Genomic DNA, 57671 nt, shown 5'->3' with positions numbered 1-57671 from the left:
CCGCTTCTAAAGCTGTTAAAGTTCTAAGAGCCAGTCACACTTGACTGGCTTTTTTATTACCCGCTGTTCATCATAGGGCATAGATCATTTGGGAGTCTGTGGATGAAATTTAAGTGGCTGCTCTTGCCCGTTATATTACTAGCGATCATCACCTTCTGGCCCGCCAGTGGCCCCTCGTTTGCTCCGCTAGCCAGCGATGCCAGGATCCTCGCCTTCGGTGATAGCCTGACCCAAGGCGTGGGGGCCAGTACCGGCATGGATTATCCCAGCCAATTGCAGAGGATGAGCGGACGAGCGGTGATTAATGCTGGTATCTCGGGGGAGACAAGCGCCCAGGGGCTAACGCGTTTCGCCCGGGTGCTGGATGAGACGGCACCGGATTTGATTATCTTGCTCGAGGGCGGCAATGATTTTTTGCGCAATAGCAGCGCGGCGCAGGTGGGGGCCAATTTGGCCGCGATGCTCGCTGAGGCGCAGCGGCGAGATATTCCTGTCGTGCTGATCGGTGTTCCCCAGAAGAGCATCTGGCTGGAAACCGCGCCACTGTATGGGCAGTTGGCGGCGCAATATCAACCGCTATTTATTGAGGATTTTTTGACAGAGCTGCTAAAATTATCAGAAGTAAAATCTGATGCGATTCACCTCAACGATGAAGGCTATCGTCGTCTCGCCGAGCACCTATATCAGCGTCTGCAGCAGGCAGGGGCCCTATAGTTAAAATTGCCCTGGTAATAGCCAATCAATGGGCGTCACCCCTTGGTTAACTGACGGAATTTTGTCGTTTAACCAAACTGAAAGCCTAAGGGTGAGTGGCAAGAGGTATTTATTTAGGTAAATGTCCGTTTTTACCCCAAATCGACTTGACCCAGACAGTCGTTTTATGGGTAAATTCTCGGATAACAAATGGCGCCGTGCCAATAATAAATCAGGTTAATAACTTCTCATGACAGATCTTGAGCATCAGGTATTCACTCAAGTACGCGCAATTATTGCCAATGAAGAACAGGTTATCGGACGAAGGGGTATTCTGATCCCGTTGAAGAAAGCCATTATTGCCGATGGCGATATCCGCAATGTGATTGATATAGTTTCTTCCGATCCTGCATTGGCGGCACATCTGCTATGGCGCAGCAACTCGGCGGCCAATGCCGGTGGCATAGTCTCCTCGAAGAATCGGTCATTGAAAGATGCCCTAGTGCGCCTGGGGCAGGTCAATATCTACCGTTATGCCTTCACCTTCTATCTCAAGGAGCGCCTCGATGAGCTGCCTCAGCCTTATAAGAAGCTGGTGTATGGCTACTGGGCACTTACCGAGAGCATAGCCACAGACGCCGTCGATAGCCTGCATCATATGGAAGGGGTAAACATCAATCCCGATGAGGTACAGACCCTGGCGCTGTTTAGTGTGTTTGGCGAGATCATCGCCCTGACCGCCTTCGCCTATCTGAATGCCGAGTCGGAGCTGTCGTTCCCGCTCTCCATCATCAAGTCGTTGATCGATAACCAGAAGCAGACCCTGACGTTGGAAGCCTTCGATTCCTTAGGCCTGGACGAAGAGCTTAGAGAAGAGTTTATGATCGCCCACAACCTGCGTCAGACCCGTAACCCAGACTCTCCGGGCCTAGTGCTGCGCCGGGTGCTTTCCATGCGCAATCAACTGCTCAATCCGCTCTAGGGCCTGTTGACCTTTTACGTTCATTTTTGCAGCATTCTGTATCGATTTTATACAAGGCAGAGTGATTGTAATGTAGTGAGCTAGATCAATGAGCGATAACGCAGTAGAAAAATGATACAGACGCTGCCCGCAGGGTTCGTCTTGAGCACGTTCAACGCTTTGTTACTCGGCTTTCATATAGAATAACTATATCTCAAGCCTCGAGCCGCGATTTGAACGTGCTCAATTAGAACAAAATTTGTTCTCAAAAGGCCAACAGGCCCTAAGGCCTTCGACCAGATAAAAGAAAACCTGCCAAGTGCAGGTTTTTTTGTGTCTTATTTCTTATGAACTGGGGGTGAGTGAAGAGGCTAGGGTGCAGTGGCTCAAGGCTTGTGAGCAGAGCGGCCGTCGATGTCGGGAGTCGCTACCAGGCGACCTAAGAATTGACTGAGGCCGTGGGTTCGACGGATATATTCGGCCCAGATGGCTCCCAAAAGTGCACCAAGCGTGAGGCCTATTAATGGAACGTTTAGGCTGGTCTGGCTTTGTTGCGAGGCTAACAGGCCACCCATAAGCAGACCCAACAAGGCGGGGGATAAGACGATACTAAACCACAGACAGACCTGAACAAAAAGTGCCACAATTTTCATACTAATCCTTTAGCGTTTCTCCAGTTTTATCCCAGTCTATCTCTATGCCATCGTCTTGTATATTCGGCTTACTGTTTGGCCTAATGCCCCTGGCGTTCCAGTCCCTCTGAGGTCACCAGATTGAGCCATTGCTGGGCGAGGCGAGCACTGCTGCCATTGCTGCGATAGGCGCCAAACAGGGGGCGCTTGAGTCCTTCTGGCCCAAGTTTTACCGCCTTAAGCGACAGGCCGTGTGCCTCGTTGATCGACCAGTTAGGCAGGGCGGCAACCCCATCCTTACAGGCGATTCGTTGCAGCAACATGGCGGTGAGATCGCAGCGGATCTGCTTGGCTACAGGCACCCCGGCAGGCTCCAAGAAGTGACGGTAGATATCCAGTCTGTCCAGCGGCACCGGGTAGGTGAGCAATGTCTGCTCGCTTAGCTGCGCGGCCGTGACATAGGGGAGTTCGGCCAGTGGATGGTCTGCCGCGACCAATAGCTTGACCTCGAAATCGAATAGATGCTGATAGGCGATATCATGATCCGGAATAGGGTCTGAGGTGAGCACCACGTCCAGCTGTCCCTGCTTGAGTGCGGTCAGCGAATCGAACAGATGACGGCTCGACAGCTCCAGATTGGTGTGGGGAAAGCTGGCATTAAACTGCTCGATCACCGGCATCAGCCAGCGAAAGCAGCTGTGACACTCTATGCCGACAAAGAGATCTTTCACCTCGCCGCCCAGGCCATTCTTGAGATCGATTTCCGTCTCTATCACCTTAGGCAAGATCTCTTCGGCGAGATTGAGCAGACGGGCGCCCTCCAGGGTAAAGGAGAGGGGTTTACTCTTACGCACGAAAATCGCCGAGTTGATGCGGGTCTCCAGTTCCTTGATCTGGTGGGATAAGGCCGACTGGGTGACAAAGCGCTTCTTGGCTGCGCCCGCGAGACTGCCGCTCTCTTTCAGGGCGACCAATGTACGTAAATGCCTAAGCTCTATCATTTTTACCTCACATGAATTTGGCTCATGTTGCTCGTGAAATCAATTCGATTGCGAGACAACAGATTAGCACAATAAACTTCTAGACGTCCAGACGCCTGTTTTGGTTTGTTGTGCAATTTCAGTTCTCAAACCTGGATTGCGATGACAGCGAAGGGCGCTAACCATGAATTTCGCTCATCTTAATGTAAAGGGTATACAATATGCAAACTCTAGATGTTGCTTCATTAGGCTTTCCACGAATCGGTCGTCAACGGGAACTCAAATTTGCCCTGGAAAAGTATTGGCGCGGCGAGATTGACCAGGCTCAGCTACAATCGGTTGCCAGCGAGCTGCGTCAAACCCACTGGCAGTGGCAGCAGGCGGCGGGCGTGAAACTGCTGCCGGTGGGGGACTTTGCCTTCTACGATCAGGTGCTCACCCTTAGCGCCACCATAGACGCCATCCCCGAGCGTCATCGCAGCGGCGAGCAGGTGGACCTAGATACCCTGTTTCGTGTGGCTCGCGGTCGAGCGCCCACAGGAGAGGCCTGCCGCGCCGCTCAGATGAAGAAATACTTCAATACCAACTACCACTACATAGTGCCAGAGCTCAGGGCGGGGCAGCGCTTCGCCATCGCCTACGAGCAGCTGTTCGACGAGGTGGAACAGGCCAAATCCCTGGGTCATCAGCCTAAGCCCATCCTGCTGGGCCCGCTTAGCTACCTCTACTTAGCCAAATGCGAGGGCGAATCTTTCGATAAGTTGAGCCTGCTTCCCCAGCTGCTCGAGGCGTACCGGGCGATACTCGCGCGCTTTGCCAGCCAGGGCGTGACCTGGGTACAGCTCGATGAGCCGATACTGGCGCTGGAGCTTGCAAAGGAGTGGCAGGTGGCCTTCGCCCCAGCCTACGCAGAACTCAGTGGTCAGGGGCTTAAGCTGCTGCTGGCCAGCTACTATGGCTCTGTCGCCCATCATCATGGTGTGATCAGCGATCTTGAGGTTGACGGTTTGCACCTGGATCTGGTGAGCGATGCCCAGCAGCTTAAGCAGTTTGCCGCCAGCCTCAAGCCTGCCCAGGTGCTCAGCCTGGGGGTGATCAATGGCCGCAACGTATGGGCGGCGGATCTGGATCTGCTGGCCGAGCGGCTGCGTGGCGTCGTGGCGGATTTTGGCGAACGTGTCTGGCTGGCACCCTCTTGTTCGCTCTTGCATGTGCCCGTGGATCTGGCGAGCGAGACAGAGCTGGCAGCGGATTTGGTCAATCAACTGAGTTTTGCCAGGCAGAAGCTCGATGAGTTAGCGCAGCTGCGTATATTGCTACTCAACCCGCAGAGCGATGAGGCGCAAAGCATTGTGGCGCGTTGTGAGGCCAGGCGCGAGGCCCGTGAGCGTGCGGCGAATCCTGAGGTGCAGGCGAGGCTCAAGGGGTTAACGCCTGCCGATTTCACCCGTGGTAGCGGCTTTGGTGAGCGCCGCCTCAGGCAGCAGGCTCGTTTTCGTTTGCCGCTGCTGCCTACCACCACCATCGGCTCCTTTCCCCAAACACCGGCCATTCGTGGTCTGCGCAGTCGCTGGCGTAAGGGGGAGCTGACCGAGCAGGCCTATGTGGCCCAGCTCGAGGCGGTGACCCGCGACAGCATCAGCCGTCAGCTCAAGCTGGGCATAGATGTTCTGGTCCATGGCGAGGCCGAGCGCAACGACATGGTGGAATACTTCGGCGAGCAGCTCGATGGCGTGGGCTTTACCCAGTTTGCCTGGGTGCAGAGCTATGGCTCGCGCTGCGTCAAGCCGCCGCTCATCTACGGTGATGTGTCGCGTCGTCAGCCGATGACACTCTCCTGGGCCAGCTTCGCCCAGAGCCTGACCGACAGGCCGGTGAAGGGCATGCTGACCGGCCCTGTGACCATCTTGCATTGGTCTTTCGCTCGGGAAGATATCGGCCGTGAACAGATAGCCAATCAGCTAGCCTTAGCTATTCGCGACGAAGTGACCGACTTGCAGGCGGCGGGGATAGGGATCATTCAGATAGATGAGCCGGCGTTTCGAGAGGGGCTGCCGCTTAAGGCCAGCGAGTGGCAGCACTATCTCGACTGGGCGGTGGCCGCCTTTAAGCTCAGCGCCGCGGGCGCAGAGGATGAGACCCAGATCCATACCCACATGTGTTACAGCGAGTTCAATGCCACCATAGATGCCATCGCCGCCATGGACGCGGATGTGATCACCATAGAGACCTCGCGCTCGCACATGGAGCTGCTCAATGCCTTCGAGGACTTCGAATATCCCAACGAGATAGGCCCAGGAGTATATGACATCCATAGCCCCAATCTTCCAACGGTTGAGGAGATGGTGACGCTTATCGAGAAGGCGGCGACTAAGATCCCCGTGGGCCAGCTCTGGGTCAATCCCGACTGTGGTCTCAAGACCCGCACCTGGGATGAGGTGGAGCCGGCGCTGGCTAACATGGTGAAGGCGACCAAGGAGCTGAGGCGACGCCTGGGCTAGGCCGAGTCTCTAACACGCAGCGGGCGAGCCCAAGACGGAGCGCCCGCTACGCTTTTTATTTATGCTTTTTATGACCAGGCTCATCTGCACCGTTAGCTAATCAGTTGGCGGCGAGTGTCGCTTGTCTCTCGGCGAGGCGTTGTGTAAACAGCGCCTCTTCGGCCTCGCTAAAGCCTTGTCTGAGGCTGGTTAAACTGACCTCGAGCTCGCCAGTGGGAAGATAGTAAAACTGATCCGTTAGGGCGAGCTGGGCCCAGATGGCGGCGTCTACCCTCTGCCCGGTCTCTACACAGGCCTGATGCAGAGGCTCAAGTGCCAGGTTCTCGCCGGCGAGCGCGGCGCGCTCAAGGTAAGCGATGGCCTCTCTGGGATGGCGTCGTCCCCTGTCATCTTCATGGAACAGTCGCAGCCCGTGGGTAAGATCTATGCTGGCCTGTTGCTCCTGGCTCAGTGGATGCTCGGTCAGAAACTGCCGATACAGGCTCTCGGCATGCTCCAGCTCATAGCTTCCCATCTTGGCACTCAATTCGTCTACCCGCGTCAGGTGATAGGGGGCGGGATCTGTGGCGGCCAAGCGGTAGTAGCTCAGCGCCGTGGGCAGGTGACGGCGGGTGCCTAATCCATCTTCATGGGCCTTGCCCAGGAGGAAGAGGGCATCCGTCCACCACTGCTCGGCCAGCGGCGTGAGCAGGGCGATCGCCTCGCGGTGGCTGTCGCTATCGCGTTTATGTTTGAGCAGTAACTCGCCCAGGCGATAGGCGGCGCTGTGATTCTCCATGGCGAGGGCTTGTCTTAGGCACTCCTCTGCCTTGGGGATATCCTGAGGCAGGGCTGTGCCTTCCTGATAGAGGTATGCCAGCTCGATGAGGGCAAAGTCGTTTTCCTCGGCCACCTCGCGCATCAGGCGCTCTGCCTCGCGGGGCTCGGCCGGGCCGCCTTCTCCCGTTAGCAGCATCTGCGCCAGCTGGCTCTTGGCTAAGGGTTCGCTTTCGGTAATGGCCTCCAGCAGGGCTCTTGCCCTGATGGGATCGGGCTCGCCGTGGTGAGGGGCCAGTAGCAGGTTGGCCAGATGGTACTGCGCCTGCGTATCGCCCGCCTCGGCGGCGAGGCCGAGATAGTGCAGCGCCTTGGTGCCGTCGGGGTCCAGCAGCGGGCTTTCCTGATAGAGCCTGCCGAGCTCGGCCTGCTGCTTGCTATTGCCCTGATCGGCACCTGGCTTCAACATCTCTTTTAGCTGCTGCTTGCCAGCTTCCTGGGTGGGGTGAACCTTAAATTTGAGCATCTGGCGTTGAAGATCGGCAATCTGCTCATCAAGCCTGGCCGCCTGTTGAAACCAGTGGTCGGCCTTAGCCAGATCAAACAGATGGGTGCCTTCCAGGCTGTAGAGTTCACCGAGAAACTGCGCCGCATGGGCCATGCCCATGTCGGCCGCTCGCTCAAGATAGTCGATGGCCTGGGCATCTTTGCCTCGGTTCAAGAGTTGGCTGGCCTGAGACAACACCTCGTCAGGGCCGCCGCTAAGCGCTAGAGGTTGTTTATTGCGCCAGTTAAGGTAGACCAGCAGCAGGATGACGAAGAGTAGGGCTAAGATTACCGATAAAATAACGACTTGCATTGTGGTCCTTCACATTGTCTATGGCAGCAATGAGGCGAGTGCTAATGTTGGGCGATGGATTCGTCCCGAGATCCTCGGCGGCAAGTTTGCACCGGTTTGTCTTATTAAACAAGCCATTAGCCTGTTTATTTTTGGCTAACCTAAGGTCAGTAAATCTTATGCCTGCAAGTCTAGGCCCTACAGGCCCTAGACTTACAAGTGTGAGATTAGGCTAGATGGGGCTGGCTAACGCCTAGATAGGCGTCACCCCGGCGTAGGGGATGCCCGAGAGCCTGGCCATCACCTGCATCAGTTCGGTGGAGGCCTGAAGAAAGTTGGCCAGCTGCTGCGCCGATTTATCTATGTTGAGGCGCTGACGCAGGTCGGCATTTTGGGTGGCAATGCCGGCGGGGCAGTTGTTGGTGTTACAGATGCGAGCGGCCACGCAGCCGATCGCCTGCATGGCGCTGTTGGCCAGGGCCACGCCGTCGGCGCCAAGGGCCATTGCCTTGACAAAGTCCATGGGCAGCCTGAGACCGCCAGTGATGATCAGGGTAACCCTGCCGCCCTGCTGGTCGAGGTAGCGCTGGGCGCGGGCCAGGGCTGGAATGGTGGGCACGCTGATGTGATCGCGAAAGATCTGCGGCGCCGCGCCCGTGCCGCCGCCTCGGCCGTCGAGTATGATGTAGTCGGCGCTGGCATCCAGTGCAAACTGGATCTCCCGTTCGATATGGTTAGCACTGAGCTTAAAGCCGATAGGCACGCCGCCGCTGAGTTCTCGCACCCTGTCGGCGAAGCGTTTGAAGTCGGCCACCGAGTTGAGGTCCCTGAAACGCGGTGGTGAGATGGCATCTTGCCCCGCAGGAATGCCTCTTATCTGGGCGATCTTGCCCTGGTTCTTGCTACCGGGCAGATGACCGCCTGTGCCTGTCTTGGCGCCCTGGCCCCCCTTGAAATGGAACGCCTGTATCTTGGCCATCAAGGCCTCCTGGTAGCCAAACTGGGCGCTGGCCAGTTCGTAGAAGTAGCGGGAGTTGGCCGCTTGTTCTTCGGACAACATGCCGCCCTCACCCGAGCAGATCCCCGTGCCCGCCAGCTCGGCCCCCTTGGCCAGGGCGGTCTTGGCCTCTTGCGATAGCGCGCCGAAGCTCATGTCCGACACCAGCAGGGGGATTTTGAGCCTCAGCGGCTTGCGTGCCTCAGGGCCTATGATCAGCTCTGTGTCGACGGCCTCCTCTTCAAACAGAGGCTTGCTGGCTATCTGGGCCGTCATGATCTGAATCTCGTCCCAGCTGGGCAGCTGATACTTGGGGACGCCCATGGCGACCATGGGGCCGTGATGGCCGAGAGTCTTCAGGCCTTCCCTGGCCAGCTGATGGATCAGCTCGACGCCGGACTCCTCCTGAGTGGCGGCCGCCTTGGGCGGCTTACCGACATCGATGCCTAAGGCCTCGCGTCCAGGCCCCTTCTGGCCCACCTGCTCGGCGGTGAAGTTTTTATGGGTGCCGTCACAGTAGGGGGCGTTGCCCGTGTGTTTGCAGGCGCAAAGGTAGGCTTCGCCATCTTTCTCGGCGGTGAAGGCCTTGGGGCTAAACCCAGTTCCCTTATGGGAACCATCGCAGAAGGGCTGGTTATCGGAGCGGCCGCAGACACAGAAATAGTATTCCTTGCCTTTGGTGAGCTCGACTTTCTTGGGCTTGTTATCGGCGATGATAGGGTTAACCATGGAATCTCCTTAGGGGTTGCGCATTGGCCGTTGCCTTTAGTCTAGGCGCATTTTCGCCGGGTCGCCGCCTGGTGATTCAATGGCTTTGTGCGCTGGGTGTTGACCCGGGGCGGTGAAAAATTCACACTCAGTTGAATCGATTTAGCGATATTTTCGGTCTGTGTACCGACTGAGGCGAGATCAGCTTGCAGGCTTTGGGAGGTAAGGTGACAAGGCGAGGGAATAAGATGGCTACAGAGTATGCCTTTGAAAGCGGCTTGACCCGGCGGGCGTTTCTGACTGCAAGCGGCGCCGCGGCGATGCTGTTGGCGGCTAAACCCCAGTTGAGCTGGGCCGACACCGAATTTTCCATCACGACAAGGCCGCAAGGTTTTGATGTGATCAACCGCGCCATCATTGAGGCGGTGCAGCTACATCTGTTTCCCGATGATGGCGATGGCCCCTCGGCCAAGGATCTCAATGCCTATCGCTATCTCTTGTGGGCCATGGAAGATCCCGATAATCGCATCGATGAGGACAGGCAATTTATCTTGCAGGGCGCGGCCTGGTTGGAGGATTGGGCCGATACCCAAAGGGGAAGTAGTTTTCTGGTGCTGAGCTGGGATGAGCAAGACGCGCTGCTAAAAGAGATCGCTAAGAGCCGCGCCGGTGAGAACTGGCTCTCCCTGCTGCTCTATTACCTGATTGAGGCGCTGACGCTGGATCCCCTCTATGGTGGCAATCCAGACGAGATAGGTTGGCGCTGGCTCGATCACCAGCCGGGTTTTCCTCGGCCTAAAGCGGGTAAGAGTTATCTCGATTTTTAATCTGGGATGACAGGCCACTTTTTTAGCAGATTTTTATTAGGACGCTTTGCAGATGACAGCAGCTACTGGATTAGCACCCAAGGGGGAGACACAGACGCCCCATCAATTCGAGGTTTGTATCGTGGGCAGCGGTGCGGGCGCCGGCCCCATCGCCTATGAGTTGGCCAGAGCCGGGATCGACGTGGTCGTGCTGGAAAAGGGCGACTGGTATACCGAGCAGGATTTCGTGAAAGATGAGCAATTGCCGCGCCACAGGGTGTTTCGCTCTCGGTTTGACGAGGAGCGTCACGTGCTCGAGCTACCCGATGGCGAGGGGGGCTGGCGCCGGGAGACCACGGCGCAGTTTTGGGGCGGCAATATCGTCGGCGGCGCCTCTAACTTTATGAGCGGCTATTTCCATCGCCTTAAGCCAACGGATTTTCGTCTCGCCTCGACCTATGGGGTGATCCCCGGCAGCAACACGGTCGACTGGCCCATCAGCTATGAGGAGCTAGAGCCGTATTACACTAAGGTGGAGCAGCTTGTCGGCGTCAGCGGCCGAGTGGTGCAACATCCCCACTTAGAACCTAGGTCGACCCCGGACTTTCCCTTTGCGCCTACCGTCGAGCACCCTATCACGGCGCGTTTCGATAATGCCTGCGAGGCGCTGAAGCTTAATCCACTGCCGATGGCGCGGGCCATATTGTCTCGCCCCTTCAACGGGCGGATGAGCTGCGAGTATTCCGGCTATTGCGGCAGCTATGGCTGTCATTCGGGTGCCAAGGGCAGCGCCCGGGTGGCGCTGCTGAATCATGCGGTGGCCAGCGGCCATTGCCGCATCATCCCCCGGGCCAAGGTGTATCGACTCAATACCGATAGCAAGGGACGGGTGAGCTCTGCCGACTATTTCGATGCCAAGGGCGACAGTCGGCGGATCCAGGCCAAAATTTTCGTGGTCGCCTGCTATGCCATCGAGAGTGCGCGCCTGCTGCTGGCGAGCACAGGTGAGAAACACCCTAAGGGGATAGGCAACCGCCATGGCCAGGTTGGCAAGAACCTGCACTGCTGCGCCGGTGGGACCGGCCACGGGGTGTTTAAGCTGGATAAACTATCAGCCGAGACCGCCAGAGGCCTCAAGCTGCGCGGCCCCTTCTTTAATCGCGCCCTGCAAGACTGGTATGTGATTGATGATAAGGCGGCGTTCGATAAGCCCGTAAAGGGCGGCACCTTAGACTTCGTGTTCGACCCGCCATCGCCCACCAGTGAGGCGAATGCGCTCAAGTGGCAGGAGGGCAATCTGCTCTGGGGGACGCCGCTCAAACAGAAGCTTAAGGCGCACTTTACCCAGTCGCGGGACTTTAAGTTTGAGGTCTTCTGCGACTGGCTCACCCATGATGAGTGTTTTGTCAGCCTGGATGATGAGGAGAAGGATAAATGGGGCCAGCCGGTGGCCAAGGTGCGCGCCGGTTTTCATCCCCACGATCTTAAGGTCGCCCAGTATCTGGTCGATCGCGGCGTGGAGGTGATGCAGGCCATGGGCGCCGACGAGGTCTGGGGCAATGTGTTTAGCGACCCCACGGCCAACCTAGTGGCGGGGGGATGCCGCTTCGGTGTCGATCCGCGCACATCTGTGCTTGATCCCGATTGCCGGGTACACGATTGCGATAATCTGTATGTGACCGACGGCGCCTTCATGCCAAATGGCGGGAGCGTCACCCCGACCTTTACCATTTATGCCAACGCCTTTCGGGTGGCCGACAAGCTGCTAGGGCGCTTAAAGTAGGCTTAGCTGTGGTGATTCAGTAAGGATTTTGCGTCTGGGTACACAGGGGACGCAAAGCTTTTCTATACTCAAGGGGATAGCCAGTTTGCAACAGGAGATCCACTATGAGTCATACCTACAAGATCATCGAGCTCGTTGGTTCCTCACCCATAAGTTCGGACGAGGCGATTAAGAATGCCATCGAATCGGCCAGTCAGTCGCTGCATCATCTCAGGTGGTTTCAGGTGGTCGAGACCCGGGGGCACTTAGAGGCCGGCTTGATTGCCCACTGGCAGGTGACGATTAAGGTGGGCTTCACCTTAGACTCAGATTGATGATGCAAGGCATCAGGCATCAGGCATCAGGCATCAGGCATCAGGCATCAGGCATCCCGGGGCAGCCCCTTTTCGACGGTGCGGATCACCCTCTGGGTCTTACGATTGATTTGAACGTCACCAGACTGCTGGCGCGCCAGCGCCCAGTCGATATGCTCGCGTACCATGTCGTCGACCTCTTCGCTGTCCCGGCGAGCCTCGAGGGCGGCGATTATCTCCTCTGATGCAGGGGCATTAGCCAGGGCAATCGCTATGTTGCGCAGCCAACGCTTATGGCCGATACGGCGAATGGCGCTGCCTTCGGTAAACTTGAGAAACTCCGCCTCGCTCCAGGCAAAGAGGGTCAATAGCGCTGGGCGTTTGAGTGGGTCCCGGGTATGAAAATCGCTTTCCTGGGTCAAGGGCGCCTCACCATTGACCGGACACACCAGCTGACAGTCGTCACAGCCATAGATGCGGTTGCCTATCAAGGGCCTGAACTCCTTGGGAATTGCCCCCTGCAGTTCTATGGTGAGATAGGAGATGCAGCGCCTGCCATCCACCACATAGGGCTCGACGATGGCGTTGGTGGGGCATGACTTGATGCAGGCCACGCAGGTGTTGCAATCGGCTTTGACCGGAATATCCACAGGTAGCGGGAGATCGATAAGTAGCTCACCCAGGAAGAACCAGCTCCCCGCCTCATGATTGAGTAGCAGGCTGTGCTTGCCCGTCCAGCCGAGCCCAGCCTTATCCGCCAGCGGGCGCTCTAAGATCGGCGCTGAATCCACGAAGGGGCGGTAATTGGGGCGCGCTAACCCTAAGTCATCCAGCTCGGCCTCAATCTGCTGCCCCAGCTTCTTTAGCCGGTTGCGGATCATCTTGTGATAGTCACGGCCCCCCGCGTAGCGTGAGATATAAGCCAGATTGGGGTCTTTAAGGTGGGTGGCAAAGCCAGCCTCTGGCGGCAGGTAGTCCATGCGCGCACTGATGACCCGCACCGTGCCCGGATGCAGCTCATGAGGGCGGGCGCGCATCATGCCATGACTCTCCATATAGCCCATCTCGCCGTGGTAGCCCTTATCGAGCCAGGCCTGTAGCTTGGGCTCTTCGGCGCTGAGATCGGTATCGCAGATGCCGATTTGCGCAAAGCCTAATGCCTTACCCCAGGTTTTGATCTTAAGGGCGAGCTGCTGTAATGCTTGGGGCGTCAGGGGGCTGTGGTGAGACATACTTTGGACCAAGAGTGGTGAGGTCAGGATAACTGTGGCGCCATGATAACAGTTTTGCTTTGCGTGAGAAAATCTAACACGGCTGCTTAAGGCGACGACTAATGCCAGTGGTTAAGGCCATGACTAATACCAGTGGTTAATCTAATAGTTAGGGTTTTGCTTAAAAGAATAGGATGGCCTGGTCTTGCCTCTAATGGCGCCTATTGCAATTTGGCTGGGCGCTATTTAAGTTGGGAAGAGGCGTCGAGAAAAGGGTTCGGCAGCATAGGCACAAATTAAGGCGCTAAATATAGTTGCTAAATTTAGGCACCAACTATAGGCACCAACTATAGGCACCAACTATAGGCGCTGAATATGGGTGCTAAGTATAGGCATTAGTATAGGCATAGGGAAAGCCTGCCCATCTTAGACGATAATCAATAACAGGCGTTGGCCTAACTTGCGGGAGAGCAATTTGATCTGGTGTAGCGCGTGGCGCATCTTGCTGATTGGTTTATCGCTGATCTATTTATCACTGCTTGGTCTATCCCGTCCGGTTGGGGCGGCGCCCCTGCGTATGTTGACCGAAGAGTGGGCGCCCATGAGCTATCAGGAACAGGGGCTTCCCATGGGCTATGGTGTCAGCCTGGTGCGGCGCCTCGCCAGTGAACTGGGCGAGGAGGCCAATATCGAGGTATTGCCCTGGGCGCGGGCTGTTGCCATCGCAGAGGGCCAGGCCAATGTGCTCTTGTTTGCCACCTCCCTTAACGAGCAGCGCAGCAGGAATTTCGATTTCGTCGGTCCCATAGCCACCACCAGTATCTCTATCTATGCCAAGGCCGATGACAGGGTGACGCCCACATCGGTAGCTGAGCTGGATGCCCTGGGCAGCGTCGGCGTCTATCGTGGCTCTCTGGGGGAGTCTATCCTGATGCGTCAAGGGGTAGAGCACCTGACGGTGGCCAGCTTTCCCCAGCAGTCGGCGCGTCAGCTACAGCACGACAGGATCCGTTTCTGGTGTCAGGCCGATCTGGCGGTGGCGAGGCTGCTGGCCGAGGTGAATATGGGGCTGGATGAGGTGCATCCCGTGTTGGAGCTGGCGCAGATAGATCTCTATCTGGCTTTCTCTAAGGGGACTGACCCAGAGCGGGTGCTTCGCTGGCATGATGCCCTGGTTAAGCTGCAGGCCTCAGGCGAGATGGCGCGCCTCTATCACGAATGGTTTCCCAAACTCACTCCACCCCATCGTATCGAGCTGCTTAAACATGGTGACTTAAGTTTGTAGGTCGCTGGTTGGTCGCGATTAGCTAACCGCGACTATGGGTTGACTGCTGCGTCTTAACTGTGGCTTCTGGTTAATTTCAGCTGTCGGTTAATTGCAGCTGTCGGTTAATTGCAATCATTAGGTATCTAAGATGGCGCAGTTACGGCCCGATGACTTGGCGCGGTAGAGGGCATCGTCGGCCCGTTTCAACAGCTGCTCGAAGCTCTTGTCGCCATCGCTGCAGGCGATACCTGCGCTGATGGTGAGCTTGAAATTCATGTAGACGTCATCGAAATTGCTGCTCTCTACCGTGGTGACCAGGCGCTGGGCGACATTGAGTGCCTGCTCGGCCGTGGTGCCGGGCAGGATAACCAGAAACTCTTCTCCGCCGACACGTCCCACCAGATCTTGTTTACGCATCAATCCGTTGCTGATGTTGGCGAGGGCGATGAGCATCTTATCACCTATATCATGGCCATACTTATCGTTCACCTTCTTAAAGTGGTCGGCATCGAACAGTATGATCGACAGCGGGTGGTGCTCCTCATTCTTGGACTTGAAGTATCCCTCACCCTTGGAGTAGGTGTAGCGCCGGTTAGGCAACTGGGTCAGGTGGTCCGTCAGTGCCAGGATAGAGAGCAGCTTGGATTTCTGTGACTGCTTGTAGGCGACGATCGAGAGAATGATCATGATGATGCAGCCCAGCACGATCACCGCCAGTTGCAGATACTTGTTCTGCTTGAGGATCACCAGCTCGTTTTCCTTGATCTTCTGCAGTTCGATCAGCTGCTGATTCTCGCGCTCTATCTGCTCGGTATTGAAGCGGGTTCGCATCTCGGTGGTGCGGTTGGTCTGCTGGGTGGCATCGAGTGCCTTATGGGCCTGGATATAGCTCAGCAGCGCCTCGTAGGCCTGTTGCCAGTCTTTTTCGGCGACGAAGATCTGGCTGTGCACCATATGCAGCATCTCCAGGCCGCGGGTGTTTTTGATCTGATTAAAGGCCTTCTCGGCCATGTCGATATAGTCGAGAGCCTGTTGATACTGACCATCCTTCAGCGCCGATTGCGCCTGATAGAGGCGCATGAAACTGTAGCTGGCGCCTTGTTCCGGCTGTACGTACTTCTCTGCGAGCGCTAGGTATGGCTTAGCCTCCCTTTGGCGATGTAGCTCAATCAGTACGCCGGCAACATTCACCGCGGTGTAGGCACTGGCTTCCTCACCCAGGGTGTCGCGCCAGTATTGATAGGCCTCCTTGTGCTGCTTAAGCGCCGCCTCATACTCGCCAAGTTCCTGAAGGGCGTAGCCTATCTCTGTCTTGATGGCGTTGGCGCCATTTTTGTCGCCGGTATCTTCGAAGCCCTTCTCCAGCTTGTGATAATATTTGATGGCCGTCTGGGGATCGCCGAAGCGGCGATAGCTGGTGGCCAATTCGGTGAGGTTGTAGATGGCCCAGTGCTGCAGGTTGAGGGATTCATACAGGTGCTGGGCGGTGATCAGATCTTCCAGTGCCTGGGCAAAGTTACCTTGAAAAGAGTAGATGGCGCCGCGCAGTGAGCGCGAGTCGGCGATCAGCCTCGGGGATTCGATGAGATAGGCTTCGGCGACAACCTTGTTGTATTCCTCCAGAGCCACATCTACCTTGCCAAGCAACTGGTGCATGAAGGCGCGGCACAGCTTGAGATCTGTGGTTATCTCTGGCGAGGCGGCGACCCCTTCGGTAAGGAGTTTCATGTCGGCAAAGGCGATGGCATCTTTGAGCGCTTGCTGCTTGGTGATGTCATAGTTGTTCCAGCAAAGCACAGTCTGTAGCTTGAGGTAACGCTCCATGTCATCGGGCGAGACATTGGTCGTCAGGAAGCCAAGCGCCTCTTTGATCGCTTCCTGGTCACCATACTCGCCGCGATCGAATTTCTGGAAAACAGCATCTATCTCTTCGGCGGTATTTTCTTGCGCCAGGCTCGATGGGCTGAGGCCTAAGAGTGAGAGGCTAAGGCTGATCAGCAGCAGAGACGTTATCCAGGATTTTGCTTTTATTTTTCTTGTCATTTTTAGCTTTGCCAACCTTGCTATGTGACCATTTAACCATAGCATAAACACTTTTTTTGTAACTATATTATACGGATGACAGTTTATTGACAGTAAAAAGTATATTTTTTATGCGTTGTTTTTAACTTTCATATAACAAAAGTGTCAATTTTCCTTTTCAGTCAGACTAGGGTATAACGTCAGCCTTTATTCTGCGCCCGCTTGGCGGCCCAATCCGGCGAGTGTTTTTAGGCGAACCTAGCCGCGGTAATAGCGGCGTGTTGTGTTGAGAGTGTCTTATGAGTAAACCCAGTCAAGAATATCAGGCGATCGCCGAACAGGCGGCGCTGAACGTATGTAATACCGTGATCTCTATGGATAAGGTGCCGGCAAATCTGCTTGAGGCCTATGCCAATCTGTTTAACGAGTTGTTAAGCGATGAAGAGGGCAAATTTATCGCCGCCTGGGAGGCCCTGCCTACCAGCGCCAAGGGGCTATTGGCTCAGGCCGAATTTCACGGCTTCTATATCGCGAATGCCTGGCTACAGCTTAGCCGCGTCGCTCAGGATATCGCCGAGTTGGCCGATAGCGACGAGGCGATTGAGGAGAAGGAGTACAACAACATCTTTACCCGTCTTTCAGACGCCTCGCTCAAGGAGAGTGTGAAGAAGTTGAAGAAGGCCCGCACCGACCGCGCGCTACTCAATAGCATCAAGGCGGTCATTGCGGGTAAGTAATTGGGCCAATAAATAGACTGGTAGCTTGCATCTTTGGCTACCGGCGGCGCGCTATTTTACCGAGGCTATTTCACCCTCTGTCAGGTAGCGCCATTCCCCCTCTGCCAAGCTGTCGTCCAGCACTATCTCGCCGATAGACTCCCTGTGCAGTCCCACCACCTTGTTGCCGACGGCGGCAAACATGCGTTTTACCTGATGATATTTACCTTCGGTGATGGTGAGTCTCGCCTCATGGCTGCCAAGCAACTCAAGCTCAGCGGGTTTGGTGAGCCCATCTTCGTTGCGCAGTGCCAGCCCGGTGGCAAATTGCTCGACCCACTCCTCTTTGAGGGGATTGGCCAGCTGCACCAGATAGGTCTTACCGCATTCGCGTTTCGGAGAGGTGACCCTGTGGGACCACTGACCGTCGCTGGTGATCAGCACCAGCCCAGTGGTATCGGCGTCCAGTCGTCCGGCGATGTGTAGGTCTTCTTTATGGGGCAGTTCGAGCAGATTGAGCACAGAAGGATAGGCCTCATCGACGGTTGAGCAGAGGGTATCCACCGGCTTGTGCAGCATGATAAAACGTGGCCCAATCAGCGAGATGGGCTCGCCGTCCAGACAGACTTTCTGGCTATCATTCAACTTAAAGCTGCCATCTTTGATCACCTGGCCATCGACGGTCACTTCGCCTCTGTGAAGGGCCTTCTTGGCCAAGGAGCGGGTGAGATGGGTGGATTCGCTGATAAATTTGTCTAAACGCACTGGGTTAACCTAAGGATGCTACTGTGGGGCGCTATTATGAGGCCCCAGAGAAGAAAGGAAAAGTGCTAGAAAGGAAAAGTGCGAGAAAGGAAAAGTGCTAGTCGTGCGAAATGCCAGTAAAGAAAAGTGGCTGCCCGGATAAATGCCGCTAAGGAAAAATGTTAGCATGAGCAATCTTAAATTGCGTATGCATCCCTAAGGAGTCGGCAGGCGATGGAAGCTCTTAGTGAATTTGACAAGATGATCGGCGGTCAGGAGTACAACTGCCTCGACAGCGAGTTGCAAAAGCGCTGGCAGTTGCGGCAACAGGCGAACGCCGAGATGAACCTGCGCGCAGCAGTGGACTATGAGCTGCTGCCTCATCTGGATCCCCAGGCCGTGATTAAGCTGCCGCTCTATATCAGCTATGGTCAGAATCTGCATGTGGCGCCTCAGGTATTTATCAACGTCAATGTCACCCTGCAGGACAACGCCCTCATCACCATAGGCCGCCAGACCATGATAGGGCCAAACGTGCAGTGCTACACCGCTAATCATCCACTGGATGCGGAGCGTCGCTGTCAGGGCTGGGAACAGGCCGAGGCTATCCAGATCGGCGAACGGGTATGGATTGGTGGCGGGGCGATCATTCTGCCGGGCGTGACCATAGGCGATGAGGCGGTTATCGCCGCCGGCGCCGTGGTGACCAAGGATGTGGCGCCGAGGACGCTGGTGGGCGGTAATCCGGCGCGGGTGATACGATATATCTAGGGCCTGTTGACCTTTTGAGAACACTTTTTGTTCTAATTGAGCACGTTCAAATCGCGGCATGAGGCTTGAAGTATAGTTATTCTATATAAAAGCCGAGTAACAAAGTGTTGAACGTGCTCAAGACGAACCCTGCGGGCAGCGTCTGTATCATTTTTCTACTGCGTTATCGCTCATTGATGTAGTGCACTACATTACAATCGCTCTGCCTTGTATAAAAGCGATACAGAATGCTGTAAAAATGAACGCGAAAGATAAACAGGCCCTAGGCGCTACTGGGCTGCTGGCCTGGGGAGAGGAAATCTTTACTTACATATGAGTGAGCATAATTTCACCCACGGACCGCAGATAAACTTGTTTACATTGGCCCAATCCCTTTAACATAGGTATCTTGAAGCAGTTTTTGCACCATTTTGGCTTCGCCATGACAGTCGCATTGCTAACAAAAAAACAATTAAGCATAAAAGGAATTCACATGAAAAAAGTGTTCGTTGGAGGGGTGTGCGCCTCTTTGATTCTTGGTCTTAGCGCTTGCAACAGCGACCAGGCAGAAGTTAAGGCCCCTGAAACCGCCAAGACAGAAACCGCAGCCGCGGTAGAGCAGGCCCTGACCTCGGGGATCGATTTCGCTAACTTCGACAAGTCGGTACGTCCTCAAGATGATTTTTATGCCTATGTAAACGGCACCTGGATCAAGAATACAGAGATCCCAGGCGATCGCACCAGCACGGGTGCCTTCTATGACCTGCGTGAGAAGTCGCGTGACGATGTTAAGGCGATCATCGAAGAGGTGGCGGCTACGCCTAACCTGAAGGCGGGCAGCGATGAGCAGAAGGTTGCCGACCTGTATCGCTCTTTCATGGACACAGATCAGCTAGACAAGCTGGGTATCAAGCCGATTCAAGGTGAGCTGGACAAGATCGCCGCCCTTGAGAACAAAGATCAGCTGGTGGAATACTTTGCCCACAGCCAGCTCATAGGTGGCGGCACGCCGCTGGCTTTCTACATCGACATCGACTCGAAAAACTCTAGTCGCTATGCAACCCATATCTGGCAATATGGTTTGAGCCTGCCGGAGAAAGACTACTACTTCAACGAAGCCGAGCGTTTCGTCAACATTCGTAAGGCGTTTGTGGCCCACATCGAGAAGATGTTCAACCTGGCTGGTCTGGCGAATGCCAAAGAGAGCGCCGAGCAGATCCTTGCGCTGGAAACCGCTATCGCCAGCCGTCATTGGGATGTGGTCGAGACGCGTGACAGCACTAAGACCTACAACCTGTATCAGGTAGCGGACCTGCCTAAGCTGGCACCGGATATCAACTGGAACGGTTACCTCAAGACCCTGGGCGCTGACAAGCAGGCCGACATCATCATCAATCAGCCTAGCTTCATCGAAGGTTTCAACGAGGTGCTAAAGGCTAACGATCTGTCTGTATGGAAGACCTACATGAGCTGGCAGATGCTGACGCACTTCGCCGGCGATCTGAGCACAGAGCTTGACCGTGAAAACTTCGAGTTCTTCTCTAAGACGCTCAACGGTCAGGCCGAGCCGCAGCCACGTTGGAAGCGCGGCGTGAGCACGGTAAACAACCTGCTGGGCGAGGTTGTGGGTAAGGTTTATGTGAAGCGTCACTTCAAGCCTGAAGCTAAGCAGCGCATGCAGGAACTGGTTGAGAACCTACGACGCGCCTACGGCGAGAGCATCGACGGCCTGGATTGGATGAGCCCAGATACTAAGGTGGCGGCCAAAGACAAGCTGGCTAAGTTCGATCCTAAGATCGGTTACCCAGATCGCTGGGAAAACTACGACAAGCTGACCATCAAGGCTGATGACCTGGTGGGTAACAGCATGCGCGCCAGCGAGCTGAGCCACGAGAAGGAGCTTGAGAAGCTAGGTTCGCCAATCCGCAAGTGGGAGTGGCACATGACGCCACAGACGGTAAACGCCTACTACAACCCAACCATGAACGAGATTGTGTTCCCGGCAGCGATTCTGCAACCGCCTTTCTTCAACATGGCGGCAGACGATGCGGTTAACTATGGCGGCATCGGCGCGGTGATCGGTCACGAGATGGGTCATGGCTTCGACGACCAGGGCGCTAAATTCGACGGCGAAGGTAACATGCGCGACTGGTGGACCGAGCAGGATCTGAAAGAGTTTGCTGCGCGCGGTAAGGCGCTTGTGGCTCAGTACAACGGTTACGCGGTGTTTGACGACCTGAATGTTAACGGTGAGCTGACCCTGGGTGAGAATATCGGCGACCTGTCTGGCGTGACCATCGCCTACAAGGCCTACAAGATGTCACTCAATGGTAAAGAAGCCCCTGTTATCGACGGACTGACCGGCGACGAGCGTTTCTTCATCGGCTTCAGCCAGATCTGGCGTGCCAAGATCAAGGAAGAAGCGATGCGTAACCGCGTGGCGACCGATCCGCACTCACCGGCTAAGTTCCGTGCCTTGGGAGCGCTATCTAACATGCCTGAGTTCTACACCACCTTCGACGTTAAGCAGGGCGATGCCATGTACATCGAACCCGCTCAGCGTGTGAAGATCTGGTAATTCGAGTTTTCTCGATGAAAAAGAGCGCCTTGGCGCTCTTTTTTTATGTCTGTTTTATGATAAACAATTGTTCATGATCCATTCAGCCAAGGTTAAGTGAACTCTGGCTAGATTAAGGGTTCAAGGTTTGCGCTTTTACCGAGGACGGTTATGAATAAGTTGTTTAGACCCTTTTTTATCTTCCTGTTACTTGTCTCTACCCGCAGCGCCCTGGCGACCAACTACGACGCCTTAATCGATACCAAAGAGGAGTCTGGTTGTTACGCCCAGAAACAATCCTTCAGTAAGGACCAGCATGGTCTGCATGCCATCGCCAGTAGCTCGGCGGCCCTGATACGCCAGAGCAGCGATGATCTCGATAGCCTCTATGCTCAGGCCCAGAACGCCCAGCAGGAGCTGACCAGCCTGCTTGAGGGGCTAAATACCCAAGACAGTTACCAACTGCTGATCCCCGAAGTGAAAAGCTATGAGCGTGCTAAGGCCAAGATTGACAACAAGTTTGACGGCGATGCCAGCCGCATCACGGATCTTGCCAGAGCCAGCCTGGTGGCCGAAGATATTCAGGGGCTGATGACGGCGTTTGAGGATTTACAGCAGAAGGTCAAGGTGCTGCAGGTGAAAAACCGTTTCGCCGAGCCCAAAGCCTCTGGCTACCGTGACCTTAACCTGCTGGTGCAACTGCCACAAACCGGCATGATTGCCGAGGTGCAGCTGCACCTCAAGGCCATCGCCGAGATCAAGAGCGGCGAAGAGCATAAGGCCTACGAACAGATCCAGGCCATTGAGGCCCGCGCCATGGCCCAGTCTCGCGAGCTGAGCGAGCTGGAGCTGGCGCAGATAACCCATCTGCGCCAGGCCTCTCACAAGCAATATCACAAGGCTTGGCTCTACTATAAGCGGCTGGACAGCGCCGAGCTGCTAGCCGCGGCCTAATCTCAGTGTGGCGCCGCGTCTGCGATAAATTGGAATAACAATCTGGGCTTAAAGCGATTATACTTGCCGCCATTAGCCCATTAACAGCAGACGATAATGCACGATCTTATCGAGCAACTCAGGGAACTAAGCGAGACAGTTCCCGTTCCCCTGGAGCTGCCAAGCTTCGATCAACTGGTCGAAGTGGAAGAGCAGATCCTGATCCCCTTACCCGCTGAGCTTAAAGAGTATCTCCTCTTTGCCAGCGACGTGATTCACGGCACCCTGGAGCCTGTGACCGCAGCCGATCCCTATGCCCATACTTATCTGCCTGAGGTGACCTCCTATGCCTGGTCTATCGGTATGCCGAGGGAATATATCGCCATCTGTCAGCAGGGGGATGACTTTTACTGTATCGATCAGGAAGGTCAGGTGATGCTGTGGCAAGACGGTGAGCTGGCCGAGGAGAGCTGGGAATCGTTCTGGCAATGGGTCGAAGAGGTTTGGATCCCCGCCTAGGCGCGTGACAAGATTAACTCAAATTTGGATATCAAGATGGCAAAGACAGCTGAATTAAATGCGATAGAAATTAAATACCTGCGTCACTCACTCGGCCTAACAGCCGCTCAGGTGGGCGAGCTGAGTAAGTGCAGCGAGGCCGACGTATTGGCCTGGGAAGCGGGTGCAGCCGAGGTGTCGGGTCTGGCAGCCAAGAAACTACTGGAGCTAGATGAGACCATAGAGATGCAGGTGCTTAACACCTGTGATGGTATCGAGGAGCTGTTTAAGAAGGAGCCTAAGCGTCGCCTGAGCTTCGTGGTCTATCCGACACAGGCTATCTACACCCAATACAATCCCGAGTTCTTAAGCTCGCTGCCGCTGACCGAGCTATACAACACGGCGGCCTGGCGCATCAAGAAAGAGTGCAAGTTGGTGCTCGAAGTCGAGGTGACTCTGGTGGCGCTGGATGTAGAGGCTTACAAGGCCTATCGCGAGAAGGAAGGCCTGAAAGAGAGCCGCGAGAGCCGCGCCAAGTGGGCGGCCACTCAGCTGTAACTTTATGCCTGAGCTGATAAAAAGCCCTCATCTTGCGATGGGGGCTTTTTTAATTATCTTTAATTTTCTGGCAGTATTGCCTCAGCAGATTCAATGCTATCTTTTGCAGATGTTACTTAAAGGTTAACGCCATTTGGACAAGGATATGTACCAAGTCACCAGCCCTCGCCAGGCCATCTTGCTTTTAATCGCTATCGCCGCGCTTATCTATCTGCCGCTTATCGAGAGTCTGTTACCCGGCTTGTTTGGCGCCTATTGGCTCAACCCGCCTTTTATGGCCAAGGTGAAACCCATAGCCCTGCTGCTAAAACTCATTGTGGTGTTTTTGGGCTTTTGGAAGTTGGAGCAATATCGCCGCCAATTTAGCGAGTTTATTCACCTTCATTGGCCGGTGTCTTTCTTCATTCAGCTCAGTTTCTTGGTTGGAATAGTTCAGCTTATTTTATTGAGTCTAGGTATGTTGATGAGCCTGGTATTGAGTCCAGATACTGATGAGCAGAGCCAGTTTAAGCGCGATCGAGATTACGCCATCTGGGTGCAGACCATAGACCCTGGTGCCATGGGCAAGGCCTATCACAAGGTGTGGCGCCAGTGTGATTTGCCGCTGTGGCGCTATCAGCTAAAACCGATTAAAACCTTGGACTGGCTGGGCGACATAGAGGTGAGTCTGGATGAGGAGCTCTTGAGGATCCGTTCTCGCAAGGATGAGATTAAGCTGGATCTCGCCAAGGTACTGGATTGTCTGACGACTTAAGGGCTGCTAGCCGTAAACAAGGAAAATATGCGGATGCTTTTAGGCATTATGGCTAAGAAGGGCAGCATAATGCCTGAGAGACATTATGCTGTTAAACCGTTATCGCTAATCAGCGGCCTTAGCGGCAACGGCCTCGGTTTTTTCAAGCGCGCTGGCCAGGGCCGGGCGACGCTGCATCATGTCTCTGAATGCCGCTAACTTGGGGGGAATACTTTGCTCGAACACTGTCGCCCACATCAGGGTATGCGCCAGCATGATATCGGCAACGCTTACCTCATCACCCAGCAGGTAAGGGGTGTCAGGTAGCATGTTCTCGGCCAAGGCGGCTGCCTTGTCGAACTCCCAAACCGCTATGGGTAAGATGCTGGGGTGACGCTGCGCCTCGGGCAGGGCGAATTTGTGCTTACCCATGGTCCATAGTGGCTGCTCCAGTTCGCAGATGATGAAGCTCATCCATTGATGATAGTGACCTGCCTCGGGCGTGCCCGGCGTTGGCAGAAACTGGCCCTTACCGTATTTTTCGGCCAGGTATTGGCAGATGCCTGCCGATTCTGTCAGTACCAGCTCGTCATCTTGGATGACAGGCACCTTGCCACTGGGATTCATGGCCAGGAAGGCCTCACTGCGGTTATCGCCCTTAGCAAAATTGATGAAGTGAAATTGCCAATCGATACCGAGTTCTTCAAGCAACCAAGAGACGCGCAGCGCGCGGCTTCTTGGGGTTCCATATAGCGTAATCATCCTTTTCCTCACTTATTGTTGAGAGAGCCGTTAGTCTAAATAAAAATGGCATCCATTTGGATGCCATTTCTGTGACAGTTAGAACCTCATGCTCAACTTGGTATAGAAGTAGCGACCCATAGGGTTATGGGTCGCGATCACATAGCCGTAGAGGTCGGTGTCACCGTCGCCGATGGCAAATGGCGGCTCTTCATCCAATACGTTGTTGATGCCCACGGTCCACTTGAAGGTGTCGTTGAAGCGGTAAGAGCCCGACATATCTACCAGCAGCTGGGAGTCGACCATGCGTGACTTGTTGTCTTCGAAGTCGAGTACGCCGTCGAAGTCAATGTCTGGCGTATCTTCAAATTCGCCGATGTAGCTGAAGTTGATGTTGGCGGCGAAGTCATCCATGGTCCAGTTGGTGGTGAGTAACCAGCGGTGTTGTGGATAGCGGTATTCACCCGTGTAATCCAGGTCGTCCTTCTCAAACTTATGCAGGTAGCTGTACTCCAAGCCAAACTTGAGGTCACCGAAGCGATCAAACTCTAAGCCGTAGTGGGTGGAGACGTCTACCCCTTGTACCTCTTGTGAGCTTAGGTTGATAAAGCTTGAGTGGATCAGGCTGATTGGGCCCAAAGTTTGTCCTGGCTGAGGCGCCAGACGCTCACAGACAGTGCTGTTTTGATCGTTACAGTTGGCCAGGTAGATCTCGCCCAGTGGCTGCTTGTCGATCTTGTTGTCCTGGGTGATGCTAAACACGTCGAAGCCGATGTCGAACTTCTGGCTTGGTGCCCAGATAAGGCCCGCGTTCCAGGTTTCTGACTCTTCGGCGTCCAGATCTGAATTACCGGCAAATTCTGTGTTGTAGTCCAGTGCGGTACAGTCGACGTTGTCAGCGGCGCAGCGGTAGGTATCGATGAAGAAGCTACTCTCTCTCGATGGACCAAGACCGATTTGTGCCAGAGACGGTGCGCGGAAACCGGTTGCCCAAGAGGCGCGAGCCGTCAGTGCGTCTGTGATCCCCCACTGGAAGGCGACCTTAGGGTTAGTGGTCGAACCGAAGTCGCTGTAGTGGTCATAGCGACCAGCCAGCTGTAACTCGAAGTTGTCGGTGACAGGAATAGAGAATTCCACATAGGCGGCGTACTGGTCACGATCGGCCTGTGCCGATACGGCTTCGGTACCGAAGATGAGGCCGCGCTGGAATTGATCATCCGGGATATCGCTCACGTCCTCTTCGCGGTACTCGACACCCGCGGCCATCATGACTTCACGATCGGCCAGGGTAAATGCTGGGCCCGTGATGCTGGCATCGTATGCGGTCAGGTGTGACACGCCCTGGCGAACCAGGCTGGTGGTGATGCGATCGATCACATCCTGTGAGTTCATGGTGCCGCCAAAGGGGTTGTAGTTGCCGGCGTCGATCTCCGCTTGCAGGAAGTCTGTGCGTACCCAGCCCTGGGTTCTGTCGCCTTTCTGGGTCGATTCGCTGCGGCCTTTCTGGGCCGAGACTTCCCAGTCCCACTCGTCTATGTTGCCACGCAGGCCGGCAACCATGCGCAGGGTGTCAGATTCGATGTCCCAACGACGTGGTCCGGCATCGACGGTACGGTAACGACCGATCTCGATATCCTTGCCCCAAGGGTTGTTGGGATGAGTGCCCGGTACCGTTAGCATGGCATCTTCATCCAGCGGTGTCGGCGCGCCGCCCGCTTCTGAGGTGTTGTGTTGGGCGGCGACTTCCAGGAAGGCGGTCATCTCATCGCTCAGGTGGTAGTCGAACTGGGCGATAGCCCCCACACGCTCGGCGGCGGGAATGGTAAGGTTGTATGGGCCGTAATCAAACAGACAGCTGCCGCTGGCAGTCGCCGAATCGGCTGGACAATCCGGGTCTATGGTCTTGACGCCATCGACATAGAAGTAGCCAGGAAAGCCACGTGAAGAGCGGAAGTCTTCACCGCCGTATGGGCTCTGGTTAGCGGTGCCGAAACGGCCCATCTCGCTGGCGGCCAGGGTGTTGTTCTTGAAGTAGTCGAGGATGATAGAGGCGCTGCCCTTATCTGACTGCATGCCCCAAAGCATAGAGCCGCTCTGCTCATCATAGCCCGAGCCTGAGGCATCGCCATAGCCTAGGTTAATTTCGAGTCCTTCGAAGTTTTTACGCAGTATGATGTTGACCACACCGGCGATGGCATCTGAGCCGTAGATGGCCGAGGCGCCGTCTTTGAGGATATCGATACGCTCGATGGCGGAAACCGGAATATTGTTGATGTCGACGAAGGAGTTAGTGATCCCCTCGGCGAAGGAGCTGATGGCCACACGGCGACCATTGATCAACACCAGGGTGGCGTCTGGGCCCATGCCACGCAGACTGATTGAGGCCGCGCCGTTAGCGGTTGAGTCTTGGCTATTACCTCGGGTCGAGAAGGCGCCCGCGCCGTTGGCTGGCATGCGTTCTAGCAGCTGTTGCAGGTTGTCGAAGCCCATGTTGGCGATATCGTCTTTATTGATCGATTGGATCGGTGATGGGTCTTCGATGTCGGTACGTTTAATACGAGAGCCGGTGACTTCGATGCGTTCGACGCTCTCGTCGGCAGCATAAACATGTGGGGTTAGCGCAATGGTAATGGCGATAGCGCAGGCGCTGGGCCAGTATTGAGGTCTTTTCATGATTATCCCTAATTACTCGTTATATTTTTAATTCAGTGACTACCACTCAACTACCGCCACCATTTTGTTGCATTAACGTTACTAAACTAATTGCTAATGTAACAAAGCCAATAGTGCGAATTGCTAACAAATGTAAATAAACGCATGATTTTGATTGATTAAAGCGAGGAGCCTTGGCATTGTCATAGGTTGGTTCCCGCCCTGTGTATTTGGAGATGTAAATAAAATGGAAGAAAAACACTGCTCGAAGCACGTTTTCACCGCAAGCTCGGACTCTATTGGCTGACCACTGGCGCGGCGGTGTTGGGCATCTCCCTGGTCGGTATTCCGCTCCTGCTGCTCTGGTACCCCATAGGCTTATGGGCGACCAGTCGTTATATCGCCAACATGAGCGCCGAGCTGACCACCAAGAAACTTATTGTGCGTAAGGGAATACTCACCCGCACCGAAAATACCGTGCCGCTGGATAAGATCACCGACATGGCGATGATCCAGGGCCCCCTGATGCGGCTGTTCGGTATTCACAAGTTAACGATTGAGACGGCGGGGCAGTCGGGGTCTGGCGCGCTGATCAGCCTGACAGGCATAGAAGAGGCCGCCGAGTTTCGCGCCGCCGTGATGGCGCAAAAGAGTGCGTTGGCCGAGCAGAGTCAGCCGGTTGAGGCGAAGGTGGATGTGGCCGCCCAGACCCTGACCTGCCTGCAAAACATCGAAGAGACGCTCAGGCGTATCGAGGCCAGGTTACCTCAATCATAGCGACCCTTGTCTTTGCAGCTGTCTTAATCGTTGCTGCCGCGCGAGAGTTGCTGCTGCGTGAGTTTATTAATTTTTAACTTTGTCTGAAGGAAGAATAGTGACCGTGGAAGATCTCACTGTAAATACGAGTCAAACGGGTTATTGGCTTGTGTGTCGGCGTCTGCTGCGAGCCACAGGCCCAGGTCTGTTGATGGCGGCCGCGGCGATTGGTGCCTCCCATCTGGTGGCCTCGACCCGCGCCGGCGCCGAATTTGGCTGGCAGCTGGCCTGGGTGATACTGCTGGTGAATCTGCTCAAGTATCCCTTCTTCGCCGCCGGAGCACGCTATACCGCGGCGACGGGGGAGAGTCTGCTTCATGGCTATCAACGTCAGGGGCGGGGCTATTTACTGCTGTTTTCCCTGCTGAATTCGATTGCGGCGGTGGCCAGTACCGCAGGTGTCGCCATGTTAACCGCGGCGCTGCTCACCCAATTTATTCCATTGTCGATCGACCTGCTGGCGCTGATCGTGCTGCTGGCCAGCCTGCTTCTACTGGTGCTGGGGCACTACCGGGTGTTGGACAGGGTCACTAAGGTGATCATGCTCTGCCTGACGGTGACTACCCTGAGCGCCGCCGCGCTGGCCTTTAATGCCGAGCCTATCTTAGCGCCGGACTTTGTCTCGCCCTCGCCCTGGCAATGGGCCCATGTTGGCTTTCTGGTGGCCATGATGGGCTGGATGCCGGCGCCTATCGAGGTGAGTTGCTGGAACTCCCTCTGGCTGATCGAAAAGCAGAAACAGCAGAAGGTAACGCCCAAGCAGGCATTGTTCGATTTTAATCTAGGGTTTATTACTACGGCGATTTTGGCCGTGGTATTTCTCTCTCTGGGCGCCATGGTGATGCATGGCTCTGGCGTGCATTTCTCGCCATCCGGGGCCAAGTTTGCCGAGCAGTTGATTCAGCTCTATAGCCAGGTGCTGGGTGAGGACAGTCGTTATCTCATCGCCCTGGTGGCCTTGCTGTGTATCTTCAGCACCACGGTGACAGTGGTCGATGGCTATAGTCGTACGCTTATCTTGAGCCTGCAGCTGTTGCGGCAGGATGAGGTCAGCGAGCGCGGACTGAATCTCACCATGTTAATCGTCAGCCTATTGGGACTCGGGATCATCTTGTTCTTCAAGGGAGCGCTGCTGCCGCTGCTGCAGTTTGTGATGACCCTGGCCTTTATGACCACCATCATCTTTGCCTGGCTCAATTATCGTTTGATGACCAGTGATAACCTGGCAGCCGCTGATCGCTACGGCGTGGCCATGCGGCTGCTCTCTTGGATCGGCATGACTTATCTGTTAGGGTTTGCCGCTTTATTTGTTTACTGGAAGTTTATCGGTTAAGCCGGTTAGGAGAACAAGGATGAAGATCAATGTCTTGGCGACCAGCCTCTGTCTGCTGGGGGCCATGGCGGGCAGTGCCGCGGCAAGCAATATAGTGACTGACCTGCAGCCGGCGACTAACGAGCTGGCAAAACGAAAACCGGGCCAAGAGGTGGCGCTGGGTGATGCTTCCGATGCCATTATCGCCGCCAACGAACGTCCCTTCTATGGCATTGTTGCCCTGATGCAGGGCGGTGAGATCCGCTATGTGAAGTCAAGCGCTTATGGCCAGCAGCTCGCCCCGACGCTGGATAGCCGGGTCATGTTGGCCTCCCAGAGTAAAATGGTTACCGCAGCGCTGGTGATGCAGGGTGTCAGCCAGGGGAAGTTTGCCCTGGAGGATAAGGTGAATCCTTATCTGGCATCGGCCAATCTGCCTACCTATGACGAGCGCATCACCATAGCTCAGCTACTTAGTCACAGCTCAGGGATCGCGCCCCAGGGCAAGGCGAATCGATTCACTCCTGGCAGCGATTTTCAATATTCTAACCTGGGCTATCAGGTGCTGGGACAGCTGCTGGAGAGCCAGTATCAAACCGACTTTTCGACCCTGGTTAACGGCTTTCTTAAGGAGCATGGCGTAAGCGGCGTCGAGGCGCAGCTCGGCGCGCAGCAGGGGCTGATCGCCGGCATCGAGGCGAGTAGCAATGAGCCGATGGAATATGAGGTGCAGATGAACCTGTTACCCGGCGGCGGCATGACGGGCTCGGCCAAGGGGCTGCTCAATTATCTTAGTGCCTTGCATGGCGGTAAACTGCTGAGTAAGGAGGCCTATCAGGCGATGGTGACGCCCAGGATGCAGCGCCCTCACCGCTGGCAGCAGCTTTATTACGGCTTCGGGGTACAGGTGAATCAGCAGGGAATCGAGGAGTATAGCCACTCAGGTTATCTGCCTGGCTATCAATCCCTGAGCCTGAGTTATCCGGCGTTCGATACATATCTTGTGGTGCTGGAAAACGCCTCCTGGCCCATTGATGAGCGCAATCAAGCCTTTGGCCTGCACGATAAGCTGCGTCAGTCGCTTAGAGACGCCTTGATGGACGAGGCCAAGGCTGAAAATAATGCCTCGGCGTCGACGCAAAGTCGGTTATAATATCGACTCAGTGGCAGGCGCACCCGCGCGAGCCAGTAATCTAAGAAGTTAAACCATGATTAATAACGATATTTTACGCCGTCTACGATTCGTATTCGATTACAAGAACGCCAAGATGATCAAGATCTTCGCCAAGGTCAAACACGAGATGACCCAGGAAGTCTTGCTCAACATGCTCAAGAAAGAGGCTGAAGAGGGCTACAAGCCCTGTAACGACAAGACGCTGTGCCTGTTTCTTGATGGTTTGATCATCGAAAAGCGCGGCCTGCGTGAAGGCGCCGAGATCCCATCTCCCGTGTCTCAGTTAAACAACAACCTGATCTTCAAGAAGCTGAGGATCGCGTTGGAGATGCGTGAAGAAGATATTATCGAGACCTTAGCCCTGGCGGACTTCAGAATGAGCAGTTCTGAACTGGGTGCCCTGTTTAGAAAACCCGGCCATAAGCACTTTAAGGAGTGCGGCGATCAGGTGCTGCGCAACTTCTTGACCGGCCTGTCGATCAAGTATCGCGGAAAGTAAGAGATATCGTCATCTAAAGACGCGGCTTAGGCCGCGTTTTTTGTGTTTGGCCGTTAGTGTTTAAAACAGCCAGGGTGTGAAAATAATCAAAAAATGATCGCGCCAAAGGCAACAAAGATCACACTTTGTGGTAATCTTGCCAAAATTGATAGCACAGCCATTCCAACATACCCACAGATAGAGAAAAGGTTACCAATGGACGATAATAAACGCCCGCTATATCTTCCTTTTGCCGGCCCAGCCATTCTTGAAGCCCCCTTGATCAACAAGGGCAGTGCCTTTACCGAAGAGGAGCGCATCTTCTTCAACCTCGAGGGGCTGCTGCCCCACGTCATTGAGACCATCGAGGAGCAGGCCTCGCGTGCCTACGATCAGTACAAGAACTTCAGTAACGATCTCGACCGCCATATCTATCTGCGCAACATTCAAGACACCAACGAGACCCTCTATTACCGTCTGTTGCAGAACCATATTACCGAGATGATGCCGATCATCTATACCCCTACGGTTGGCCTGGCCTGTGAGCGTTTTTCGAAGAACTATCGTCGTAACCGCGGCCTGTTTATCTCCTATCCTAATAAGGATCGCATCGACGACATCCTGAATAACTCGACGCGCCAGAAGGTGAAGATCATCGTCGTCACCGATGGCGAGCGCATCTTGGGTCTGGGCGACCAGGGGATCGGCGGCATGGGTATTCCGATTGGTAAGCTGTCACTCTACACCAGCTGTGGCGGTATCAGCCCGGCTTATACCCTGCCTATTACGCTGGACGTGGGTACTGACAACCCGCATCTATTGGAAGATCCTATGTATATGGGCTGGCGTAATCAGCGTATCGGCGGCGAAGAGTATGCCGAGTTTGTCGAGGCCTTCATGCAGGCGGTTCACAGACGCTGGCCAGATGCCTTGATCCAGTTTGAAGATTTTGCCCAGAAGAACGCCATGCCACTGCTCGAGCGTTACAAAGACAAGTACTGCTGCTTCAACGACGACATTCAGGGCACGGCGGCGGTGACCGTTGGTTCTCTGCTGGCAGCCTGTCAGGCGGCGGATACTCAGCTCAGTCAGCAGCGTGTGGCCTTCCTCGGCGCCGGTAGTGCAGGTTGTGGTATTGCCGAGGCGATCATCGCCCAGATGGTGTCAGAAGGGATAAGCGACGAGCAGGCACGTCAGCAGGTCTTCATGGTAGACCGCTGGGGGCTGCTGCAAGATAACATGCCTAATCTGCTGCCGTTCCAGCAGAATCTGGCGCAGCAGGCGACCAGGGTTGAGGGCTGGAACACTGAGAGCGAGAACATCTCGCTGCTGGATGTGATGAATAATGGTAAGCCGACCGTGCTCATCGGCGTATCTGGCGCCCCGGGTCTGTTTAGCGAAGAGATCATCAAGGCGATGCACAGCCACTGTGAGCGTCCTATCATCTTCCCGCTGTCTAACCCGACCAGCCGTGTCGAGGCGACACCGAAAGATATTCTGCACTGGACCAAGGGCCAGGCGCTGGTGGCAACCGGTAGCCCGTTTGAGCCCGTGGTGATCGACGAGCAGACCTATGAGATCGCCCAGTGCAACAACAGCTATATCTTCCCAGGGATAGGCCTGGGTGTGTTGGCCTCGGGTGCCAAGCGCGTCAGTAACGAGATGCTGATGGCCTCGAGCCGCGCCCTGGCAGAGTGTTCTCCTTTGGCTAAAGATGGCGAAGGTTCGCTATTGCCTGCGCTGGAAGATATCCATGCGGTGAGTAAGTATATCGCCTTCGCGGTGGGCAAGGTGGCCATCAAGCAGGGCCATGCGCTGCCGGCCAGCGACGAGCTGCTGATGCAGTCCATTGAAGATAACTTCTGGACCGCGGAATATCGCCGTTACAAGCGCACCTCTTTCTAATCTTTTAGGTTAGTTAGTAACGCATTTAAGAAGCCGCCTCTTGGGCGGCTTCTTTGTGTTTGTGGCTAGGTGAAATTTTGCTTTCGATCACAAAGTGTTAGTGGGGCGTATGATCTTGCCAGCACTTCTGCTACCCGGATGACATTTTTAAGTTTGGCTTAATCTTGGCTGGTAATGCTCGCCAGACAGCTTGCTGCGCCTTGGATCTTGCCCGCTTTGGCCATACCAGGCGGCAAGCCTTTGAATGTAAGCTTTTTAGCTGTTTGAATTGCCAAAACTGGAGCCTGAAATGAAAAAATTAATCACCCTAGCCGCCGGCCTGTTATTTGCTGGCACGGCCGTTGCCATGGATTGTAAAGATTGCCATGAGCCTATCGACCTGACCATGCACACAGAGTCAGAGGCTACCCTGGCAACCTGTAACGATTGTCATGGCATGGAAGATGCCCACGCCCCCGACATGGAGATGCATACGCCTGAGCTGACCATCAAAGAGTGCGCCGATTGCCACGGTATGAACTAGCTTTAAGCTGGCATAAAAAAGGGCCCTCAGAGAGGGCCCAAAGACAAGGTCGAACTAAATCGTTGGACGCTTAGTGCAGCTTACGACGTCCGGCTAGCAGACCCAGTAGGCCCAGTGCCAGGAAGCCGAGGCTACCGCCAGAGTCATTGTCTGTTGGCTCATCTGGCGTTTCCGGCGCCGGCGGCGTTGGCTCAACACCGTCTGAGTTGACCGTCAGCATGAAGCTGGTGGAGGCGGCGTCAGATGGGGAGGCCATGTCGTGTACCGTGACCGTTACTAGGGTCTCACCATACCAGTCTTTCTCTGGCGTGATGCTGAAGCTATCACCATCGACCTCTGCCGTGATGTGCTCACCCGAGACCATGATGCCATTGGCCGTGCCTTTGACATCGTTGTAGATCACTGTGATGCCTTCTAGCGTGGCATTTTCTTTCATGCTCATATCGGCAATGGCTGCAACGCTGATATTCGATGGGCTAGAGACCTCATGGGTCACTGTGACCAACTCAGAGTCCGCATATTGAGTGTCGACCTTCACAAAGTTGTCGGTGCCAACCGCATTGGCCGAAACCCGCGCCGAGAACTTGAGTGATACCGCTGATTGCTCAGGGCCACGATAGTCGGCACAGATGACAGTGCCAGAGCTGATCTTCTCATCGACATCCTTATAGGCGAAGCCATCGTTCAGCCAGCCACCGGCAGGACCGAAGGTGGCACGCTCACCCCAGTAACCATGTAGACCGACAGAGCCGAACTGATCGTTTTCCGTGTCTAAGGTTTCATAGGCGAAGATGATCTCCGGGCTTGCCTCATCGAAGCTGAGGTCAGTTGCGATGATAGTTTGGATGTTAAACTTGGCTTCGGGATCCGGTGTGTCGTTGCCGCTGAGGAAGGAGTTCCACTCCTCACCGCCATCCCACTGGAAGATGTAGTGCTTGTTGGTGATCACCGCATACACTGCATTTTCGACACGGCCGGTATTCCAGTTAAACCTCGCCTGCGGCATTCTTACATCGCCACGCCATAATGGCGCCACCATAGTATCCGGGAAGCCCTGGAAGTTATCATCGAATGGCAGGTTGAAGTTCCAGAAGTCAGGCATAGGGTCAAACTGTACATAGCCAAAGGGAGAGATGGCTAATATGTCTTGACCAAAGACCTCTGGGTTACCGTACAGAGGCACATGAGGTAAGCCATTGGCACTGAGCGGGATCTGTAAGGTTTGATTCGATAAGCCCGACAGGCCGATATGGTTGAAACCTTGCATAGGTAAATCATAGAAGCTGCCATCTTCCCCATAAGGAACCTTACAAGTGTTATCGGTGAGGTTGGTAGTAAAGACATAGTGGCGTTTCATCTCGCTCGACGAAGGCTGCGTGGCCGCTATAGCGATTGTGTTGCCTTCAACCGTCATGCCCTCACCATAGTTGCCGATACCGCCTACCGAAACTGTGTCTGGCATGAGAACCAGGCCGTCGCTTAGCTCGGTGTTAAAGGTGAACTCTCGCTCGCCCCCTAACAGGTTAGGCGCGAGTTCCACGACGAAATCCAGAATGTCGCCCTCTTTCGCCGCGGTTTGCGAGGCCGTGACTGTGGTGTCACTGCCCATGTGCATGAGTTTCACCGCGAAGTCACCCAGGTTAGAGTCGTTATATTCGTCACTTCCCAGGCCGACCATGCCGTAGTAGACATCACCTTCCTCGGCGCCGGGCAGATCGTAGTTGAGTTTTAGCTGATAAGGGGTCATGCCGTCGTTGGTCGCCGGACCTTCGATGGACAGGTTGCCACTATCGCTTTCGCCTACTATCGCCAGGCTAAGCTCGAATGGATCGGCGAGGTTCTTCTGATCCTCATACTCCCATTTCCAGTTGGCAGCGATGGCCCAGTAACGACCTGGCATAGGGTTATTGATGGCACAGAAGTCGCCATTGTCTGTCTGTGAGAAACAGATGGCTTCATCTAACCACTGAATATCCTCATCACCGTTGACGTCCATACCTAAGTCGATTGAGGTATAGGCGTGTCTCGGTGCCGACAGAACCTCCCAGACGACACGCTTAGTGCCTTCGGGCACATCGAAGAAGATTACCTTGGCGCCGCCATCCTCTATCTCCTGACGCGTATAGCCGTCTGAGTATTTTCTGACTTCGGCACGCTTAAGCTCGGTGTCGTGACGCTCACCCTTGGTGAGGCCATATATCCGCGAGTTGAGCGATTGTATTTCTTTGGTGTGTAGCGCTGGCGTCAGGTTGTGACCCTGCTGGCGATGTATGATGCCAGAGACTTCGTTAGGCAGGCTGTCGCCCTTATAGCGAACCCCAACAGGCAGGTGCTGCATCGGCTTGCTGCTGTCGCTTGGTGTCAGCTTGACGCTACCCGTCAGCTGGATTTGCGATGAGTCGGCGCCGATGGCCTCGACCTCGAGAATCTTCGCCTTGAGGCTGATGCTCTGGGATTCGCCGGCCTTGAGGGTAAAGGTCTTAGGCGATACCTCGAGCTCTAGCATCTGCGCGCCTTCCATATCATTTGGCGTGGCCTCAACTGTCCAGGTGCCGTCCTGGGTGGCGGTAACCGTGCGCATCCAGGTACAGGTGCCGGGGCAGCTGTCATGATAGAAGTAAGGCAGGTTCAAGGTATGAATATTGCCCCCATTCTTGGGGTTGGCGGCGCGGTAGTTTTCGACGCTCTCATCAAGCAGCAGCATGGCATTGTTGGCGCGTGACACATTGATCACCCCGCTACCCGCGTCGCTATAGCCAGCCGCAACCGGATCGTATGGATGGCCGTCCCGTGCACGGGTCACCCCATCGAGCGATGCCGTGGTCATCAGCGCCGATTGGATCTGCGCCGGAGTCCAGTCTGGGTGCGCCTGAGTCAGCAGTGCCATGGCGCCTGCCACGTGCGGTGCCGCCATAGAGGTGCCGCTGATGGCGGCGTAGTCGGCTGGCATGCCTTGGGTGGTGAATGGCATCTCATCGGCCCAGGCGGCGTATACGTTAACGCCTGGCGCCGCCAGGTTAGGCGACATCACATCTGGTGCCTCCAGGTTGGGGCCGCGAGATGAGAAGTCGGCGACATAGTCGGCGGTACCTTCTCTGGTGGTGACCTCTGAGGCCGTGATAGTTAGGGCATGGTCGCTGCCTGCCGCGAGCCAGTCTTGCAGGCCATAGTTGCCGTTGCTGCTGTTGCCATAGTAACTGCCGTAGTTGATGTTGATGCCTGGGATAACATAGGGGTCGTTATGGGTCGGGTCTGAGTATCCTGGGTTCCACAGGATGAAGCCACCGGCACCACCGGCCTGGACATTCACCGCCTTGGTTACACGGGCGATTTCGCCGCGCTTACAGACGACGATCGGCGCAGTAGCATAAGGATTGCCTGCCGGATCGACATCGAAGAAGCCCGCCGGGAAGGGCTCGTTACACATCTCATATTCACTGCCGTAGGCCTTGGCCTCGACCACTGGGCCTGTGTAAGCCTCGGTAATTCCCGATCCTTCCAGATCGCTAAGCGGCTGCTCGCCCCCCGTTGCATTGGTCAGCATCTTGCCTTCTACGGCAATCTCACGGCCGTGTGTGGTAGCGGCTACCGAGGTGAGCCAGGGAGAGAAGTGATCGATTGCTCCGCGAGCCTGAGAGGCGTATTGCGGCATGTAGGAGTTACCCGCAGATGCCGAGACGGAGATGCCCGCCTCGCGCGCGGCGAGGAAGCCTAGCTCCATAGGGGCGTCCCAGGGGAAGGTGCCAAAGGTGGTGCCTATCGAGTAGTTGATCACATCGACACCATCGTCGATGGCGGCGAGCAGTGCAGAGCCCTTACAGCCGCCATAGCTGTCGCCATAGCTAGTATCACCTGGGTAACACACCTGATACATGATGACGTTGGCGCGCGGAGCGACGCCAGAAATCTTGCTGAACTTGAGGCCAGTGGGGATACCGTCGCCGGTCTCTCCAAGTGCAGGCACCACATAGTCTACGTCTGACAGTTCATTGCCCGCTGCGGTCGAGGCGGTGTGTGAGCCGTGGCCGTTATAGTCCTCACCGTTTTGGGGGCGTTTGGGGTCTTCTACTTCCCACCAGTTCTTATCGGGCTGGAAGAGAGGATCCAGGTAGCTGTCGGTAATCGTCTCGTACGAGCGAACGCCGATCAGCTTGTCGTTACACATGCTGGCAAATTCTGCTTTCTCACAATCGCCGAGATAGTGGCTGTAGCGATCGGGCATCTGATGCACATAACCATCACCCGAGACGGCGGCGAATGAAGGATGATCTGTGTTGATCCCCGTATCCAGCACACCGACGACTATGCCTTCGCCCTTGTACTTATCGTCGGCCGCTGTGCCCATCCACAGACCGTCGGCACCAATGTGTTTTGGCCCCACGTCTGTGTGCAGTTCATACATCTTCTCTAGGCTGACATTGCGAATGCCGGGCAGGGTAGCCACGCGAGCGGCCTGATCTTGGGTCATGCGCATCGCCATGCCGTTAAAGGCCAGTCGATAGTGTTGCTTAACTTCGACATTGCCGCCCACGGCAGCGCCGATCTGCGACAGCACCTGAGCCTGCTTGTCGGCGAGATAGTTGCTGTATTGCTTCACCGCACTGCTCTGCATATCGACCTTGTTGTGGCCTCTTGGATTGAGCATTACAGGTACTGTGCTCATGGCTGGGGAGGTTGCCGCCAGCTCGGGAAGGTCACCACGATAGAGTGAGACCGGCTTGTCGCTGAGTTCGACGATATAGGTCTGCTCGCCGGTCAGGCCTGCTTCAAACTTAAATGGCACCTTGCTGTTTTGCTGCGTGGCAATCGCACGGTGCACGTTCTTCCCATTGCTGCCGCGCTGTTGCAGCGACTCACTACTCTGGGTGCCATTGCGCAGCTTACCGGCGCGTAGATCCTCGTTGTATTTCAGGATGGCATCGGTGATCTCTATGCTGCGCATGTTATGGGTATCGGCATTGCTGGACGCGGCGGCGCCGCCAACACCGGCGGCATAGATGGCCGCTATGGTCATGAGACTTATTTTCTTCAATTTCATTGGTTGTTCCCTTTTCTTTTTATTGTCAAAGCTTGGGCTTGGTTGCAAAAGTAAGGCACTCGTACAGCATTCGATTCTTATTGAGTTATGGATGTGCAGGCCAATGCGTAAAAGCTATAGGGGTATGCATAAAGGCTATGCGCCAATGAAGGTGAAGACTCTGTGCCGGACGGATCAAGCGCCTTCTGGATAGTCCTTTAAACTTATTTTGGTTTCTATTTTGGTTTTTTATGTTGGCTTTTGGCGGTTGGGCTTTGTGATTGGTGTATTTCTGAAGCCTTATTTAGGGGCGGCAGACCAAACTGAGTTGGATGCCTCATGTATCATTTGGTAGCAATCTGATACAAATTGTTAAATTTATGTTGTTAGGGCGAGGTTAGGCGCTTTATTTGCGACAGCTTAATTTTGGTGTTAATTAACATTCTGTTTTAAAAGCTTTTATTTCGAATGACTCAAGATCTGCTTTTCTGATACGTGCCCGTTTAGGGTGAGTCTCATACCTTGCTCGTACTGGGCCCCTATATCGCTTGCCTTTTTATAGTGATAGAAATGGTGCTTATGCAGCGACTAACTCATTAACTAGTTCAGCAACTGATGCAACCACTCATTCAGTAACTGGTGCTGCACTAAGCTTTGACCCTAATGGTGGTAATCACAACAAGAACAATAAGAGTGAGATAGATGGAATTACGACACTTAAGGCACTTCATTGTACTGGCAAGGTTGAAGAGTTTTAGTAAGGCGGCTAACGAGTTACATCTGGCCCTGACGGAATATGGCCGTCTGGTGTTGGCCCAGGGGGAGTTGATCGTCAGTCAGCTGGAATATCTGGAGTCTGAGATCAAAACCAAACAGGGGCTGGAGCAGGCTAAGCTTGCCATTGGCGCCAGTCCTATTCCGTCCAACAGTATTATCGGGTCGGTGGTAGGCAGGTTTGTTCGCGATAACCCAGATATTTCTCTGGAGCTAAAGGTTGAGAGTTGGAGCCGGCTCTACAAGCTGCTCAAGGGGGAGCTGGACATGTTTGTCGCCGAGACCAATGTCACCTTGCTGGATCAGCGAGACAATGTGGTGACCCAATGCCTGCCGCAGTCAGAGGCGATCTTCTGCTGTCGTCCCAACCATCCCCTCACTCGCCTGAAAACAGTTTACTTGCCGAGTCTGCGCGATTATCCCCTCGGCATGCCCAGCGCCATGCCGCAGCCGCTGAGGCAAAAATATGAGGATCTGTTCGATGAAGACAGACATGATTTTGTTGGCCTGGTGAAATATGCCCAGTTTCAGCCCATCAAGTCGGCCATCAAGGAGTGTGACATGGTGGTTATCACCCCAGATATCTCGGTACGAGAGGAGCTGGCGTCCGGCGAGCTGGTGGCTTTGGACGTAGTGGGGGGGCCGAGCATCCAGGCGAGCTTTAGTGTGGTCTCGATGAAGAATCGTCGCTTGAGTCATAGTGCAGAGCAGTTTATCGACTCCCTATTGCATCACTCGGCGGCCAAGGTGGTCGGCTTTTAACTGGTTTATGCCGCTCGTAATAAAACGGGCCCGATAGCGGGCCCTTTTTGATGCGAAGATTCAGGTCGTCGGCCTCAGTCCTAGCGCTACTTGAGATTGATATCGCCGCTGATGGTGTTGATCTGGATATCGGCGCTGCCATTGCCCATCTGGAACTGTAGCGAGCTACCCGGGCCATACTTAGGTCGTTTGGGCTTGTCCTGTGTCAGGCGATTGTCTATGTCGCCGCTGGGGCCGCCGTCGATGTTGAAGGTGGCATCGATATTCGCCGGCAGGCTGAAGCTGATGTCACCACTGACGCTCTCCAGGCTGGCCTTGGTGGTTAGGCCGGAGACAGACAGGTTAAGATCGCCGCTGACGCTCTGGGCCTTGAGGCGCTCTACCTTATCCAGGCTGACCTTAGCATCTCCCGATACCAGCTCGATAGAGACTTGCTCGGCGCCGCTGTCTGCGTTGAGCTTGCCGCTTACCAGGGTGTAGCTGACTTTACCCAGGCTCTGCTTGTCTTCGATGTTACCCGACACGGTTTCCAGCTTGAGCTTGCCTTGCAGCGACTGGCTGACAATGTCGCCCGAGACGGTATTGATGCTGACCTGTTCGCCCAAGCCGTCGGCCTTGATGTTGCCGCTGACGGTTTGCACATTGATGTCGCCCGAGAGCTCACTCACTTTATAGTTGGCCGAGACGCCTTCGCTGTAGAGCTTGAGCTGTTTAGGCACCTTGATGGTGAGGCGCGAGCCCTCCTTGTTACTGCCCGAGTAGTGACGGGGCAGCTTGTCTTCGATTGAGATAGTACCGGCGTTTTGCTCCACGGTTAGGCCTTCACTCAGCTCATCCAGGGTGCCGGTGACAGTGATGGCGGACTGATCCCAAGGCAAAATCTCGACCTCACCGCGCTGCACCTCGAGATTTAGGCGTAGGTCTCCTTGAACCTCTATGCGTTTATCCACGCTCTGGGCCGCCAGTGCAGATTGGCTCAATAGTAGAAAGGGCAATGCCAATGCGGTGGTTTTTAGCTGTATTTTCATATCATCTCTCCTGTTGTATCACGATCGACAGGGAGTTTTTGCCCCTGCTTGATCAACTCTATTTCGCGTTGCTGCGTCCATAGCCAGAGCTGCCACAGCTGTTTGTCTGTCGGGTTGAGTTTTAGTGCCTCATAGATCTCCTTGGCAGCTGTCCTGAGTTGTTCTATGCCTTGCTCGACCGGCTGGCTGTATGGGCTAGTGCGCCAGTCGACGTGTTTGGTTAGGCTCAGGGTATCGACGCTGGCCTGATGTTGGGCCTGAATTGTGGCTAGGGTCTGCAACAGGGCATCGTTCTCGGTATCGACGCTCGCAGGCCAGAGGCTCAATTTACCCACCAAGAGCGCCAACAGCAGGGTGGAGGCGATAGCCATGGGGCGCCAGTAGTGATTTGTGGTGCTTACTGGGGCATCGAGGCGCTGGTCTATTTCCTGCCAGAGATCCCGCTCAGGGGCCATCTCTTTCGGCGTTTGTGCCAGCAGGCGTGTTAGTTTGTCTGCCTTATCTGTCATGAGACCATCTCCTGCAGTAATTTCTTGGCCCTGTGGTACTGCGCCTTGCTGGTGCCGGGGGCTATCTTGAGGCGTCTGGCGATCTCGTCGTGTTGATAGCCCTCCAGGGCATAGAGGACGAAGACGATACGAGCGCGCTCCGGCAGTTTTAGCAGCAACTTGTCCACCCCCTGATATTCGTCGAAGGCGACCGCGGCCGTTTGCGCCTCTTCGCCGGGCATGAATCGGGCCCAGAAGCTCTTGTGTTTCTTGATACAGCTCAAGGCCTGATTCACCGTCAGGCTGTGAAGCCAGGTCGTAAACTGGCTCTTGCCATCGAACAAGGGCAGCTTCTGCCACAGGCGGACAAAGGTCTCCTGAGTGGCCTCTTCCGCCAGCTCGGCCTGACCGGCCAGGCGAAAACAGAGGGCATATACGCGTCTGTGATGCTGATCAAAGAGTTGCCGAAATGCGGTCTTGTCGCCTTGCTTGGCGCGCTCGACCAATACGACATCGAGGAGCTGGTGAGCATCATCTGGACTCGTGAGTGCGCTCAAATTTGTCTTCCCTGTGAGTGAACAATACCTATTAGACATAGGCAGAGTTTGAAAAGGTTTAATGCGATATGAAAAAAGTTTGGCTTAAGGTAGCGCAGCGGAGATCGAATGCCAACTTGGGGGAAGCGGTAGCAGTAGAAATCGAGTGTCAAAGAGAAGTGGGGCGGCAGCGCCGCCCCTTAATCTCATCTTATTAGCGTTAGGCTTGTTTTTCGTATACCAGTTGGGCACCCACCAGATCGGCCAGCGCCGTGCCAACCGACTTAAACAGTGTGATGGCGTGGTTGTCAGAGCGAGGAGCATCTGCCCGAGGAGCATCTTGGTCAGGAGATTCTTGGCAAGGAGAGTCCTGGCGTGGAGAGTCCTGGCGTGGAGAGAGCGTGCCCCGGCACAGATCGGCTAGTTCGCCCCTAACCTGAGACAGTTCGAACACCCCTTCCGAGACAGGAATTAACAGCTCGCCCGCCTCGGCGAAGACGTTGACCTTGGCATCCACATAAACCTCGGCCCTGGCAATCAGGTCGCTGTCACATTCTCGTCTGTCATGATGATGGTTGCCCACCAGATCCACATGGGTACCGGGAGACACCCAGGCGGAATCGAACAATGGCGAAGGTGCACTTGTGGCGCAGCTGATGATGTCGGCCGCGGCCACAGCCCGGGGAAGATCGTCGCAGGCCTTCACTTCTATCTGCGGCGCGCCAGCCTGTATGGCGCTGATGGTCTTGTCGACCTTGGCGTCTGAGCGTCCCCACACGGTGATTTTTTCAATCGGCCTGACACTGGCGTGCGCCAGTGCCATGAAGGCAGCCAACCGGCCCGTGCCAAACAGCAGCAGATGTTTGGCGTCTGATCGAGCCAGATACTGGCTCGCCAATGCCGACACCGCCGCGGTGCGCCAGTAGGTGACGCTGGTGCCATCGACTAAGGCCTGTGGTTCACCTGTATCACGATTAAAGATCAAAATCTTGGAGTAGAGGCTTTCCAGCTCGGAAGATTTTTTCGGGTTGCCAGGAAAATAGGTAAAGGCTTTCACCGCTATGGTCTTCTGGTTCCAGGCCGGCAGCACGGCAAAGGCATCGCTGTGGCTGTCGTCTAATGGAAACACCTGGCGCTGTGGCATTCCGGCGGGCTGGGCAAATGTTTCTCTCAGTGCGGCGATTAGGCTGGGAAAGTCTAGTGCCTGATGGACCGCATCGGCATCGATAACTCGCATATTACCTCCTGTTAGTTTTGAATAATGTATCCAATTTTTAAGTGGGTTAAAAGTAGCTAAGTGGTATTTCGATATGGGAAGTTGATTTTTTAGTCAGTCGTGACTGGCAAGCACATGAATTATTAATAATTCATTAAAGATGAATGTATGTAAGTCGATAGTTACTATACTCAATATTGGAATCACTTTTGCCATTCCAAGGTGTTAATTGTCGTTGAAGACAAGTAAAGCAATCACTCAAATAAAAGGATCTCCCTTTATGCTCATTCGTCACAAATTACTCGTTAGCGCAGCAGTGTCTATCTGTTCTGTGATAGCGATGTTTGGTTTGCAGCGTTTTTCGGCGGCAAAGCTGGATGATTTGTCCCATGCTGCACAACAAGTTATCGAACTTGAAAAGGATGTTTTGAGTTTACGTCGAGATGAAAAAGACTTCTTTGCGCGATTGGATCTGACCTATATAGATAGACACAAACAGCAGGGTAGGGAATTGGAGGAGAAGATCGCCAGTCTGGGGGCGATCTTCGAGCGTCACGATATCTCGCAAAGCGATCTGCAGGCCTTTAGGCAGAACGTGACACGTTATGAGTCTATCTTTGCCGAGGTTACCGAGCTGCAAAAGCAGATCGGTTTGCATCCCAAAGATGGCCTGTATGGGGCGCTGCGCGGCGCGGTGCACAACGTAGAGACCCTGGTGAAGGAGAAAAACGAACCCGAACTCATGGTGACCATGTTGCAGCTGCGCCGTAACGAAAAGGATTTTATGCTCAGGCGTGCCTTGAGTTATCTGGATAAGTTCAATGCTAACTTGAGTCTGCTGAGACAGCAGGTGGCTGGCGCCATGTTGGGCGATTCGGTCAAAGGGGAGCTCAATGCCCTGATCGACGATTATGAGAAAAACTTCGAGGCCTTGGTGAGCAAAGAGCAAGAGCTGGGATTGGACAAAGACAGTGGCCGTATGGCGACGCTACGAGACAGTATCGCCTCGGCCGAGAAGGCTTTGGTGCAACTTAAGGGTCAGTCCCTGGATGCCATTTATGCCGCCGAGAGTGCAACCGTCACCGTCAGTATCATTATCTTCGTGTTGATCACCCTGGTGTTAATTGGATTCACCCTGGCAATCATTCGCAGCATCATGGAGCCGGTACAGCGGATCAGCGATGCGATCTCTCGTATCGAGGCGACCAAAGATCTGACATTGAGATGCGATACCAAGGTAGATGACGAGATCGGCCAGATAGCTCGCCACTTCAATAGCATGGTCGAGTCGTTTCAGTCGCTGATCAGAGAGGTGTTGACCTCGGTCGAGGTGGTCAATCACTCCTGCCAGGAGCTGTCGGAGAACTCCACGCGCGCCTCGGAAGGGGTGGGGCGTCAGCTCAATGAGACAGATATGGTGGCGACCGCGATCACCGAGATGGGCGCGACCATAGATGAGATCGCCAGCAATACCGAGTTGGCAGCGGAACGTGCCGGTAATACCCATGACAATGCCCAACAGGGCCAGGTAGGCGTTGAACACACCATAGAGAAGATCCAGGCATTGGCGGCGCAGCTGACCGATTCGGCTCAGGTGGTCTCCGAGCTTGAGAAAGACAGCGAGACCATAGGAAGTGTGTTGGATGTGATCCGTGGCATTGCCGAGCAGACCAACCTGCTTGCGCTAAACGCCGCCATCGAGGCGGCCAGAGCCGGTGAGCAGGGCAGAGGCTTTGCCGTGGTGGCCGATGAGGTGAGAAGCCTGGCGATGCGCACCCAGGAGTCGACCGAGGAGATCGCCGGGATCATCCAGACCCTGCAGTCTCGTACCCGCTCCATAGTGCAACTCATGGAAGCGACCCAAAGACAGGGGATAGAAAGTGCCGATCAGGCGGCGAGCGCCGGTGCCTTGCTGGAGCAGATCAACGCCGATGTCACCAACATCATGGATATGAGTACGCAAATTGCCGCGGCCATCGAGGAGCAGAGCATGGTGGCCTCAGAGGTGAATAAGAATGTGGTGGTGATTCGCGACATTGCCGCCGAGTCGGCCCAGGCGGCGGATGAGAACGCTAAGGCCTCTGACGATGTGAAGGCGCGAACCCAGGTACTCTATCAGGCCGTGAGTCTGTTTAAGATTTAAACGCTTGGTATAAAAGGGAGGTCTAGCCTCCCTTTTTTTTGAAATTTATTTGTGAAATGCAGGGTTTATACTCAAATTCTGTCGCCGGGTCGACTAAGCTAATCTAGAGTGCAGGACATAAAGAGCGTGGTCGATGCGATTAAATCACTTCCTGAATATTTTAGCCCTTGGGCTCCTGTTGTTGTCGTTTCTGACTGTAAGCTGTATCTATTATCTTATCTACCTGCCTAGAATCGAAGAGCAAGTGATCTCGAGGCAAGGCAGAGATCTTCAGGCGGTTCAGCAAGGGATCGCCTATGCCCAGAAAAATCTCGATACCCTATGTTACGACTATGCCATCTGGGATGACATGGTGACCTTTGTCGATAATGTGTCGCCTCAATTTGCCAAGAAAAATCTCTTTGATAATGCCTTCGAGGCGGCCAACGTAGATGGATTCTATGTGTTTAACCGCCAGAATCAGCTGGTGTGGCAATATAGCAGTGGTGCCGAGTTTGTTTCTCAGAGTCTGCCCCTCTCCAAGGCGCAATTTGTCGGCAAGATACTTCCTTCGAAGGCCGAGATGGATGGCAATCGTCCGTCGGTGCGCAGCGGCTTGCTGCGCATGAATGACAAAGTGGTCTACTTTAGTAACGTGACCGTCATGCCAAGTAGTGGTGAGGGGCAGGTTGCGGGTAGCCTGCTGGCCGTGCGTAATGTGAGTCAGGCGATTCATGAGGAGATAGAGCAATTTAGTCTGATAAAGTTTGAGCTGGAGGTGTTGGCTCAGCCTAAGCTAGAGGGTCAGATCTCATTGGGATTTCGAGAGCCGCCCAAGGTGGACAAGATTGCCGCGCAACACGCCTGGTATCTGCATGACGCACTCAGTGTGCCGTCGCTCAAGATCACCGTGAATCACGACAGAAGCCTGCTTCCCTCTATCTTTACCGTAGAGTCGATCTTGATGTTCTTAAGTGTCTTGGTGATGTCCTACATAGCCATCATCCCCTTCTCGGCGCTGGTGGTCAGGCCGCTTCGAGTTGCCAACGCCGTGCTGGATAAGATGGCCCATCGCGGCGTGCTCTTGACCATGCCGACCGCTTGGGCAATCACAGAGGTGGCCAAGCTGACCGAATCCTTCAACCTGGTGGTGGAGAAGCTACAGCGCCATCAGAATTATCTGGAATCCCTCTCCTTTAACGATCCTCTCACCGGTATCGCTAACCGTCGCAGCTTAGAAGTCTTTGCTGAGCGTGCCCATAAGCAGTGGCGTGAGGGTAAGGGGGCGATAGGTTTCATCATGTTGGATATCGACTTCTTTAAGCCTTATAACGACACGGTTGGGCATCAGAGTGGCGATCAGGCGCTTATCAAGGTGGCGCAGGCGCTGATGCTCGAGTGTCGTCGCCGCGGCGAGTTGGTCACTCGCTATGGTGGAGAGGAGTTTTGCGTGGTGATCCATGGCGACAACATGGCTCAGATGGAGCTGCTGGCAAAGCGGATGCTGCAGAGAGTGCGCGATCTCAATATCTATCACCAGGCTTCACCCTTCGAGATCATCACCGTCAGCATGGGCGCCGTACTCTACGATGGTTATCATCCCGAGTTTGCCAATGACGATTGGCAGCAGATGATCAGGCTCGCCGATGAGCAGCTTTATAAGGCAAAAGAGAGTGGGCGGAATAACCTACAGGTACTGCATCGTAAGGTTAGTCCGCTGTTTGTGGTGGGGTGAGTCACAGCTTGAAGGTGATCACTTGCTGGCGCATCGAGTCGGCGAGTGAGGTAAGCTGAGCGATGGAGTGTCCCAGCTCTAAGGCCGATTCTGTCGATTGACTGGCTATGTCACTGATGGCGATGATACTGCGGTTAATGCTCTCGGCAACACTGCTCTGCTCTTCCGCTGCCGTAGCAATATGGGTGTTCATCTCGGTGATGTTATCGACCGAGGCAACGATCTCTTGTAGCGCTTCGCCGGCCTTGTTGGTTTGCTGATTGGCATCATCCACCTGTTTAATGCCCACATCCATGGCGGTGACCGCCTCGTTTACCCCGCTCTGTAGTGTCTCTATCATGGTTTCTATCTCTTGCGTCGCCTCCTGAGTGCGCTGGGCGAGGGAGCGAACCTCGTCGGCGACCACGGCAAAGCCGCGCCCCTGCTCTCCAGCCCTGGCGGCCTCGATGGCGGCGTTGAGGGCCAGCAGGTTGGTCTGTTCGGCAATGCCCTTGATAACACTCAGTACGCTGCCGATATGTTGGCTCTCGTGAGACAGATGGGTGATCACCTCTGAGGTGCTTTGGATCTGCATCGACAAGGCCTGCATACTGCTAATCGACAGCTGGACGATCTCATTGCCGTTGGCGGCGAATCGGTCGGCATTTCTGGCCGAGTCGGCGGCGGCTGTGGTGCTCTGGGCTACCTCGTTGACCGTTGCTGTCATTTCATTCATGGCGGTGGCGGTCTGTTCCGTCTCTGCCTGTTGCTGCTGAATGCGGGCGTTGGAGACCTGGGTAAACTCGTTGAGGGCTAACGCCGAGTCGCTGACGCTGTTGGCCGCATGGGTGACTCCCTTGAGGATGCCTCGCAGGTGGTGAAAGACATCGTTGAGCCGGGTCGAGATTAGGCCGAGTTCGTCGTTGTTGAGTTGGTCGAAGGTGACAGTGAGATCCGAGTCTTGCTGTATGGTCAGTAGCTGGGTACGTATGTGGTTGATCGGTTTCATCACGCTACGGTTAATCCAGATACCTAGCACTATGCTGGCAACGGCGGCGACCAGGGTGATGAGCAAGAAGAGGGTGAGGGAAGATTGGTAGATCTCGGCAACCCTGTCCTTTTCCTCGCCGGCGACCTTGAGTTGCAGGCTGATTAACTCGGCGATGGTGCCACTGATGGGATCGATCACCCGGTAGAGGGGAATAATCTCATCTCGCAGTTGGCCGGCAATATTGCCAGACTTACCGTTGAGCAGCTGCTCCAGGTGGGCGATTCTTTGGTTGGCCGGGACAAATAGGTGTTCGGCTTCATCGACCAGTCGTTGTTCATCCTTGGTGAGTTGGGTGGCGATGTATTGGCGCCACTTTTTGTCTATGTTGTTACTTGCTTCCTGCAGGGCCTGGTTTGCCTGTTCGGCGCTGAAATCACCGGCATTGGCCTTGTTGATGGCGTCGATAACAGATACCGCGTAATCATCGGCAATCACCTTGAGATCTTCCAGTGGAACGACTCTATCGTTATAGATGGTGACGACACCTTTCTCGATATTATTCATCATATTGATTGCTAAGATGCAGATACAGATGAGGAGCGAGAGGGGGAGTAAGATACCGAAAGCCATCTTGTGCTTGATTTGAATATTGTTCATATAGATACCCAAAAAAAGGAGTAAATAGCAGAAAGCTAAAACTTATGTCGTGTCTATAGGTATAGCAAAAGATTGAAATGGGTAGAGTTGAATAGAAACAAAAAAGCCTCGCAGTGCGAGGCTTTTTTGTTTGGTGCGCTAGGCACCCTAGAATATGGTGCCCGAACCCGGAATCGAACCAGGGACACGAGGATTTTCAATCCTCTGCTCTACCGACTGAGCTATTCGGGCGACGGGGTGCATTAAAAGGCTTTTGCGCATTTGAGTCAACACATTTTTGCAAAAACTTTGTTTATCTGGCCCGTTTGGATAACTTTTACCCGAAACGTCGATTTTTAGATCAAATGTCGAGATTCAGGGGATCTGTCGAGGTTGAAACAGGGCGGAGGACCGAGTCATCTATATTGGTTAAGTACTGAGTAAGTTAGGCTGCTAATGTCGACCAATAAGCGACTAAAGCTGCGCGTGGGTCATAGAGGCGGATATAAAAAAGCCCCGCGTTGCGGGGCCTCTTAAATCATTGGCTACTCTGTATGAACAGACTGGCTTACTTGAGCATGTCGTTGTTGGGGAAGTTACTCTGCATCACCATGAGTACGTGATCTTTGAGTTTCTGCTGGCCGAGTTCCTCGTAGGCGGTCGCCATGATTTCCAGAGCGCGCTCGGTAGATGGCGTACCTGGGTAGGTTTCCAGCACTGTCTGGGCGCGCACGGCGGCGGCGCTCCAGGCATTCATCTTGATATAGTATTCCGCGACGGTAATGGCGTATTTGGCCAGACGGTTCTTTAAGAACTGCATGCGTTTCTGGGCATCGGCGGCATACTTGCTGTTGGGATACTGCTTGATCAGACGATCGAAGTCTTTAAAGGCGTCTTGCGCCGCCTTGGGATCACGGTCGGTCCTGTCTATGTTGAGCATGTCGTGGAACATATAGTTGTCCGACTGCATGTTCACCAGGCCACGCATATAATAGACATAGTCGATATCTTTATGTGTGGGGTTAAGGCGAATGAAGCGATCGATGTTGGCGATGCCCGATGCCGAATCGTCCAACTTGTAGTATGCGTAGATCAGGTCTAACTGTACCTGCGTCTTGTGTGGGCCGAAGGGATAACGAGAGTCTAGCGCCTCTAATGAGCGTACCGCTTTACTATAATTACCCAGCTCCATCGAGGTTCTGGCTTGAGAATAGAGGACTTCGGGGGAAGATTTGCTCAGTTCGATATCATCTTCTGGTTTACTACTACACGCCGCTAAGGCCAATGACAACAAGGCGATAGCTGCGCCTTTAGCAAAATTATGCATACTTGAATTCGATTCTTTGTAAGTTGTTGTTTAAGAATTTTTCCATTTCACGATAAAATAGAAACAATCCGATTGTAACAGATAGCACTTTATTTTGGACCCCAAAACGCGGGTACGGTTCCTATGACACAAGAGATTAATCTAAAAAGCGAGATCACAGCAACACAAACCGGGCAGAGATTAGACCAAACCTTGGCCGAGTTGTTCCCTGATTACTCCCGTACACGTATTAAAGAGTGGATTCAGGCTGGTGCCGTCTACGTCGATGGTATGGTGCAGACTAAACCGAGAGAAAAGGTCCTAGAGGGGCAGGAGATTGAGATTGAAGCCACCCTCAAGGAAGAGATCAAGGCCGAGGCGCAGGCGATCGATTTAGACATCGTCTACGAAGATGACCATATTATCGTGGTCAATAAGCAGGCTGGCCTGGTGGTTCACCCCGGCGCAGGCAACAGCGACGGCACCCTGATGAACGCGCTCTTGCATCACTGCCCTGAAATTGAGCTGGTGCCAAGGGCCGGTATCGTACATCGTCTCGATAAGGACACTACAGGTTTGATGGTAGTGGCAAAGACAGTCGAGGCGCAGACCCACCTGGTAGCGGCCTTGCAGGCACGTGAGATCACCCGTGAATATGAGGCGATCGTCTCCGGCACCATGACGGCCGGTGGCGTGGTCGATGAACCGATTGCGCGCCATCCGACCAAGCGTACTCATATGGCGGTGCACCACGGCGGTCGCCCCTCGGTGACCCATTACCGTGTGGCGGAGAAGTTCCGTGCCCATACCCGTCTACGCCTACGCCTGGAAACCGGCCGTACCCACCAGATCAGGGTGCACATGGCACACATAGGCCATATTTTAGTCGGTGATCCTGTCTATGGTGGTCGCCCACGTCCACCTAAGAAGGCCACGCCTGAATTGATGGAGGCGCTAAACGGCTTTAAGCGTCAGGCGCTGCACGCCGTTCGCCTTGAGCTGGCGCACCCCTTCACCTGCGAGATCATGAGCTGGCAGGCGCCAATTCCTGAAGATATGGTGGCCTTAACTCAAGCCCTGCGTGATGACACCAAGGCTCATCCGGCAGAATATTAATCATGTTGCCTCAAGACTGGTTCATCCCGCCTGGCGTGAAGCTGGCTTTTAGCCAGCGTCAGGGGGGCGTGAGCCTGTCACCCTTCGATAGCCTCAATCTTGGCGACCATGTGGGCGACGACCCCGAGCTTGTGCGTCAAAACCGTTTGCTTGCGGCAAAGGCTCTGGGCATGTCAGCCGAGCCAGCCTGGCTGCAGCAAGTTCATGGCATCGAGCTGGTGAATCTGGACCAGGATGTTAACCGCACCGCAGACGGCAGTTTCTGTCGCAGTGGCGAGCATGTGTGTGTGGTGATGACCGCCGACTGCCTGCCAGTGCTGATTTGCGATCGTGCGGCGACTCAGGTGGCGGCGGTACATGCCGGTTGGCGCGGTTTGTGTAATGGCATCGTCGAGGCGGCTATCGCCGAGTTTGATGCGCCTGCCGAAGAGCTACTCCTCTATCTTGGCCCTTGTATAGGCCCGGATGCCTTCGAGGTCGGCGGTGAGGTTAGGGCGCAGTTTATCGCTCAGCATGCTGAAACCGCAGACTTTTTTAAGCCGAGCGCCGATAGGTTTTTAGCCGATCTGCAAGGGATAGCCCGCTATCGTGCTGAGCGTCTCGGTGTTGGCGGCGTCTATCAATTGCCCCACTGCACCTATAGCTTGAGTGCCGACTATTTCTCCTATCGCCGCGAGGCGAAAACCGGTCGTATGGCCTCTTTTATCTGGCTGGAAAACTAGTACAAAAATTCAGCAATTTTTCTCTTGTTGCTTGAATCCTCCTAAAAAGCCCCCATCTATACTGGTAACAAAGCACTGAAGGTTTCCTTCATTCGTTAATTTTTTAGGAGGCTGTATGCGACTCGATCGTATGACGAACAAATTCCAGATAGCAATCTCCGATGCTCAGTCATTAGCGTTGGGGCGTGACCATCAGTTTATCGAGCCGATTCATCTGATGATGGCGTTGCTTAACCAAGATGGCGGTTCTATCCATCCATTGCTGACCCAGGCCGGGATCTCGGTTAGCACCTTGCGTTCTGCCCTGAGTCAGGAGCTAGAACGTTTACCTCAAATTGAGGGCACAGGCGGTGACGTTCAGCTGTCGCAGGCGCTGATTCGCCTGTTGAATCTGTGTGACAAATTGGCGCAAAAGCGTAAAGACAAGTATATCTCCAGCGAACTCTTCGTGTTGGCCGCCCTTGAGGGCAGCGACGCGTTGGCGCAATGCCTGAAGAAATCGGGCGCCACCAAGGAACTGCTGGAGAAGACCATCGAAGAGGTGCGTCTTGGCAAGAATATCGATGACCCTAACGCCGAAGATCAGCGTCAGGCGCTGAAGAAGTTTACCGTGGATCTGACCGAGCGCGCCGAGCAGGGCAAGCTGGATCCCGTGATCGGCCGTGATGATGAGATCCGCCGTACGATTCAGGTGCTGCAACGCCGCAGCAAGAACAACCCTGTACTCATCGGTGAGCCGGGCGTAGGTAAGACAGCCATCGTCGAGGGCCTGGCCCAACGCATCATCAATGGCGAGGTGCCTGAGGGGATCAAGAATAAGCGGGTGTTGTCACTCGACTTAGGTGCGCTGGTGGCCGGTGCTAAGTATCGTGGTGAATTCGAGGAGCGTCTCAAGGCGGTACTCAATGAGCTGGCGCAGGAAGAGGGCCAGGTGATCCTCTTCATCGATGAGCTACATACCATGGTCGGCGCAGGTAAGAGTGATGGCGCCATGGATGCGGGTAACATGCTTAAGCCGGCATTGGCCAGAGGTGACCTGCACTGTGTCGGTGCCACCACCTTGGATGAATATCGGCAATATATCGAGAAAGATGCCGCGCTCGAGCGTCGTTTTCAGAAGGTGCTGGTGGATGAGCCAAGCGTCGAAGACACCATCGCGATTTTACGTGGCCTGAAAGAGCGCTATGAGCTGCACCACCATGTGGAGATCACCGATCCGGCCATCGTGGCGGCGGCCAGCATGTCTCATCGCTATATCTCTGACAGAAAACTGCCCGATAAGGCGATCGACCTCATCGATGAGGCGGCCTCCAGTATCCGTATGCAGATAGATTCTAAGCCCGAGCCACTGGACAGGTTAGAGCGCCGCACCATACAGCTTAAGCTGGAGGAGCAGGCCCTGATCAAAGAGAGTGACGAGGCCAGTCAGCGTCGTCTTAGCACCTTGCGCAGTGAGCTAGCCGAAGTCGAGGCCAAGGCCGCCGAACTTAACGAGGTCTGGCATACCGAGAAGGCAGCACTGGCAGGCACCCAGCATATCAAGGCGGATCTCGAGCAGGCCCGTATGGATCTCGAGGTGGCGAGGCGTGCAGGGGATCTGACCCGCATGTCGGAGCTGCAATATGGCCGTATTCCCGAGCTCGAGAAACAGCTGGATCTGGCGGCGCAGGCCGAGATGCAGGATATGACGCTGTTGCGTAACAAGGTCTCCGACGTGGAGATTGCCGAAGTCCTGTCTAAGGCGACCGGTATCCCTGTGTCTAAGATGCTCGAAGGGGAAAAAGAGAAGCTGTTACACATGGAAGAAGCGCTGCATACCCGGGTGATTGGACAAAACGAGGCCGTGGATGCGGTGGCTAATGCCATTCGTCGCAGCCGCGCCGGACTTGCGGATCCGAATCGTCCTATCGGCTCCTTCCTCTTCCTCGGCCCTACCGGTGTGGGTAAGACTGAGCTGTGTAAGTCATTGGCGAAGTTCCTGTTCGATACCGAATCGGCCATGGTGCGTATCGATATGTCCGAGTTTATGGAGAAGCATTCGGTGTCACGCCTGGTTGGTGCGCCTCCAGGGTATGTAGGCTATGAAGAGGGTGGTTATCTCACCGAAGCGGTGAGACGTAAGCCTTATTCGGTGATCTTGCTCGATGAGGTGGAAAAGGCTCATCCCGACGTGTTCAACATCCTGCTGCAGGTGCTGGACGATGGTCGCCTGACCGATGGTCAGGGGCGTACGGTGGATTTCCGTAATACAGTGGTGATCATGACCTCGAACCTGGGCTCAGATGTAATTCAAGAACGCTTCGGTATTGCCAGTTATGCCGAGATGAAGAGTGAGGTGATGAATGTGGTGACACACAGCTTCAGGCCCGAGTTCCTCAACCGTATCGATGAAAGCGTGGTCTTCCACCCATTGGAGTCAGAGCATATCGCTCATATTGCGCAGATCCAGATAGACAATCTGAAGGCGCGCTTGGCGGAGAAAGACTTTGAGCTTGAGGTGAGTGACGATGCCTTAGCCTTGATCGCTCAGGCTGGATTCGACCCTGTCTATGGTGCAAGGCCGCTGAAGCGTGCCCTGCAGCAAGAGGTCGAAAACCCACTGGCGCAGAAACTCTTGAGCGGCGAGCTGTTACCCGGCGCACCAATCAAGGTCGATGCCGCGGGGGGCGAGCTCGCCTTTCATCAATGAGGCTCGCTCTTGTAACTTAGCTTTGTAATTTAGTCTCGTGACTTAGTTCGGTAGCTTAGTTCGATTGCTTAGTCCAATTACTCAGTCCTGTAAAAAGCCCAAACCTAGGTTTGGGCTTTTTTTATCAGGGGCATCAGATTGCACTTGTCTATTATTTGAACTAGTTTGCAAAGGGCGGTATCTCTTCCTAATTTGAGTTTTTATACAGTGAAGGAGTATTGGATGAAAGCAAGGTTAGCAGTTATAGCATCTCTGGCCGTATTGATGACGGCATGTCGCTCGGCACCAGAGGAAAGCAGCGGCCCGTATTTTATCGGTGTGGGCAGTGTCGATTATGACAGCCTCTATCGTTTTGGTTACAACACTGGCTGTCGAAGCGCCGGTTACCTGAAACAAAATCCAGGCGCCGATACCTTAGAAGGGATGAAGGATAAGGTGTTGGATGGCTTGAGCGAATTTGACAAGGGCTGGAATGCGGGCATCCAGGCCTGCCAGGATGGCGTGAGTCGCTCTATGTATATGGTGAAAGGTAGCAGTTCGAAAGGCGCTAGTAAGTAGAAGTCGAACAGGGTTCTATAAGAAACATCAAGCGACAACCGCGGCATGTCGGGTTGTCGCTTCTACTTCTATATATATTTATTTGACGCAGAAGAGTTTGATACGTTGTTTCTGCGCGGCGATCTCTGATTGCCTATCTTCCTCAGTCATGCGCACCATTTCACCACTTTCTTCATTCTTACGTGTCAGGCGAGTATAGGTCTCGAGTACGCTCAACTGATGCTTGGCATTTTCGCAGATGGCTTGGGCTTGGGCCTTATCTTTCTCGTTGATCGCTTCGGCGGCTAACGCGGCCTCGCTTTTTGGTTCTCCCTGTTTTTCAGTGACCTTAGGGGCGGTAAAGCCGACTTTTTTCTGTTCGATATCTTCGCTATAGAGTTTTTCTGTCTTAGCCTCGGGAGGCTTTTCCTGGCTGTAGTGGGTGACTCCGTTTTCGTCTACCCACTTATAGATGGTCGTTGCCAGCGCGGGGGCACAAAGGAATAGGCTAAGTAGTGCGCTAAGATAAAATTTTCCGGTCATCATAGTGTCCATATTTAGGCCGGGAGAGAGTGCAAGAGATGCCTCATCTGCCAACAATTAGAGGTCCGTATAAAAAGTGAGCTTAAATCTGTGTTATCTTTCTATTTTATCAAGATAACCTTGCTCCTTATTATATGCAAAATTTAAACAAAGAGACGGTTAAGAACCGCGGTATCTACCTTTTACCTAACTTGTTCACCACAGCGGGATTGTTTTCCGGCTTCTATGCGGTGATTGCCTCCATGAATGGCCACTTTGAAGCGGCGGCGATCGCCATCTTTGTCGCCATGATCTTCGACGGTGTCGACGGACGGGTCGCAAGGATGACTAATACCCAGAGTGCATTCGGCGCCGAATATGACAGCATGGCCGATATGGTCTCCTTCGGGGTCGCCCCCGCGTTGATCGCCTATAACTGGGCCTTGGCCGATCTGGGCAAGGTCGGTTGGTTGGCCGCATTTATCTATTGTGCCGGTGCCGCATTACGACTGGCGCGTTTCAATACCCAGGTTGGCGTCGCCGATAAGCGCTACTTTCAGGGATTGGCGAGTCCTGCCGCCGCGGCTATCATCGCTGGAGCAATCTGGACGGGCACCTATTATGAGATTGAGGGCCAACAGGTAAGTATATTGGCGCTGCTAATGACAGCTTGTGCCGGTCTCTTGATGGTGAGTAACTTCCGTTACTACTCCTTTAAAGACTATGACTGGCGCGGCCGGGTTAACTTTATGGTCATTCTGGCACTGGTGGGCCTGTTTGTGGTGGTTTCGGTGCAACCAGCGACCATCTTGTTTATCGTCTTTAGTCTCTACGCCCTCTCTGGCCCTATCTATACCATACGCACGGTAAAGAAATTAAAGGTGAGTCATGTGGTGGGTGATGAGAACGATGCCGACATTACTCAAGAGACGAATACACAAGAGACAGATACTCAAGAGACAGATACTCAAGAGACAGATACTCAAGAGATAGATACTCAAGAGATAGATACTGAATGCGAGGCCAAACAAACTGAGCAAGACTCAGAAGATGCCGACAAGAAGCAGTAACAGCCGCACAGTAATGAGTCCTTGCAACGGGGATAAATGGGGGCTGTGACAGCCTTTTAATGAGGTCGCTAAGATTTTTGGCAGAGTGAATGTTTTTGTGCCAAACTTATTTTCCGGTTTTGAACAAGCGCTGCTTGAACTTGATAGGATCAAAATCGATAGGGTAACCAAAGGTTGTGTTGTTATCGTTACTCGCTTGTTGGCGTTGTGTGTGGGTTTTGGCTGGGTAAACCACCTTTTGGGTGTTTTTTGTTCGATAGATTGCTTTTGTCAAAAAAGCCCTTGCACAAAAGATTTGGCTCCCTATAATGCGCTCCCACTGACACGGCAAACGGCGCTACTTAGCGAAGCGAGTAGGCAAGCTGGTCGAGTCAAGGTAACAAGCGGTTCAAGTTTTTAAGCCGGTGGTTACAGTGCGATAGCACAGTAATTAACCACTTGAAAGTTTTTTGAAAAAAGCGCTTGACGCCGACAGGGAGAAGCGTAGAATACGCAGCCCTAGCCCGCTGGACTCCAGTATGAGGCGAACGTTCTTTAACAAGATAAAACAAGAAATCTGTGTGGACACTCACAGGTATTGAGTTAATCGAAAACGATTTAAATCTCAATGCAATTCTTTACTAGAGATAGTGAGAGTCCATAGTAATATGTACAAACATCCTTAGATTCTTCCGAGTCTAAGTGATGAATCAGAATTCATTGAGTCGCTTCCTTTTGAATAAAGAGTGGAGCAGAAAAACTTTTAATTGAAGAGTTTGATCATGGCTCAGATTGAACGCTGGCGGCAGGCCTAACACATGCAAGTCGAGCGGTAACATTTCAAAAGCTTGCTTTTGAAGATGACGAGCGGCGGACGGGTGAGTAATGCCTAGGGAACTTAGGGAACT

46 protein-coding genes, 1 tRNA gene and 1 rRNA gene (1 of these 48 running past the window's edge) are annotated in these 57671 nt (G+C 54.3%); 30 read left to right on the top strand and 18 right to left on the bottom strand.

Annotated elements, in window-relative coordinates; genetic code table 11:
* From L1D47_RS04240 to L1D47_RS04230, 3 genes are all read left to right on the top strand, one after another.
* A protein-coding gene (locus L1D47_RS04240) for a TonB-dependent receptor (RefSeq protein ID WP_239882697.1) crosses the window boundary here: on the top strand, positions 1–10 show its 3' end. Its footprint begins 1961 nt before the window's first position; the window shows 10 of its 1971 coding nt (coding positions 1962–1971); its start codon lies beyond the left edge, outside the window; its stop codon occupies positions 8–10.
* Positions 11–102: 92 nt separating this feature from the next.
* On the top strand, positions 103–714 hold the full coding sequence (locus tag L1D47_RS04235) for an arylesterase (RefSeq protein ID WP_239882696.1): 612 nt from the start codon (positions 103–105) through the stop codon (positions 712–714).
* 229 nt (positions 715–943) lie between these two features.
* Positions 944–1675 (top strand): HDOD domain-containing protein, encoded by a 732-nt coding sequence (locus L1D47_RS04230; protein ID WP_239882695.1) that lies wholly within the window; start codon positions 944–946, stop codon positions 1673–1675.
* 365 nt (positions 1676–2040) lie between these two features.
* Here L1D47_RS04230 and L1D47_RS04225 read toward each other — a convergent pair whose 3' ends face one another.
* On the bottom strand, positions 2041–2307 hold the full coding sequence (locus L1D47_RS04225; RefSeq protein ID WP_239882694.1) for a hypothetical protein: 267 nt from the start codon (positions 2305–2307) through the stop codon (positions 2041–2043).
* 80 nt (positions 2308–2387) lie between these two features.
* Complete coding sequence (locus L1D47_RS04220; protein WP_239882693.1) at positions 2388–3287, bottom strand: LysR family transcriptional regulator; 900 nt, start codon at positions 3285–3287, stop codon at positions 2388–2390.
* Positions 3288–3487: 200 nt separating this feature from the next.
* Here L1D47_RS04220 and metE point away from each other — a divergent pair, with 200 nt between their 5' ends.
* Positions 3488–5767, top strand: coding sequence for a 5-methyltetrahydropteroyltriglutamate--homocysteine S-methyltransferase (metE, locus tag L1D47_RS04215; protein ID WP_239882692.1), 2280 nt, complete (start codon positions 3488–3490; stop codon positions 5765–5767).
* A 100-nt stretch (positions 5768–5867) separates the two neighbouring features.
* On the opposite strand, the gene L1D47_RS04210 is transcribed toward metE, so the two are convergent.
* Together L1D47_RS04210 and L1D47_RS04205 are read right to left on the bottom strand one after the other, a co-directional pair.
* The gene (locus tag L1D47_RS04210) at positions 5868–7382 is read right to left on the bottom strand and encodes a hypothetical protein (protein WP_239882691.1); all 1515 of its coding nucleotides are present in this window, start codon (positions 7380–7382) and stop codon (positions 5868–5870) included.
* Between the two features lie 232 nt (positions 7383–7614).
* Positions 7615–9087 (bottom strand): glutamate synthase-related protein, encoded by a 1473-nt coding sequence (locus L1D47_RS04205; RefSeq protein WP_239882690.1) that lies wholly within the window; start codon positions 9085–9087, stop codon positions 7615–7617.
* Positions 9088–9314: 227 nt separating this feature from the next.
* Here L1D47_RS04205 and L1D47_RS04200 point away from each other — a divergent pair, with 227 nt between their 5' ends.
* The 3 genes from L1D47_RS04200 (at position 9315) to L1D47_RS04190 (ending at position 11969) form a co-directional block, all read left to right on the top strand.
* Complete coding sequence (locus L1D47_RS04200) at positions 9315–9893, top strand: gluconate 2-dehydrogenase subunit 3 family protein (RefSeq protein ID WP_239882689.1); 579 nt, start codon at positions 9315–9317, stop codon at positions 9891–9893.
* Positions 9894–9945: 52 nt separating this feature from the next.
* Positions 9946–11655 (top strand): GMC family oxidoreductase, encoded by a 1710-nt coding sequence (locus L1D47_RS04195; protein WP_239882688.1) that lies wholly within the window; start codon positions 9946–9948, stop codon positions 11653–11655.
* A gap of 104 nt (positions 11656–11759) precedes the next feature.
* Positions 11760–11969, top strand: a complete 210-nt coding sequence (locus L1D47_RS04190; RefSeq protein WP_041508698.1) for a dodecin — start codon at positions 11760–11762, stop codon at positions 11967–11969.
* 47 nt (positions 11970–12016) lie between these two features.
* Here the strand turns inward: L1D47_RS04190 and queG are convergent, their stop codons facing one another.
* Positions 12017–13180 carry a tRNA epoxyqueuosine(34) reductase QueG gene (queG, locus tag L1D47_RS04185; RefSeq protein ID WP_239882687.1) on the bottom strand — a complete coding sequence of 388 codons (1164 nt, stop codon included), beginning with the start codon at positions 13178–13180 and terminating at the stop codon, positions 12017–12019.
* Positions 13181–13634: 454 nt separating this feature from the next.
* Between queG and L1D47_RS04180 the strand changes: the two genes are divergently transcribed.
* Positions 13635–14444 carry a transporter substrate-binding domain-containing protein gene (locus L1D47_RS04180; RefSeq protein ID WP_239882686.1) on the top strand — a complete coding sequence of 270 codons (810 nt, stop codon included), beginning with the start codon at positions 13635–13637 and terminating at the stop codon, positions 14442–14444.
* A gap of 117 nt (positions 14445–14561) precedes the next feature.
* Here the strand turns inward: L1D47_RS04180 and L1D47_RS04175 are convergent, their stop codons facing one another.
* Positions 14562–16469: a diguanylate cyclase gene (locus L1D47_RS04175; RefSeq protein WP_239882685.1), complete on the bottom strand. Its 1908-nt coding sequence runs from the start codon at positions 16467–16469 to the stop codon at positions 14562–14564.
* Positions 16470–16747: 278 nt separating this feature from the next.
* Here L1D47_RS04175 and L1D47_RS04170 point away from each other — a divergent pair, with 278 nt between their 5' ends.
* Positions 16748–17185, top strand: coding sequence for a DUF3069 domain-containing protein (locus tag L1D47_RS04170; protein ID WP_239882684.1), 438 nt, complete (start codon positions 16748–16750; stop codon positions 17183–17185).
* A 51-nt stretch (positions 17186–17236) separates the two neighbouring features.
* On the opposite strand, the gene rsuA is transcribed toward L1D47_RS04170, so the two are convergent.
* Positions 17237–17929 (bottom strand): 16S rRNA pseudouridine(516) synthase RsuA, encoded by a 693-nt coding sequence (rsuA, locus tag L1D47_RS04165; RefSeq protein WP_239882683.1) that lies wholly within the window; start codon positions 17927–17929, stop codon positions 17237–17239.
* Positions 17930–18142: 213 nt separating this feature from the next.
* Between rsuA and L1D47_RS04160 the strand changes: the two genes are divergently transcribed.
* The 6 genes from L1D47_RS04160 to L1D47_RS04135 all read left to right on the top strand — a co-directional run bounded on the left by L1D47_RS04160 (position 18143) and on the right by L1D47_RS04135 (position 23958).
* Positions 18143–18679: a sugar O-acetyltransferase gene (locus L1D47_RS04160; protein WP_239882682.1), complete on the top strand. Its 537-nt coding sequence runs from the start codon at positions 18143–18145 to the stop codon at positions 18677–18679.
* A 472-nt stretch (positions 18680–19151) separates the two neighbouring features.
* Positions 19152–21236: a M13-type metalloendopeptidase gene (locus L1D47_RS04155; RefSeq protein ID WP_239882681.1), complete on the top strand. Its 2085-nt coding sequence runs from the start codon at positions 19152–19154 to the stop codon at positions 21234–21236.
* A gap of 150 nt (positions 21237–21386) precedes the next feature.
* Complete coding sequence (locus tag L1D47_RS04150) at positions 21387–22169, top strand: RelA/SpoT domain-containing protein (protein ID WP_239882680.1); 783 nt, start codon at positions 21387–21389, stop codon at positions 22167–22169.
* Between the two features lie 96 nt (positions 22170–22265).
* On the top strand, positions 22266–22667 hold the full coding sequence (locus tag L1D47_RS04145) for an SMI1/KNR4 family protein (RefSeq protein ID WP_239852053.1): 402 nt from the start codon (positions 22266–22268) through the stop codon (positions 22665–22667).
* 36 nt (positions 22668–22703) lie between these two features.
* Positions 22704–23204, top strand: a complete 501-nt coding sequence (locus L1D47_RS04140) for a DUF4447 family protein (protein ID WP_239882679.1) — start codon at positions 22704–22706, stop codon at positions 23202–23204.
* A 145-nt stretch (positions 23205–23349) separates the two neighbouring features.
* Positions 23350–23958: a hypothetical protein gene (locus L1D47_RS04135; protein WP_239882678.1), complete on the top strand. Its 609-nt coding sequence runs from the start codon at positions 23350–23352 to the stop codon at positions 23956–23958.
* Positions 23959–24063: 105 nt separating this feature from the next.
* Here the strand turns inward: L1D47_RS04135 and L1D47_RS04130 are convergent, their stop codons facing one another.
* Together L1D47_RS04130 and L1D47_RS04125 are read right to left on the bottom strand one after the other, a co-directional pair.
* Positions 24064–24699 (bottom strand): glutathione S-transferase family protein, encoded by a 636-nt coding sequence (locus tag L1D47_RS04130; RefSeq protein ID WP_239882677.1) that lies wholly within the window; start codon positions 24697–24699, stop codon positions 24064–24066.
* A gap of 78 nt (positions 24700–24777) precedes the next feature.
* A complete protein-coding gene (locus L1D47_RS04125) occupies positions 24778–27351 on the bottom strand; it encodes a TonB-dependent receptor (protein WP_239882676.1) in 2574 nt (857 codons plus the stop codon).
* A 240-nt stretch (positions 27352–27591) separates the two neighbouring features.
* Here L1D47_RS04125 and L1D47_RS04120 point away from each other — a divergent pair, with 240 nt between their 5' ends.
* The 6 genes from L1D47_RS04120 to L1D47_RS04095 all read left to right on the top strand — a co-directional run bounded on the left by L1D47_RS04120 (position 27592) and on the right by L1D47_RS04095 (position 33538).
* The gene (locus tag L1D47_RS04120; RefSeq protein WP_239882706.1) at positions 27592–28107 is read left to right on the top strand and encodes a PH domain-containing protein; all 516 of its coding nucleotides are present in this window, start codon (positions 27592–27594) and stop codon (positions 28105–28107) included.
* 103 nt (positions 28108–28210) lie between these two features.
* Positions 28211–29479: an Nramp family divalent metal transporter gene (locus L1D47_RS04115; RefSeq protein WP_345778752.1), complete on the top strand. Its 1269-nt coding sequence runs from the start codon at positions 28211–28213 to the stop codon at positions 29477–29479.
* 19 nt (positions 29480–29498) lie between these two features.
* On the top strand, positions 29499–30611 hold the full coding sequence (locus tag L1D47_RS04110) for a serine hydrolase domain-containing protein (protein ID WP_239882675.1): 1113 nt from the start codon (positions 29499–29501) through the stop codon (positions 30609–30611).
* Between the two features lie 55 nt (positions 30612–30666).
* Positions 30667–31131, top strand: a complete 465-nt coding sequence (locus L1D47_RS04105) for a DUF1456 family protein (RefSeq protein ID WP_239852043.1) — start codon at positions 30667–30669, stop codon at positions 31129–31131.
* A 195-nt stretch (positions 31132–31326) separates the two neighbouring features.
* Complete coding sequence (locus L1D47_RS04100) at positions 31327–33015, top strand: NAD-dependent malic enzyme (protein WP_239882674.1); 1689 nt, start codon at positions 31327–31329, stop codon at positions 33013–33015.
* 289 nt (positions 33016–33304) lie between these two features.
* On the top strand, positions 33305–33538 hold the full coding sequence (locus tag L1D47_RS04095) for a hypothetical protein (protein WP_239882673.1): 234 nt from the start codon (positions 33305–33307) through the stop codon (positions 33536–33538).
* A 70-nt stretch (positions 33539–33608) separates the two neighbouring features.
* Here the strand turns inward: L1D47_RS04095 and L1D47_RS04090 are convergent, their stop codons facing one another.
* On the bottom strand, positions 33609–38576 hold the full coding sequence (locus tag L1D47_RS04090; protein ID WP_239882672.1) for a S8 family peptidase: 4968 nt from the start codon (positions 38574–38576) through the stop codon (positions 33609–33611).
* Between the two features lie 681 nt (positions 38577–39257).
* On the opposite strand from L1D47_RS04090, the gene L1D47_RS04085 reads away from it, so the two are divergent.
* A complete protein-coding gene (locus L1D47_RS04085) occupies positions 39258–40091 on the top strand; it encodes a LysR family transcriptional regulator (protein WP_239882671.1) in 834 nt (277 codons plus the stop codon).
* Positions 40092–40177: 86 nt separating this feature from the next.
* On the opposite strand, the gene L1D47_RS04080 is transcribed toward L1D47_RS04085, so the two are convergent.
* The 4 genes from L1D47_RS04080 to L1D47_RS04065 form a co-directional block, all read right to left on the bottom strand.
* The gene (locus tag L1D47_RS04080) at positions 40178–41119 is read right to left on the bottom strand and encodes a DUF4097 family beta strand repeat-containing protein (RefSeq protein WP_239882670.1); all 942 of its coding nucleotides are present in this window, start codon (positions 41117–41119) and stop codon (positions 40178–40180) included.
* Positions 41116–41628, bottom strand: coding sequence for a hypothetical protein (locus L1D47_RS04075; protein ID WP_239882669.1), 513 nt, complete (start codon positions 41626–41628; stop codon positions 41116–41118). Before L1D47_RS04075 ends, L1D47_RS04080 begins: the two co-directional genes overlap by 4 nt.
* Positions 41625–42164 (bottom strand): RNA polymerase sigma factor, encoded by a 540-nt coding sequence (locus L1D47_RS04070; protein WP_239882668.1) that lies wholly within the window; start codon positions 42162–42164, stop codon positions 41625–41627. Before L1D47_RS04070 ends, L1D47_RS04075 begins: the two co-directional genes overlap by 4 nt.
* Before the next feature lie 199 nt (positions 42165–42363).
* Positions 42364–43380, bottom strand: a complete 1017-nt coding sequence (locus tag L1D47_RS04065) for an ornithine cyclodeaminase family protein (RefSeq protein WP_239882667.1) — start codon at positions 43378–43380, stop codon at positions 42364–42366.
* A gap of 259 nt (positions 43381–43639) precedes the next feature.
* Here L1D47_RS04065 and L1D47_RS04060 point away from each other — a divergent pair, with 259 nt between their 5' ends.
* Positions 43640–45502 (top strand): methyl-accepting chemotaxis protein, encoded by a 1863-nt coding sequence (locus L1D47_RS04060; protein WP_239882666.1) that lies wholly within the window; start codon positions 43640–43642, stop codon positions 45500–45502.
* A 133-nt stretch (positions 45503–45635) separates the two neighbouring features.
* Complete coding sequence (locus L1D47_RS04055) at positions 45636–47216, top strand: diguanylate cyclase (protein WP_239882665.1); 1581 nt, start codon at positions 45636–45638, stop codon at positions 47214–47216.
* A gap of 1 nt (position 47217) precedes the next feature.
* Here L1D47_RS04055 and L1D47_RS04050 read toward each other — a convergent pair whose 3' ends face one another.
* The 3 genes from L1D47_RS04050 to L1D47_RS04040 form a co-directional block, all read right to left on the bottom strand.
* Positions 47218–48843, bottom strand: coding sequence for a HAMP domain-containing methyl-accepting chemotaxis protein (locus tag L1D47_RS04050; RefSeq protein ID WP_239882664.1), 1626 nt, complete (start codon positions 48841–48843; stop codon positions 47218–47220).
* Positions 48844–48998: 155 nt separating this feature from the next.
* Positions 48999–49074, bottom strand: a tRNA-Phe gene (locus L1D47_RS04045).
* Positions 49075–49390: 316 nt separating this feature from the next.
* A complete protein-coding gene (locus tag L1D47_RS04040) occupies positions 49391–50149 on the bottom strand; it encodes an outer membrane protein assembly factor BamD (protein ID WP_011866748.1) in 759 nt (252 codons plus the stop codon).
* A gap of 123 nt (positions 50150–50272) precedes the next feature.
* On the opposite strand from L1D47_RS04040, the gene rluD reads away from it, so the two are divergent.
* The 4 genes from rluD to L1D47_RS04020 all read left to right on the top strand — a co-directional run bounded on the left by rluD (position 50273) and on the right by L1D47_RS04020 (position 55213).
* Positions 50273–51244, top strand: a complete 972-nt coding sequence (rluD, locus tag L1D47_RS04035; RefSeq protein WP_239882663.1) for a 23S rRNA pseudouridine(1911/1915/1917) synthase RluD — start codon at positions 50273–50275, stop codon at positions 51242–51244.
* A 2-nt stretch (positions 51245–51246) separates the two neighbouring features.
* Positions 51247–51966, top strand: coding sequence for a peptidoglycan editing factor PgeF (gene pgeF, locus L1D47_RS04030; RefSeq protein ID WP_239882662.1), 720 nt, complete (start codon positions 51247–51249; stop codon positions 51964–51966).
* 115 nt (positions 51967–52081) lie between these two features.
* Positions 52082–54655: an ATP-dependent chaperone ClpB gene (gene clpB, locus L1D47_RS04025; RefSeq protein WP_041508723.1), complete on the top strand. Its 2574-nt coding sequence runs from the start codon at positions 52082–52084 to the stop codon at positions 54653–54655.
* 222 nt (positions 54656–54877) lie between these two features.
* Positions 54878–55213: a hypothetical protein gene (locus L1D47_RS04020; protein ID WP_239882661.1), complete on the top strand. Its 336-nt coding sequence runs from the start codon at positions 54878–54880 to the stop codon at positions 55211–55213.
* A 78-nt stretch (positions 55214–55291) separates the two neighbouring features.
* Here L1D47_RS04020 and L1D47_RS04015 read toward each other — a convergent pair whose 3' ends face one another.
* Positions 55292–55735 (bottom strand): DUF4124 domain-containing protein, encoded by a 444-nt coding sequence (locus tag L1D47_RS04015; protein ID WP_239882660.1) that lies wholly within the window; start codon positions 55733–55735, stop codon positions 55292–55294.
* Positions 55736–55869: 134 nt separating this feature from the next.
* On the opposite strand from L1D47_RS04015, the gene pssA reads away from it, so the two are divergent.
* Positions 55870–56784, top strand: coding sequence for a CDP-diacylglycerol--serine O-phosphatidyltransferase (pssA, locus tag L1D47_RS04010; protein WP_239882659.1), 915 nt, complete (start codon positions 55870–55872; stop codon positions 56782–56784).
* Positions 56785–57527: 743 nt separating this feature from the next.
* Positions 57528–57671 (top strand): 16S ribosomal RNA (locus L1D47_RS04005); the annotation flags it as partial.

Origin of the sequence: Shewanella sp. Isolate7, assembly GCF_022398425.1 — a bacterium.
In the GTDB taxonomy this organism is placed as follows: domain Bacteria; phylum Pseudomonadota; class Gammaproteobacteria; order Enterobacterales; family Shewanellaceae; genus Shewanella.
Note: the sequence above shows the minus strand (reverse complement) of the source record. Positions and strands in the feature narration are given on the sequence as shown.

Coding starts and splice junctions, on each gene's coding strand:
- L1D47_RS04235 (WP_239882696.1), top strand. CDS start 103: ATGAAATTTAAGTGGCTGCTCTTGCCCGTTATATTACTAGCGATCATC.
- L1D47_RS04230 (WP_239882695.1), top strand. CDS start 944: ATGACAGATCTTGAGCATCAGGTATTCACTCAAGTACGCGCAATTATT.
- L1D47_RS04225 (WP_239882694.1), bottom strand. CDS start 2,307: ATGAAAATTGTGGCACTTTTTGTTCAGGTCTGTCTGTGGTTTAGTATC.
- L1D47_RS04220 (WP_239882693.1), bottom strand. CDS start 3,287: ATGATAGAGCTTAGGCATTTACGTACATTGGTCGCCCTGAAAGAGAGC.
- metE (WP_239882692.1), top strand. CDS start 3,488: ATGCAAACTCTAGATGTTGCTTCATTAGGCTTTCCACGAATCGGTCGT.
- L1D47_RS04210 (WP_239882691.1), bottom strand. CDS start 7,382: ATGCAAGTCGTTATTTTATCGGTAATCTTAGCCCTACTCTTCGTCATC.
- L1D47_RS04205 (WP_239882690.1), bottom strand. CDS start 9,087: ATGGTTAACCCTATCATCGCCGATAACAAGCCCAAGAAAGTCGAGCTC.
- L1D47_RS04200 (WP_239882689.1), top strand. CDS start 9,315: ATGGCTACAGAGTATGCCTTTGAAAGCGGCTTGACCCGGCGGGCGTTT.
- L1D47_RS04195 (WP_239882688.1), top strand. CDS start 9,946: ATGACAGCAGCTACTGGATTAGCACCCAAGGGGGAGACACAGACGCCC.
- L1D47_RS04190 (WP_041508698.1), top strand. CDS start 11,760: ATGAGTCATACCTACAAGATCATCGAGCTCGTTGGTTCCTCACCCATA.
- queG (WP_239882687.1), bottom strand. CDS start 13,180: ATGTCTCACCACAGCCCCCTGACGCCCCAAGCATTACAGCAGCTCGCC.
- L1D47_RS04175 (WP_239882685.1), bottom strand. CDS start 16,469: ATGACAAGAAAAATAAAAGCAAAATCCTGGATAACGTCTCTGCTGCTG.
- L1D47_RS04170 (WP_239882684.1), top strand. CDS start 16,748: ATGAGTAAACCCAGTCAAGAATATCAGGCGATCGCCGAACAGGCGGCG.
- L1D47_RS04160 (WP_239882682.1), top strand. CDS start 18,143: ATGGAAGCTCTTAGTGAATTTGACAAGATGATCGGCGGTCAGGAGTAC.
- L1D47_RS04155 (WP_239882681.1), top strand. CDS start 19,152: ATGAAAAAAGTGTTCGTTGGAGGGGTGTGCGCCTCTTTGATTCTTGGT.
- L1D47_RS04150 (WP_239882680.1), top strand. CDS start 21,387: ATGAATAAGTTGTTTAGACCCTTTTTTATCTTCCTGTTACTTGTCTCT.
- L1D47_RS04145 (WP_239852053.1), top strand. CDS start 22,266: ATGCACGATCTTATCGAGCAACTCAGGGAACTAAGCGAGACAGTTCCC.
- L1D47_RS04140 (WP_239882679.1), top strand. CDS start 22,704: ATGGCAAAGACAGCTGAATTAAATGCGATAGAAATTAAATACCTGCGT.
- L1D47_RS04135 (WP_239882678.1), top strand. CDS start 23,350: ATGTACCAAGTCACCAGCCCTCGCCAGGCCATCTTGCTTTTAATCGCT.
- L1D47_RS04130 (WP_239882677.1), bottom strand. CDS start 24,699: ATGATTACGCTATATGGAACCCCAAGAAGCCGCGCGCTGCGCGTCTCT.
- L1D47_RS04125 (WP_239882676.1), bottom strand. CDS start 27,351: ATGAAAAGACCTCAATACTGGCCCAGCGCCTGCGCTATCGCCATTACC.
- L1D47_RS04110 (WP_239882675.1), top strand. CDS start 29,499: ATGAAGATCAATGTCTTGGCGACCAGCCTCTGTCTGCTGGGGGCCATG.
- L1D47_RS04105 (WP_239852043.1), top strand. CDS start 30,667: ATGATTAATAACGATATTTTACGCCGTCTACGATTCGTATTCGATTAC.
- L1D47_RS04100 (WP_239882674.1), top strand. CDS start 31,327: ATGGACGATAATAAACGCCCGCTATATCTTCCTTTTGCCGGCCCAGCC.
- L1D47_RS04095 (WP_239882673.1), top strand. CDS start 33,305: ATGAAAAAATTAATCACCCTAGCCGCCGGCCTGTTATTTGCTGGCACG.
- L1D47_RS04090 (WP_239882672.1), bottom strand. CDS start 38,576: ATGAAATTGAAGAAAATAAGTCTCATGACCATAGCGGCCATCTATGCC.
- L1D47_RS04085 (WP_239882671.1), top strand. CDS start 39,258: ATGGAATTACGACACTTAAGGCACTTCATTGTACTGGCAAGGTTGAAG.
- L1D47_RS04080 (WP_239882670.1), bottom strand. CDS start 41,119: ATGAAAATACAGCTAAAAACCACCGCATTGGCATTGCCCTTTCTACTA.
- L1D47_RS04075 (WP_239882669.1), bottom strand. CDS start 41,628: ATGACAGATAAGGCAGACAAACTAACACGCCTGCTGGCACAAACGCCG.
- L1D47_RS04065 (WP_239882667.1), bottom strand. CDS start 43,380: ATGCGAGTTATCGATGCCGATGCGGTCCATCAGGCACTAGACTTTCCC.
- L1D47_RS04060 (WP_239882666.1), top strand. CDS start 43,640: ATGCTCATTCGTCACAAATTACTCGTTAGCGCAGCAGTGTCTATCTGT.
- L1D47_RS04055 (WP_239882665.1), top strand. CDS start 45,636: ATGCGATTAAATCACTTCCTGAATATTTTAGCCCTTGGGCTCCTGTTG.
- L1D47_RS04050 (WP_239882664.1), bottom strand. CDS start 48,843: ATGAACAATATTCAAATCAAGCACAAGATGGCTTTCGGTATCTTACTC.
- L1D47_RS04040 (WP_011866748.1), bottom strand. CDS start 50,149: ATGCATAATTTTGCTAAAGGCGCAGCTATCGCCTTGTTGTCATTGGCC.
- rluD (WP_239882663.1), top strand. CDS start 50,273: ATGACACAAGAGATTAATCTAAAAAGCGAGATCACAGCAACACAAACC.
- pgeF (WP_239882662.1), top strand. CDS start 51,247: ATGTTGCCTCAAGACTGGTTCATCCCGCCTGGCGTGAAGCTGGCTTTT.
- clpB (WP_041508723.1), top strand. CDS start 52,082: ATGCGACTCGATCGTATGACGAACAAATTCCAGATAGCAATCTCCGAT.
- L1D47_RS04020 (WP_239882661.1), top strand. CDS start 54,878: ATGAAAGCAAGGTTAGCAGTTATAGCATCTCTGGCCGTATTGATGACG.
- L1D47_RS04015 (WP_239882660.1), bottom strand. CDS start 55,735: ATGACCGGAAAATTTTATCTTAGCGCACTACTTAGCCTATTCCTTTGT.
- pssA (WP_239882659.1), top strand. CDS start 55,870: ATGCAAAATTTAAACAAAGAGACGGTTAAGAACCGCGGTATCTACCTT.